At 50.9% G+C, this 57,671-nt stretch carries 48 protein-coding genes (1 of these 48 running past the window's edge); 20 read left to right on the forward strand and 28 right to left on the reverse strand.

Translation table 11 applies throughout. The features are described 5' to 3' along the window. Positions 1–80: 80 nt before the first annotated feature. Genes HJV72_RS15135 through HJV72_RS15150 form a run of 4 tightly spaced genes read right to left on the reverse strand, consistent with a single transcriptional unit; the run spans position 81 to position 4,422 of the window. On the reverse strand, positions 81–1,097 hold the full coding sequence (locus HJV72_RS15135; protein ID WP_208072164.1) for an NAD(P)H-dependent glycerol-3-phosphate dehydrogenase: 1,017 nt from the start codon (positions 1,095–1,097) through the stop codon (positions 81–83). Positions 1,098–1,109: 12 nt separating this feature from the next. Beyond that, positions 1,110–1,751, reverse strand: coding sequence for a glycerol-3-phosphate 1-O-acyltransferase PlsY (gene plsY / locus HJV72_RS15140; RefSeq protein ID WP_208072166.1), 642 nt, complete (start codon positions 1,749–1,751; stop codon positions 1,110–1,112). Between the two features lie 2 nt (positions 1,752–1,753). Continuing rightward, the gene (gene der / locus HJV72_RS15145) at positions 1,754–3,082 is read right to left on the reverse strand and encodes a ribosome biogenesis GTPase Der (protein ID WP_208072168.1); all 1,329 of its coding nucleotides are present in this window, start codon (positions 3,080–3,082) and stop codon (positions 1,754–1,756) included. Positions 3,083–3,114: 32 nt separating this feature from the next. Beyond that, entirely contained in the window at positions 3,115–4,422 is a 1,308-nt protein-coding gene (locus tag HJV72_RS15150; protein WP_208072170.1) for a DUF512 domain-containing protein, read from the reverse strand. A gap of 195 nt (positions 4,423–4,617) precedes the next feature. Here HJV72_RS15150 and HJV72_RS15155 point away from each other — a divergent pair, with 195 nt between their 5' ends. After that, positions 4,618–5,793, forward strand: coding sequence for a ribose-phosphate pyrophosphokinase (locus HJV72_RS15155; protein ID WP_208072172.1), 1,176 nt, complete (start codon positions 4,618–4,620; stop codon positions 5,791–5,793). Positions 5,794–6,092: 299 nt separating this feature from the next. On the opposite strand, the gene HJV72_RS15160 is transcribed toward HJV72_RS15155, so the two are convergent. From HJV72_RS15160 to udp, 10 genes are all read right to left on the reverse strand, one after another. Beyond that, positions 6,093–7,523 carry a polysaccharide deacetylase family protein gene (locus HJV72_RS15160; RefSeq protein ID WP_208072174.1) on the reverse strand — a complete coding sequence of 477 codons (1,431 nt, stop codon included), beginning with the start codon at positions 7,521–7,523 and terminating at the stop codon, positions 6,093–6,095. 68 nt (positions 7,524–7,591) lie between these two features. Further along, positions 7,592–8,755: a phosphoglycerate dehydrogenase gene (locus HJV72_RS15165; RefSeq protein ID WP_208072176.1), complete on the reverse strand. Its 1,164-nt coding sequence runs from the start codon at positions 8,753–8,755 to the stop codon at positions 7,592–7,594. A 2-nt stretch (positions 8,756–8,757) separates the two neighbouring features. Continuing rightward, positions 8,758–9,840 (reverse strand): 3-phosphoserine/phosphohydroxythreonine transaminase, encoded by a 1,083-nt coding sequence (gene serC / locus HJV72_RS15170; protein WP_208072178.1) that lies wholly within the window; start codon positions 9,838–9,840, stop codon positions 8,758–8,760. Positions 9,841–9,873: 33 nt separating this feature from the next. Then, positions 9,874–11,556 (reverse strand): biosynthetic-type acetolactate synthase large subunit, encoded by a 1,683-nt coding sequence (gene ilvB, locus HJV72_RS15175; RefSeq protein WP_208072180.1) that lies wholly within the window; start codon positions 11,554–11,556, stop codon positions 9,874–9,876. Between the two features lie 17 nt (positions 11,557–11,573). Beyond that, positions 11,574–13,247 carry a dihydroxy-acid dehydratase gene (gene ilvD, locus HJV72_RS15180; protein WP_208072182.1) on the reverse strand — a complete coding sequence of 558 codons (1,674 nt, stop codon included), beginning with the start codon at positions 13,245–13,247 and terminating at the stop codon, positions 11,574–11,576. Between the two features lie 79 nt (positions 13,248–13,326). After that, on the reverse strand, positions 13,327–14,409 hold the full coding sequence (gene leuB / locus HJV72_RS15185) for a 3-isopropylmalate dehydrogenase (protein ID WP_208072184.1): 1,083 nt from the start codon (positions 14,407–14,409) through the stop codon (positions 13,327–13,329). A 97-nt stretch (positions 14,410–14,506) separates the two neighbouring features. Beyond that, entirely contained in the window at positions 14,507–15,697 is a 1,191-nt protein-coding gene (locus HJV72_RS15190; RefSeq protein ID WP_208072186.1) for a phosphopentomutase, read from the reverse strand. 42 nt (positions 15,698–15,739) lie between these two features. After that, positions 15,740–16,138: a cytidine deaminase gene (cdd, locus tag HJV72_RS15195; protein ID WP_208072261.1), complete on the reverse strand. Its 399-nt coding sequence runs from the start codon at positions 16,136–16,138 to the stop codon at positions 15,740–15,742. Between the two features lie 59 nt (positions 16,139–16,197). Continuing rightward, positions 16,198–16,863: a deoxyribose-phosphate aldolase gene (deoC, locus tag HJV72_RS15200; protein WP_208072188.1), complete on the reverse strand. Its 666-nt coding sequence runs from the start codon at positions 16,861–16,863 to the stop codon at positions 16,198–16,200. A 2-nt stretch (positions 16,864–16,865) separates the two neighbouring features. Further along, positions 16,866–17,654, reverse strand: a complete 789-nt coding sequence (gene udp, locus HJV72_RS15205) for a uridine phosphorylase (RefSeq protein WP_208072190.1) — start codon at positions 17,652–17,654, stop codon at positions 16,866–16,868. A 133-nt stretch (positions 17,655–17,787) separates the two neighbouring features. Between udp and HJV72_RS15210 the strand changes: the two genes are divergently transcribed. After that, a complete protein-coding gene (locus HJV72_RS15210; protein ID WP_208072192.1) occupies positions 17,788–18,462 on the forward strand; it encodes an MgtC/SapB family protein in 675 nt (224 codons plus the stop codon). A 51-nt stretch (positions 18,463–18,513) separates the two neighbouring features. On the opposite strand, the gene HJV72_RS15215 is transcribed toward HJV72_RS15210, so the two are convergent. From HJV72_RS15215 to HJV72_RS15230, 4 genes are all read right to left on the reverse strand, one after another. Beyond that, on the reverse strand, positions 18,514–20,778 hold the full coding sequence (locus HJV72_RS15215; protein WP_208072194.1) for a glycogen/starch/alpha-glucan phosphorylase: 2,265 nt from the start codon (positions 20,776–20,778) through the stop codon (positions 18,514–18,516). A gap of 259 nt (positions 20,779–21,037) precedes the next feature. Next, positions 21,038–21,340, reverse strand: a complete 303-nt coding sequence (gene yajC / locus HJV72_RS15220) for a preprotein translocase subunit YajC (RefSeq protein WP_066575211.1) — start codon at positions 21,338–21,340, stop codon at positions 21,038–21,040. A gap of 91 nt (positions 21,341–21,431) precedes the next feature. Continuing rightward, on the reverse strand, positions 21,432–22,565 hold the full coding sequence (gene tgt / locus HJV72_RS15225) for a tRNA guanosine(34) transglycosylase Tgt (RefSeq protein WP_208072196.1): 1,134 nt from the start codon (positions 22,563–22,565) through the stop codon (positions 21,432–21,434). Between the two features lie 27 nt (positions 22,566–22,592). Further along, on the reverse strand, positions 22,593–24,461 hold the full coding sequence (locus HJV72_RS15230; protein ID WP_208072198.1) for a L,D-transpeptidase family protein: 1,869 nt from the start codon (positions 24,459–24,461) through the stop codon (positions 22,593–22,595). Positions 24,462–24,621: 160 nt separating this feature from the next. Here HJV72_RS15230 and aroC point away from each other — a divergent pair, with 160 nt between their 5' ends. The 6 genes from aroC to HJV72_RS15260 all read left to right on the forward strand — a co-directional run bounded on the left by aroC (position 24,622) and on the right by HJV72_RS15260 (position 31,283). Beyond that, entirely contained in the window at positions 24,622–25,731 is a 1,110-nt protein-coding gene (gene aroC / locus HJV72_RS15235; RefSeq protein WP_208072200.1) for a chorismate synthase, read from the forward strand. 327 nt (positions 25,732–26,058) lie between these two features. Next, the gene (locus tag HJV72_RS15240) at positions 26,059–26,598 is read left to right on the forward strand and encodes a helix-turn-helix domain-containing protein (RefSeq protein WP_208072202.1); all 540 of its coding nucleotides are present in this window, start codon (positions 26,059–26,061) and stop codon (positions 26,596–26,598) included. Between the two features lie 22 nt (positions 26,599–26,620). Then, complete coding sequence (locus HJV72_RS15245) at positions 26,621–27,694, forward strand: ABC transporter ATP-binding protein (protein ID WP_208072204.1); 1,074 nt, start codon at positions 26,621–26,623, stop codon at positions 27,692–27,694. Further along, the gene (locus tag HJV72_RS15250) at positions 27,666–28,514 is read left to right on the forward strand and encodes an ABC transporter permease (protein ID WP_208072206.1); all 849 of its coding nucleotides are present in this window, start codon (positions 27,666–27,668) and stop codon (positions 28,512–28,514) included. The genes HJV72_RS15245 and HJV72_RS15250 overlap by 29 nt, the downstream gene beginning before the upstream one ends. Next, entirely contained in the window at positions 28,514–30,394 is a 1,881-nt protein-coding gene (locus HJV72_RS15255; protein ID WP_330619008.1) for an extracellular solute-binding protein, read from the forward strand. The genes HJV72_RS15250 and HJV72_RS15255 overlap by 1 nt, the downstream gene beginning before the upstream one ends. A gap of 13 nt (positions 30,395–30,407) precedes the next feature. Continuing rightward, a complete protein-coding gene (locus HJV72_RS15260) occupies positions 30,408–31,283 on the forward strand; it encodes an RluA family pseudouridine synthase (protein WP_208072210.1) in 876 nt (291 codons plus the stop codon). Positions 31,284–31,313: 30 nt separating this feature from the next. Here HJV72_RS15260 and HJV72_RS15265 read toward each other — a convergent pair whose 3' ends face one another. From HJV72_RS15265 to HJV72_RS15310, 10 genes are all read right to left on the reverse strand, one after another. Further along, positions 31,314–32,981: a nucleoside kinase gene (locus HJV72_RS15265; RefSeq protein ID WP_208072212.1), complete on the reverse strand. Its 1,668-nt coding sequence runs from the start codon at positions 32,979–32,981 to the stop codon at positions 31,314–31,316. Between the two features lie 49 nt (positions 32,982–33,030). Then, complete coding sequence (locus HJV72_RS15270) at positions 33,031–33,810, reverse strand: Nif3-like dinuclear metal center hexameric protein (RefSeq protein ID WP_208072214.1); 780 nt, start codon at positions 33,808–33,810, stop codon at positions 33,031–33,033. A 19-nt stretch (positions 33,811–33,829) separates the two neighbouring features. Next, positions 33,830–34,522, reverse strand: a complete 693-nt coding sequence (locus HJV72_RS15275; protein ID WP_208072216.1) for a tRNA (adenine(22)-N(1))-methyltransferase — start codon at positions 34,520–34,522, stop codon at positions 33,830–33,832. A 13-nt stretch (positions 34,523–34,535) separates the two neighbouring features. Beyond that, complete coding sequence (rpoD, locus tag HJV72_RS15280; RefSeq protein WP_006443915.1) at positions 34,536–35,648, reverse strand: RNA polymerase sigma factor RpoD; 1,113 nt, start codon at positions 35,646–35,648, stop codon at positions 34,536–34,538. 39 nt (positions 35,649–35,687) lie between these two features. Next, complete coding sequence (dnaG, locus tag HJV72_RS15285; protein WP_208072218.1) at positions 35,688–37,457, reverse strand: DNA primase; 1,770 nt, start codon at positions 37,455–37,457, stop codon at positions 35,688–35,690. Between the two features lie 105 nt (positions 37,458–37,562). Continuing rightward, complete coding sequence (locus HJV72_RS15290; RefSeq protein ID WP_208072220.1) at positions 37,563–38,570, reverse strand: deoxyguanosinetriphosphate triphosphohydrolase; 1,008 nt, start codon at positions 38,568–38,570, stop codon at positions 37,563–37,565. Between the two features lie 18 nt (positions 38,571–38,588). Further along, positions 38,589–39,611 (reverse strand): DUF2804 domain-containing protein, encoded by a 1,023-nt coding sequence (locus tag HJV72_RS15295; protein ID WP_208072222.1) that lies wholly within the window; start codon positions 39,609–39,611, stop codon positions 38,589–38,591. After that, positions 39,608–41,152 (reverse strand): polyphosphate:AMP phosphotransferase, encoded by a 1,545-nt coding sequence (gene pap, locus HJV72_RS15300; RefSeq protein WP_208072224.1) that lies wholly within the window; start codon positions 41,150–41,152, stop codon positions 39,608–39,610. Before pap ends, HJV72_RS15295 begins: the two co-directional genes overlap by 4 nt. Positions 41,153–41,485: 333 nt before the next feature. Beyond that, positions 41,486–44,896 (reverse strand): diguanylate cyclase domain-containing protein, encoded by a 3,411-nt coding sequence (locus HJV72_RS15305; RefSeq protein WP_208072226.1) that lies wholly within the window; start codon positions 44,894–44,896, stop codon positions 41,486–41,488. Between the two features lie 166 nt (positions 44,897–45,062). Further along, the gene (locus HJV72_RS15310) at positions 45,063–45,662 is read right to left on the reverse strand and encodes a zinc ribbon domain-containing protein (protein ID WP_208072228.1); all 600 of its coding nucleotides are present in this window, start codon (positions 45,660–45,662) and stop codon (positions 45,063–45,065) included. Positions 45,663–46,408: 746 nt separating this feature from the next. Here HJV72_RS15310 and HJV72_RS15315 point away from each other — a divergent pair. The 12 genes from HJV72_RS15315 to HJV72_RS20525 all read left to right on the forward strand — a co-directional run. Beyond that, positions 46,409–46,702 (forward strand): hypothetical protein, encoded by a 294-nt coding sequence (locus HJV72_RS15315; protein WP_208072230.1) that lies wholly within the window; start codon positions 46,409–46,411, stop codon positions 46,700–46,702. Beyond that, the gene (locus HJV72_RS15320) at positions 46,695–47,963 is read left to right on the forward strand and encodes a helix-turn-helix domain-containing protein (RefSeq protein ID WP_208072232.1); all 1,269 of its coding nucleotides are present in this window, start codon (positions 46,695–46,697) and stop codon (positions 47,961–47,963) included. The genes HJV72_RS15315 and HJV72_RS15320 overlap by 8 nt, the downstream gene beginning before the upstream one ends. Before the next feature lie 68 nt (positions 47,964–48,031). Further along, a complete protein-coding gene (locus tag HJV72_RS15325; protein ID WP_208072234.1) occupies positions 48,032–48,631 on the forward strand; it encodes a hypothetical protein in 600 nt (199 codons plus the stop codon). A 34-nt stretch (positions 48,632–48,665) separates the two neighbouring features. Further along, entirely contained in the window at positions 48,666–48,926 is a 261-nt protein-coding gene (locus HJV72_RS15330; RefSeq protein WP_208072236.1) for a hypothetical protein, read from the forward strand. Between the two features lie 141 nt (positions 48,927–49,067). Continuing rightward, positions 49,068–49,283, forward strand: coding sequence for a type II toxin-antitoxin system RelB/DinJ family antitoxin (locus HJV72_RS15335; protein WP_243765664.1), 216 nt, complete (start codon positions 49,068–49,070; stop codon positions 49,281–49,283). Beyond that, entirely contained in the window at positions 49,276–50,346 is a 1,071-nt protein-coding gene (locus HJV72_RS15340; protein ID WP_208072240.1) for a hypothetical protein, read from the forward strand. Before HJV72_RS15335 ends, HJV72_RS15340 begins: the two co-directional genes overlap by 8 nt. A gap of 18 nt (positions 50,347–50,364) precedes the next feature. Next, positions 50,365–52,344 carry a VirD4-like conjugal transfer protein, CD1115 family gene (locus HJV72_RS15345; RefSeq protein ID WP_208072241.1) on the forward strand — a complete coding sequence of 660 codons (1,980 nt, stop codon included), beginning with the start codon at positions 50,365–50,367 and terminating at the stop codon, positions 52,342–52,344. A gap of 6 nt (positions 52,345–52,350) precedes the next feature. Next, entirely contained in the window at positions 52,351–52,548 is a 198-nt protein-coding gene (locus HJV72_RS15350) for a hypothetical protein (RefSeq protein ID WP_208072242.1), read from the forward strand. 55 nt (positions 52,549–52,603) lie between these two features. Then, positions 52,604–52,825, forward strand: a complete 222-nt coding sequence (locus HJV72_RS15355; protein WP_208072243.1) for a hypothetical protein — start codon at positions 52,604–52,606, stop codon at positions 52,823–52,825. Positions 52,826–52,915: 90 nt separating this feature from the next. Continuing rightward, positions 52,916–53,347, forward strand: coding sequence for a PrgI family protein (locus tag HJV72_RS15360; RefSeq protein ID WP_208072244.1), 432 nt, complete (start codon positions 52,916–52,918; stop codon positions 53,345–53,347). Continuing rightward, positions 53,271–56,132, forward strand: a complete 2,862-nt coding sequence (locus HJV72_RS15365; RefSeq protein ID WP_208072245.1) for a VirB4-like conjugal transfer ATPase, CD1110 family — start codon at positions 53,271–53,273, stop codon at positions 56,130–56,132. The genes HJV72_RS15360 and HJV72_RS15365 overlap by 77 nt, the downstream gene beginning before the upstream one ends. 37 nt (positions 56,133–56,169) lie before the next feature. Next, positions 56,170–57,671 carry the 5' portion of a phage tail tip lysozyme gene (locus HJV72_RS20525; RefSeq protein WP_330619009.1) on the forward strand. The gene runs 160 nt beyond the window's last position, so 1,502 of the gene's 1,662 nt are visible here — the first part of the coding sequence; its start codon is at positions 56,170–56,172; its stop codon lies beyond the right edge, outside the window.

Below are 57,671 nucleotides of genomic sequence, written 5' to 3' on the forward strand. Positions count from 1 at the left end.
ATCTGTGTGATAGTCGCAGTTCCCGGACGCATCGGAGCATCTGCCCCATACCTCCACAGCGGCGTCTTAGTTTACTAAACTCACATTTCCTTCCACGGCAGCGCACTGTGCTCTGCCTTGCTGTCTCTGAGCATGAGCTCGTTGACTGCCTCCCTCGGATTCTTGTCTTCAAACAGCACTTTGTTCACTTCCCCGATAATCGGCAGTGCCACATCATACTTCTCCCCGAGCTTCACAGCCGCTTTTGTGGAATACACTCCTTCCACGACCATCTTTACTTCGTCCATCGCCTCCTGCATGCTCATGCCCTGGCCGATAAGATAGCCTGCCTTCCGGTTACGGCTGTGCTGGCTGGCGCATGTGACGATCAGGTCTCCGATTCCTGTAAGCCCGGTAAAGCTTTCTACCGCACCGCCCATCTTCACGCCAAGCCTTGCTATCTCTGCGATGCCACGGGTGATGAGCGCCGCTTTCGTGTTGTCACCATAGCCGAGTCCGTCTGCGATGCCTGCCGCCAGAGCGATGACATTTTTAAGAGAACCACCGAGTTCCATGCCGAGCATATCCGGGCTCGTATATACGCGGAACACTTCATTCATGAACATCTTCTGGAGATATTCCGCCGTCTCTCTCGTCCTCGCCCCAATCACCACGCTCGTGGGCAGCCCCCTGCCTACTTCCTCCGCATGGCTCGGTCCGGACAGCACTGCCACGTCTGCCTGCGGAATCTCTTCTTCAATCTGCTGCGAGAGGGTCATAAGCGTCGTCTCTTCAATGCCTTTTGCCACATCCACGATAATCTGCCCACCCGCCACAAAAGGCTTCATGCTGCGCGCCGTGCTTCTCGTAAATGGAGACGGCACCGCCAGCACGAGAAAGTCTTTTCCTCTGATAGCTGCTTCCATATCCGTCGTAAATTCCATGTCTTCCGGAATCTTAACTCCCGGGAGCTTGCTCGCGTGCTCCCTCTTCGTGGAGAGCATCTCCACTTCTTCCTTGCTGATAGACCAGACGGCCACCTCGTGTCCGTTCTTGTGCAGCAGAAGCGCCAGTGCAGTTCCCCAGCTGCCTGCTCCCATAATACCTACGTTTGCCATAATATATCCTCCTTATTTCCTGCCGAGACTCAGTTTATTTTCCGTCCCGTTCATCAACCTCTTTATGTTCGCCCTGTGCTTAAAGAAGGCAGACAGCACGAGCAGCGCCGCTACGCCATACATTTCCCACAGATGGCTTCCCGACACGCCGAATCCCCCCATCTGCCCGTACACGACTACCTCTGCCAGATATATGATCACGACAGCCAGTGAGCCGAGAGAAACGTATCGGGTGCCTGCCACGATTCCGACGAACACGACAAGGCAGATAAGTACCATCGTTATGTTCACCGTACTGATAATCAGGCCGGCTGTGGCCGCAATCCCCTTTCCGCCTTTGAATCCGAGATAAAACGGATAATTATGGCCAAGCACGGCTCCCATGCCGGCATACATAGACAGTACCGGTATCATGTCCCCATGGGTCTTCCTATAAATAAGGTATACCACTACGACAGCGAACACACATTTAAAGCAGTCTCCCAGGAAGGTCACGGCACCGGCCTTAAAGCCGAGCGTGCGCAGGGCATTCGTCGTCCCCGCGTTGCCGCTCCCCTGCTTTCTGATGTCTATTTGGTGGAGTCTGCCATAGATATATCCTGTCTGCAGTAAGCCAAATGCGTATCCGATAATCACACATATCAAGCGTTCCATAACTACCGTTCCTTTTCCTTTCTCTCCCGCACAAAGAATTTCAGCGAAGTCCCCTTGAATCCGAAAGCCTCGCGTATTTTATTTTCCAGATACCTCGTATAAGAAAAGTGCATGAGCTCCTTGTCATTGACGAAGATGACAAAGGTCGGCGGCTTTACCGATACTTGCGTAATGTAATAAAGCTTCAGCCTCTTCCCTTTGTCTGAAGGCGGCTGCTGCATTGCAACCGCTTCCATCATAATCTCATTGAGCACCCCGGTCGCCACACGGAGCGTCTGGTTTTCGATGACCATGTCAATCTGATCGTATAACTTGTTCAGGCGCTGCCCCGTCTCTGCTGACACATACATGATTTCTGCATAAGGCATGAAAGAGAGCACCTGCCTCACACGGTGTTCATACTCACGCATGGTCTTGTCATTTTTCTCGATGGCATCCCATTTGTTCACGACGATAATGACGCCTTTGCCACGCTCATGGGCAATCCCTGCAATCTTGGCATCCTGCTCTGTCACGCCCTCTTCCGCGTCGATGACGACAAGCACGACATCCGCACGCTCCACGGCAGTGACGGTACGGATAATGCTGTACCGCTCCAGCTCTTCTTTGATCTTGCTCTTCCTGCGTAGCCCTGCCGTATCGATGAAAATGTATTCCCTGCCGTCATGTACGATCTTCGTGTCTATGGCATCGCGTGTCGTACCAGCCACTTCGGATACGATGACGCGCTGCTCTCCGAGCAGCTTGTTCACGATGGAAGACTTGCCCACGTTCGGCTTCCCCACGATGGCAATCCTGGGACGTTCGTCCTCTTCCTCTTCGGCGCTGTGCTCCGGAAAGAATTCCACCACACGCTCCAGCATATCCCCGATACCGAGACGGGACGCCGCCGATACCGGCACAGGATCCCCGATTCCAAGGTTGTAAAACTCATACACGTCCGGCATGAACTTGTCAAAGCTATCGACTTTATTGACGACGAGCACTACCGGCTTCCCGGACCTGCGGAGCATATCCGCCACTTTTGAATCGGAATCTACAAGCCCCTGCCTCACATCCGTAATGAAAACGATGACATCTGCCGTGTCAATCGCTATCTGCGCCTGCTCTCTCATCTGAGACAGGATAACATCCTTGCTCTCCGGCTCGATTCCTCCTGTATCGATGAGCGTAAACTCTTTGTCAAGCCAGCTGACCTCCGCATAGATCCGGTCTCTTGTCACTCCCGGAGTGTCTTTTACGATTGATATCATCTCGCCCGCCAGTACATTAAAAAGTGTGGACTTGCCTACATTGGGCCTCCCCACGATAGCTACAACTGGTTTACTCATATTTTTTCTCCTACTCTATATTCAGTCCATTCCTATCTTATGATTGCTTCTATAAAATCTCGTCCGCTTGATTTTACAATATCTGCCTGGACTTGTAAAGTCTCCTTCAGCTCGTCAAGCGTCACGTCGTCGAGAAACACTTCTTCTTCGCTCCGGAACATATTGCAAGGAAGCAGAAGGCGTCCGCCGAGCTCCTTCCCTTTTAGCTGGCTCATCAGATCCTGCCCGGTAATGAGGCCGGATACCGTGATGAGCTCCCCGAAGAAATCATTCCGTATCGGATATACACGTACCGTCGTGCCCGGATATTTCTCCTTAAGCCGCTCTGCCATCTTTCTGATGTACGGTTCTGCCAGATAGCCGGTCGCTATCGACACTTCCCGCTCTTGAGCATCCCCTTCTAGCTTTGCATAAGCCTCTTCAAACTCATTTTCAAGTAGACGCAGCATGCCGACGCCGTTCTCAAGCTGAAGATAGCCGTCATACCGTTCCTCTTCCGGCATGTCCTGCCCTGCAAGGACATACCACTCATCACCGGCATGTATGAAGTGCAGCCCGTATTCTTCGTACAGCCTGTCCTGCCAGCGATGTATGGTCTCAAGCACTTCCCGGGCATCCTCCTTTGTAAACGGTTCCAGAGGATAGAGGCCGTCCCTGTATCTCGTCAGCCCGACAGGCACTACCGACACGCTCTGCAGATGCGGCAGATAGCGGGACATGTCGCGGATGCTCCGCTCCAGCTCTTCTCCGTCGTTGATTCCCTTGCACAGCACGATTTGGCCATTCATCGTGATACCGCCCTCGTACAGCCTGTCCACCTTCCCAAGCGCATCTCCCGCGAACCGGTTGTGAAGCATCTTGCAGCGAAGTTCTGGGTTCGTCGTATGGAAGGATATATTGATCGGCTCCAGATGGTAGGTTATGATGCGCTCGATATCATGGTCGTTCATATTTGTGAGCGTGATATAATTGCCCTGCAGGAAGGACAGGCGGGAGTCGTCATCCTTAAAATACAGCGTCTCCCTCATTCCTCCCGGCATCTGGTCGATGAAGCAGAACATGCACCTATTGCGGCAGGAACGGTACTCATCCATCAGCCCCTGCTCGAATTCGATTCCGAGATCTTCTTCGTAATCTTTTTCAATCTCAAGCTCCCACTCCTCCCCGTCCGGCTTTTCAATCAATAAGACGAGTTCCTCTTCGTTTACACAGTAATGATAATCAAATACATCTTCTATTATGGTATCATTAATGGACAGCAACCTGTCTCCGGGCTCGATTCCCATCTCCTGCGCGATGCTTCCCGGGACGATTTCCTTAATGACATGTTCGTGGTTCATACGTAAGCTCCTCAGTTCTATTTTATCTTAGCCTTATTATTATACCCCACCTTCAGAAATTAGTCTACCCGAAGGCAAAAGGGTGTTGACCATCCGATGGAAAAGGTGATATAAATAAGTTGTACGAATGTGTATACATATTGGACTGCTGTCATTCAGCAAGTGCAAAATATTGTTAAGATACAGGAGAATATCATGCCGAATATTAAACTCATGGAAGAAGCCCTTCCGGTAGCACCACTTAAGATTGCGGCTCTGGAGAGCTGCAGGGAGCTTGGGCAGAAAGTAAATGATTACATCGTACGGTTCCGCCAGGATACCTTGAGAGAATCCCTCGATTCCCCCCTCTTTTCCAGCTACCAGCTTGAAAATTATCTGATTGAATGTAAATGTCCCCGTTTCGGCACAGGCGAAGCGAAAGGAATTATCGGAGAATCCATACGGGGCAAGGATCTGTTCCTTATGGTCGATGTCTGCAATTACAGCCTCACTTACACGGTGAACGGCCACCTGAACCATATGTCTCCGGATGACCACTACCAGGATCTGAAACGAATCATCTCCGCCGCCACCGGCAAAGCGCACCGCATCAATGTTATCATGCCATTCTTGTATGAGAGCAGGCAGCACAAAAAGACGAAGAGGGAATCTCTTGACTGCGCCCTTGCGCTGGAAGAGCTTATGGAGATGGGCGTAAGCGATATCATTACCTTTGATGCCCATGACCCGCGCGTCCAGAATGCGATCCCGCTCCAGGGCTTTGATAACTTCAACCCGCCCTATCAATTCATGAAAGCCCTGCTTCGGGCCGAACCGGACCTACCGGTAGACAAAGACCATCTGATGGTAGTAAGCCCCGACGAAGGTGCTATGCACCGGGCGGTATATTTCTCCAACGTACTCGGGGTAAACATGGGCATGTTCTATAAGCGCCGTGATTATTCCACCGTGGTAGGCGGCAAGAATCCTATCGTAGCCCACGAGTTCCTCGGTGATGACATCAAAGGGAAAAATGTAATCATCGTGGATGATATGATCTCTTCCGGGGAGAGTATGCTGGACGTGGCGAAGCAGCTGAAGGAACGAGGCGCGGGACGGGTATTCGTATGTACTACGTTCGGACTGTTCACGGAAGGTTTTGACAAGTTTGACGACTATTATGAAAATGGATATATCGACAGGGTCATCACGACGAACCTTACGTACCTTCCGCCGGCTGCCTATGAAAAGCCGTACTTTGTCGTCGCTGACTTAAGCAAGTTCATCGCCCTGATTATAGATTCTCTGAATCATGACATTACAATCGGGTCTGTTTTAAATCCGACAGACAAGATTCATGCGTTGCTCGAAAGACACAACGCTAAAAAGTAAGGGATACGGGAATCCCCTCAGCAAAAAAGAAGCCTGGCCCCTCTCGGGTCCGGCTTCTTTTTCCCTCTCAATACTTTATAATCAGTGCTTCTCCATGTATGTCGTAAGAGCAGTCTTCTCTGTAAAGTATTTCTTTAAAGCAGAAACTAAATTCTTCATCGAATCTCACTTCCTTTTATATCAATCTCTTATTTTTCTTTCCGTTAAAAGATTAACACTTGTGGGAAGCATTGTAAAGATATATTTTTAACAAACTTTGTATTTTTATGCAGGTTGTTTTTGTGCATTTTTTAACAATGTCAGAAATTCGTATACACTCCGCCATTGTTCAATATGTCCCCCTTCGCCGCTGCAAGTTCGGACACCGTCACAAGCTGGTATCCCTCGTCCAAAAGTATGGGAATCAGTTCCAGTGCCGCATCTACGCTCTCCGTATGTATATCATGCATAAGGATGACATCCCCGTCTTTGACGCTCCCCATGACTGCATCGATTGTCTTCTGTGCATCCCTTGTCTTCCAGTCCAGCGTATCGATGTTCCAGAGCATCATCGGCATGCCGGCCACTGTCTTCATCGTACTGCTTATGGCACCATAAGGAGGGCGCAGCAGGCTGGCTTCCTGCCCTGTGGCCTTCCGTATGTTCTCATTGGTCTTGCTTATCTCGCTCTGTACGCCCTCCTCGTCCATCTTGGACAGGTCGGCGTGGTCATAGGAGTGATTGCCAAGCTCGCAGCCGAGCTCCTTCATCCGCTTCACCTGATCTGCATAGGAAGGCACCTTCTGCCCAAGCATGAAGAACGTGGCATGGGCGTTATATTTCTGGAGCGCGTCCAGAAGCTCTTTCGTCCGGGGACCCGGACCGTCGTCAAAGGTGAGCGCGACCATCGGCTTGTCCGGGTCGATGCTGCTTTCTTTTTTAGACAGCAGCCTGCCGTCTTTATCAAACACGCATAGTGTCAGGCCTAGATATTTTTCCCCCGTTACCATCTTCGCTTCATTGTCAAAGTAATACGTCGCACCGTCTAGTTCCTGCCAGCCTGCGGCTGCGGCACCTTTCTCTGTAAAATAGTAACGGCTCTGTTCAATATCCTGCCAGCCTGTCTTCATGACACCTTCTGCATCAAAATAATATATTGCACCATCAATATGACTGAGTCCTGTCGCTTTATTGCCATCCTCGTCGAAATAATAGGTATTCCCTTTTGATACTACGAAGTCATCTATCACATAGCTTCCATCATAACGCCGGAATCTGGAGCCTTCCCATTCCCCTACCGGATTCTTTACACGGATAAGCCCGTCTTCCACTTTGATTGAGACAAGGCCGACCCATGCGTTCTCCAGCGCTTTTTTAATCTTCTCGTCCAGTATTACCTGCACCGGATAATCGCCCTCTGCCGAAGCGTCCGCCTCACATTTAAGCGTATAGCCTTTTTTGCCGTTCAAGTCATCCAGCAGGTCTCTGACCGTATAGCCGGATTCTCTGTCCAGCACCGCCCGGTCATTGCCCTCCCCATATATCCGCACTTTGACCTGTGGGAGCTCTTCTCCCTGCAGTATCTCGCCGGACGTGGCCATGATGACTATCTGTTCTTTCTGCTCCGCCGCTGCCGCTGTCTTAAACAGAAGGAACGGCATAAGGCAGATGACAAAAAGAGCAGGAATCCTGATATAGATTCCGGCTCTTCCTTTATTTCTTCTATGTCTTCTGTGTACCCTTCTTTTCATTCGTATTTCTCCCCTGTAATGACCAGCCTGCTCCCCCGTCTAGTCCCAATATACAACATTTTGGACTGTTATTCAATGATTCTTACTCTTCTCACCCCTTTTATTTTCATCAGTTCATCCGTCACGCCGGCCGGCACTTCTGAATCGATATCAATCATCGTATAAGCGAATTCGCCTTTGCTTTTATTGGCCAGATCTGCGATATTAAGATTTTCTTCCGCCAGCACTTTAGTGAACTGGCCAAGCATGTTCGGAATGTTGTGGTGAAGCAGCACGATTCTGGTATTTGCACCTTTGTATCCCATGTCGCAGTCCGGGAAATTGACGGCATTCGTTATGTTGCCGTGTTCGATATAATTCCGAATCTGCTTCACAGCCATCTTTGCACAGTTATCTTCCGATTCTTCCGTGGAGGCTCCGAGATGCGGTATGACGATTGCTCCCTTCACCCCTGCCATAGCAGGTGTCGGAAAGTCTGTCACATAGTGCTTCACATGGCCTGACAGCAGGGCATCGATCATAGCTTCTTCATCTACGAGCACATCCCTTGCAAAGTTCAGGACGACAATCCCTTTCTTCATGAGGTTGAGCGCGTCGGCATCGATCATCCCTTTGGTACTGTCGAGGGCAGGTACATGAATCGTGATATAGTCGCAGTCCTTGTATATCTCATCCACGGTCTTTGCATGACGGATGCTTCTGGAAAGCCTCCACGCCGAGTCCACGGACACGTATGGGTCATACCCGTATACTTCCATTCCGAGATGTGTGGCGACATTTGCCACGAGCACGCCGACGGCTCCAAGGCCGATGACACCAAGCTTCTTGCCGTCCAGTTCACAGCCGGCGAAGGCTTTCTTGGCCTTCTCGGCGTCTTTGGCTATATTGCCGTCCTCCTCATTTTCCTGCACCCAGTTGATTCCGCCGATGATATCCCTGGATGCAAGGAGCATGCCTGCAATCACAAGCTCTTTTACGCCGTTGGCATTAGCTCCTGGCGTGTTGAATACTACGACGCCGTTCTCAGAGCAGCGCTCAAGCGGTATATTGTTCACGCCGGCCCCGGCCCTTCCGATTGCCTTGAGGTCAGGGCCGAGCTCCATCTCATGCATGGATGTGCTTCTGACGAGTACCGCATCTGCAGCTTTTGCATCACTTACCGGGACGTAGTCTTCTGTAAATTGTTCCAACCCTACGCCGGAGATTGGATTTAAGCAATGATATTTATACATGATTACAAATTCTCCTCTTCAAACTTTTTCATAAACGCAACAAGAGCTTCCACGCCTTCTTCTGGCATGGCATTGTAGATGCTGGCCCGCATGCCGCCCACGCTCCGGTGTCCTTTCAGGTTCTCAAATCCGGCCTCCTTGGCCTCTTTCACGAATTTGGCGTCCAGTTCTGAGCTGCCTGTTATAAACGGGACATTCATCAGAGACCTGTCTTTTGCTTCTACCGTTCCGCTGAACATCCTGCTGGCATCCAGATAATCGTACAGTATCTTCGCCTTCTTCTCATTACGCTCCTTCATGGCGGCAAGTCCTCCCTGCCGCTTCAGCCAGCAAAACACCTTGCCGCATATGTATATGCCATAAGCCGGGGGCGTATTGTAGAGGGAACCTGCATCCGCATGCGTCTTATACCGGAGCATGGTCGGCGTTCCCGGAAGTACGTCGTCTGTTATGAGATCTTCTCTCATAATGACGATGACAACTCCGGCCGGTCCCACGTTCTTCTGTACGCCGCCATATATGACACCGTACTTCGCCACATCCACGGGTTCAGACAGAAAGCAGGATGACACGTCAGCCACGAGCGTCTTTCCCTTCGTATCCGGGAGCTGTTTGAATTTCGTTCCGTATATCGTATTGTTCTCACAGATATATACATAGTCTGCGTCATCTGACACAGGCAGGTCTGTACAGTCCGGAATATAAGAAAATGTCTTATCCTCGGAAGAAGCGATTTTATTGGCTTTTCCATATTTCACCGCTTCAGCATAAGCCTTTTTTGACCACTGTCCTGTGACGATATAGTCCGCGACCCGGTTCTTCATCAGGTTCATCGGAATCATCGCAAACTGCTGGGACGCTCCCCCTTGCAGGAACAATACTTTATAATTGTCAGGAATGTCCATCAGCTCTCTAAGATCTGCCTCTGCCGAGTCTATAATCTCCTGGAACGCTTTCGAACGGTGGCTCATTTCCATTACGGACATGCCGGTCCCGTTATAGTCAAGCATCTCTGCCGCTGCTTCCGTTAACACTTCCTCCGGCAATACTGCCGGGCCTGCTGAAAAATTATACACTCTGCTCACAATACATCCCTCCACTTTCTTATTCCGTAATAATTATCTGCTTCTTTCTTCCAGGTCTTTTTCATCAAAAGCTTCGCTGATTGCCGCGCCGGGCGCCACCATCGGCCACACCTTTTCATCAGAATCTATCTGGCAGTCGATGACGACCGGCCTTCCAAGCGTAAGTGCAGCTGCGAATGCCTCTTTGAACGCTTCCCTCGTCTCAGCGCGGACTCCGGCAGCGCCGAGCGCCTCCGCCAGCTTAACGAAATCCACATTGTCATTCAGCACCGTAGCCGAATAGCGTTCTCCGTAGAACAGGTTCTGCCATTGTCTCACCATGCCGAGCACATGGTTGTTGACTACGACCTGGATAATCGGGATATTATAACGCGCTGCGGTCGCAATCTCATTCATGTTCATGCGGAAGCAGCCATCCCCTGCTATATTGACGACGGTCTTATCTGGCATGCCGATCTTCGCGCCGAGAGACGCCCCGAGGCCGTAGCCCATCGTTCCGAGGCCGCCTGATGTGAGAAAGGTTCTTGGTTTCGTAAACTTGTAGAATTGGGCGGCCCACATCTGATGCTGCCCTACTTCCGTTACGATGACAGCATCTCCTTTCGTCTGGCGGTATATCTCTTCGACCACGAAGGGGCCGGTCAGCTTATCCTCATGGTAATTGAGCGGGTACTGTTCCTTATAGGCCATGATCTTCTCTATCCACTCCGTGTGGCTGTGATTCTCGAGCCTGTCGTTCATAATGCCGAGAGCTACTTTAATATCACCAACCACACCATCGGTAATGAGTACGTTTTTATTCATTTCAGCGGCATCCACATCAAACTGCAGGATTCTGGCATTTCTGGCAAATTTCTTTGCATTTCCTGTCACCCGGTCGCTGAACCTTGCGCCTATCACAATCAGAAGGTCACATTCGCTTACCCCGTAATTGGCGGTCTTCGTCCCATGCATGCCAAGCATCCCTGTGTACAGCGGGTCTGTCCCCGGGAAGGCGCCTTTTCCCATGAGGGAATCTGTGACAGGGGCATCCACCTTTTTCACAAATTCATAGAGCTCCTTGCTCGCGTCTGCAAGCACCGCTCCTCCGCCAACAAATATGTATGGTTTCTTAGATTTTGAGATAATCTTAAGTGCGCTCTCAATCTCTTCTTCACAGATGGCCTGCGAAGCTGTCACGGGAGCAATCTCCTGTTTCTTATATTCTGCCTTGTTGGCTGTCACATCCTTGGGGATGTCGACCAGTACCGGGCCGGGCCGGCCTTTTTGTGCTATCACAAATGCCTTCCTGATTGTGTCGGCCAGGTCTTTTACATCTTTGACGATATAATTATGCTTCGTTATCGGCATCGTGATGCCCGTGATGTCTATCTCCTGGAAGCTGTCTTTCCCAAGCAGAGAGACACCGACATTACACGTAATTGCCACCATCGGGATGGAATCCATGCAGGCCGTCGCAATCCCTGTCACCAGGTTTGTAGCACCCGGTCCGCTCGTCGCAAAGCACACGCCGACCTTACCGGTTGCCCTCGCATATCCGTCGGCCGCGTGCGCAGCCCCCTGTTCATGTGATGTCAGGATATGTGTTATCTCATCACTGTGCTTATATAATTCGTCGTATACATTCAGTATCGAGCCTCCGGGATAGCCGAATACGGTATCTACCCCCTGCTCCTTCAGACACTCTATGACGATTTCTGCTCCTGTCAATTGCATACCTTCGTATCTCCTATCTATTTATTCTTCGGCACTTCCAGGATGGCTCCCCTGTTGCCCGACGTAACCATAGACGCATATCTTGCCAGATATCCTGTCGTAATGCGTGGCTGTCTCGGCTCCCATGCCTTCTTTCTCTTCTCCATCTCTTCCTCCGTCACATCCAGTTCGAGTTTCAGCCCCGGTATATCAATCTTGATGATGTCTCCCTCTTCAATAAGAGCGACCGGTCCGCCTACAGCGGCTTCCGGAGACACGTGGCCGATGGATGCTCCCCTGGAAGCTCCGCTGAACCGTCCGTCCGTGATGAGGGCGACGGAGGAGCCGAGGCCCATGCCGGCTATCGCGGAGGTCGGGTTGAGCATCTCCGGCATACCCGGTCCGCCCTTTGGCCCTACATAACGGATAACAACCACATCTCCGGCTGCGATTCTGCCTCCTTTGATGGCGTCAATGGCGTCTTCCTCGCAGTCGAATACTCTGGCAGGTCCTTCGTGCACAAGCATCTCTTCTGCAACTGCGGAACGCTTCACGACGCTGCCGTCCGGTGCGAGATTTCCTTTCAGTACCGCGATTCCCCCTGTAGTACTATATGGATTGTCGATTGTTCTTATGACCTCAGGGTCTTTGTTGATTGCCCCTGCTATATTCTCGCCGACGGTCTTTCCAGTCACCGTCAGGCAGTCCGTGTGCAGAAGCCCTTTCTTGTTCAGCTCTGCCATGACGGCATACACGCCGCCCGCTTCATTTAGATCTTCCATATAGGTAGGTCCTGCCGGTGCCAGATGACACAGGTTCGGCGTCTTCTCGCTGATTCCGTTTGCAAAGTCTATCTCAAAGTCCATCCCGATCTCATGGGCAATCGCCGGGAGATGGAGCATGCTGTTGGTCGAGCAGCCGAGTGCCATGTCAACCGTCAATGCATTCAATATGGCATCTTCGGTCATGATGTCTCTTGGACGGATATCCTGTTTCCACAGTTCCATCACCTGCATGCCTGCATGCTTCGCCAGGCGGATCCGCTCTGAATACACCGCCGGAATCGTACCGTTGCCGGACAGTCCCATGCCGAGCACCTCCGTCAGGCAGTTCATGCTGTTGGCGGTATACATGCCGGAGCATGACCCGCACGTCGGACATACCTTTTTCTCGAACTCACATACATCTTCTTCCGTCATCGTTCCCGCCGTATAAGAGCCGACTGCCTCGAACATGCTGGAAAGGCTCCGCTTCTTACCCTTCACATGTCCTGCAAGCATGGGGCCTCCGCTGACGAATATGGTCGGCACGTTGATTCTTGCAGCCGCCATCAGAAGTCCGGGCACGTTCTTATCACAGTTTGGCACCATGACAAGCGCGTCAAACTGGTGCGCCAGTGCCATAGCTTCCGTAGAATCGGCTATCAAGTCTCTTGTCACAAGAGAATATTTCATTCCGATATGTCCCATGGCGATTCCGTCACATACCGCGATGGCCGGGAACACGATTGGTGTCCCTCCCGCCATGGCAACCCCCATCTTAACGGCTTCAACAATCTTATCCAGGTTCATATGACCCGGAACAATCTCATTATGTGAGCTCACGATACCGACAAGCGGCCGTTCCAGCTCCTCCTTCGTATATCCGAGCGCATTGAATAAAGACCTGTGGGGTGCCTGCTGCATCCCCTTCGTTACTGTATCACTTCTCATATTATCCCTCCTGGCTGACTAATTCAGGACGTAATCTTTTTGAAAAGGGTTACGTCCCAAATTTAACTTTATGGTGTACCTAAATGGATTCTGCTATCAGGTTTCCCATTTCTTCTGTTCCTATCTGTGTCTTTCCTTCTGACATGATGTCGATGGTGCGGAAGCCTTTTTCCAAGACTTTTGCAACTGCTGCCTCTACCGCGTCGGCTTCCTTGTCAAGATCGAAGCTATATCTGAGCATCATGGCCATGGATAGTATTGTCGCTATCGGATTGGCAATTCCTTTTCCTGCTATATCTGGCGCTGAGCCGCCGCTTGGCTCGTACAGTCCGAACTTTGTCTCGTTCAGGCTTGCGCTTGCAAGCATGCCGATAGAGCCGGTCACCATGCTTGCCTCGTCGGAGAGGATATCTCCGAACATATTTTCTGTCAGGATGACGTCAAACTGCTTCGGATCTTTTACAAGCTGCATGGCACAGTTATCTACCAGCATATGCTCCAGCGTCACTTCCGGATAGTCTTCCGCTACCTCTTCCACGACATTCCGCCACAACCTGGACGTATCGAGCACATTGGCCTTGTCTACGCTCGTCACTTTCTTCCTTCTCTTGGCGGCAATATCAAAACCGCGCTTTGCAATCCGTCTGATTTCATTCTCATTGTATGTAAGCGAGTCACGTGCCGTAAGAACGCCGTCTATCTCCCCGGTACTCCGTTCCCCGAAGTACAGCCCGCCGGTCAGCTCCCGCATGATGACCATGTCAAAGCCACCTTCCGTAATCTCTTTCTTCAGCGGACATGCTCCTTTCAATTCGTCATACAGCACCGCCGGCCTTAAGTTGGCAAACAGGTTCAGCTCCTTGCGTATCTTAAGCAGCCCGGCCTCCGGCCGTTTGGACGGCTCAAGCCGGTACCACGGAGATGTCCCGGCATCACCTCCGATGGATCCCATGAGCACGGCATCACATGCCTTTGCCGCCGCTACCGTCTCATCCGTAAGTGGAATGCCATGTACATCGATAGATGCGCCTCCCATTAGCAGCTGTGTATATTTACACGTATGTCCGTATACTTCCGCAACCTTATCCAGCACTTTCATGGCTTCGGCTACAATCTCCGGACCGATTCCGTCTCCTTTTATCACCCCGATGTTCAGGTTCATATGCTCTCATCCTTCCTGTATAAAAATTCAGTAAAAAAATCTATAGAATTAATCATATCCTATTTTAATGTTTGTTTCAAGACTTTAATTCGCTAAATTACTCAAAGTAGCTTAGCAGTGAATGTCCTATCGTACCTTCCGGCATCTCCACATGGAAATTCTCCGCTATCGTCGCTCCTATCACGGCAAATGTATCCTGTTCCCCAAGGCTGCCTGATCCGTCCAGAGATTGGGAGTACACGAGCAGTGGTACCTTTTCCCTCGTGTGGTCTGTCCCCTTGAAGGTTGGGTCATTTCCATGGTCTGCCGTTATCATCAGCAGGTCATCCTCCCGCAGCAGATCCAGCAGCTGTCCAAGCTTTTTGTCAAAATGTTCCAGCTCCGCCGCATAGCCTTCCGGGTTCCTCCTATGTCCCCACAGCGCGTCGAAGTCTACCAGATTCACAAAGCAGAGGCCGTGAAAGTCCCTTTCCGCTGTCTCTGCCGTCTGTTCCATGCCCTGGACAGAGCTTTTGGATTTGACAGCTTCCGTTATCCCTTCTCCGGCAAAGATATCTTTGATCTTCCCGATAGAAATCACGTCATATCCCGCCTGCTTAAGAGCATCAAGCACCGTGGGGCCGGAAGGTTTTACAGCGTAGTCATGCCGGTTGCTCGTACGGACGAACTCGCCTTTCTTCTTCCCTATATACGGCCTTGCGATTACCCGCCCGACTTTCCACTCATCTTTCATCGTCAGCTCCCGTGCAATCTCACAGCATCGGTACAGCTCCTCAAGGCCGAACGTCTCCTCGTTTCCGCAGATCTGGAGCACCGAATCCGCAGATGTGTAGACGATCATATGGCCGGTCGCCACCTCTTCCTCCCCGAGCTCTTCGAGAATCTCCGTGCCGCTTGCACTTTTATTGCCGATAACCTTATGTCCTGTCCTTTCTTCCAGCTCTTTTATCAGCTCATCCGGAAAGCCGGTCTCTGTGAACGTCTTAAAAGGCTTCGTCGTATAGATTCCCATCATCTCCCAATGACCGGTCATCGTATCCTTTCCATTGCTCCGCTCCTTAAGGACCCCGCAGTAACCTGCGAGCTTCTCCTGGGTAGCTTCATGCATGTATGGAAGTATATTCCATATGCCGAGCCTGGCAAGATTAGGCAGTGAAAGTCCGGGAACCGTTTCTACGATATGCCCGAGCGTATCAGCTCCCTCATCCCCGAACTGCGCCGCATCTTCCATCGCTCCGATACCGAGCGAATCCAGTACAATGACAAATATCCTGTGAAATCTCTCCATATGGCAGACCCCTTTCTGTTAACATGCTTTTATGATACCCGCCTAACCCTCCAGATTGCCCGGGCCGAATCCCAGAGGGAACAATTCTTCAAGCGTGTGTATCTCATAATGATCCTCATCAGCCGCAAGGATGATATAAAAATCATCCGGCCGGCAGAACTCCATCATGACCTGGCGGCACATGCCGCATGGAGGGCATATGCCGTGTCCGCCCTTCTGGTCCTCGTTTACGATGCAGATGGCTGCAAAATCCCGCTCTCCTTCGCTGACCGCTTTGAATATAGCCGTGCGCTCCGCACAGTTGCCCGGAGAATAAGCGGCGTTTTCAATATTACAGCCGGTATATACTGTACCTCCTGTTGTGAGAAGCGACGCTGCAACCTTAAAATCAGAATAAGGCGCATAGGAAAAGTCAAGCGCTTCCTTCGCCCGATGTATCATGAGCCGCACCGGTAATTTTTCTTTTTTCAACCCCAACACTCCCTCTTACTATATATCGTTTACTTTATATCGTTTCCTTTGCTCTTCGCTATCTTGACGATCCGGCTCGTTCCAAGCCTTCCTGCTCCAAGCTCCAGGAAATCTTCTGCGTCCTGAATGGAGCGGATACCTCCCGCTGCCTTAATCTTCACATCCGCACCCACATGCCTGGCAAAGAGCCTCACGTCGCCAAACGTCGCTCCTTCTGATGAAAATCCTGTCGATGTCTTGATATAATCGGCCCCTGCTGCCGTAACGATCTCGCACATCTTCACTTTCTCTTCTTCGCTGAGAAGGCACGTCTCGATTATCACCTTAAGCAGCTTTCCGTCCGCCGCCTCTTTTAATTGCCGTATCTCTGACTCTACGCAGTCATACTTTTTGTCCTTGACCCATCCGAGGTTGATGACCATGTCGAGCTCGTCGGCCCCGTTTGCCACCGCATCCTTTGTCTCCGCCACTTTAACCGCTGTCGTATTATACCCGTTCGGAAACCCGATAACCGTACACACGGCCAGCTTATCACCCACATATTCCTTTGCCTGCCTGACGTAGGAAGGCGGTATGCACACGGAAGCGGTATGGTAGGCCATGCCATCGTCACAGATGCCGCGTATTTCCTCCCATGTGGCAGTCTGAGCAAGTAAAGTGTGGTCTACGTGCTTTAGTATTTCCTCTATTTTCATAATTATTTCTCCTCCTTACGTCTGTCCTTTTTTATCAGTATACGGATTGCTTCAACTGCTGCCTGAATCGGCGCTTCCGTATCGTGTACGACCGGGTTCGGAAGCCCTTTTCTGGCCCGTTCCTGATTCGCCATGACGAGCATGACGGAGCCGACCCTGGCACGCAGGCAGCTGCCGACGATGTACAGCGCTGCCGACTCCATCTCAGAGGCAAGGCAGCCACATCTGACCCATGCGTTCCATTTCTCCATGAGCTCATATCCGACCGGCTTCGTATCCGGCGAATGCTGCCCGTAGAAGGAATCCTTGCACTGCACCACGCCGGTATGATAGGTGAGGTCCAGATTGGCGGCGGCCTCCATCAGGGCATTCACAACTGTGATATCCGCAACAGCCGGATACTCGATGGGTGCATACTCTTTGCTCGTCCCTTCCATACGTATTGCACCTGTCGCTATCACGATGTCCCCACTCTTTACTTCTTCTGCCATCCCTCCGCTCGTACCGACGCGGATGAATGTATCCGCACCTGTCCTGACGAGCTCTTCCATGGCAATCGCCGCGGACGGTCCTCCGATACCGGTGGACGTCACGCTTACTTTCTCACCGTCCAGAAAGCCTGTATATGTGACATATTCCCTGCTGTCGGCAATCAGCCTGGCATCTTCAAAATGTGCGGCAATCTTTTCACACCTCTTCGGGTCGCCCGGAAGGATTACATACCTGCCAACTTCCCCTTTGGCAACCTGTATATGATATTGTCTGTCTTTGTCCTCTGAATAGTTGATCATGTGCACATCCCCTTTCTTTTTCCTTCCTATATCATATCATTCTGTCCCTTGATAAACCAGTCTTTCCTGACAATTGTATGGTTTTTTACCTGTGCATCATATATACTTATATATAGAAAAAGGAGGTATGGATATGTCAACTGCCGTTCTTATGCAATTAGAATATTTTCTTCGTGTGCTTGGAGCTGCTGCCTGCGGCGCAGTTATCGGCTACGAACGCGAAAGCCACATGAAGTCCGCCGGCATCCGGACGCATGCCATCGTAGCCCTCGCCTCTTCGCTCATGATGGTCCTGTCAAAATATGGATTTTATGACATCCTGGCCAGAGAGCATATCGGCCTTGACCCGTCACGTATCGCCGCCGGTGTCGTCACCGCAGTAGGATTCCTCGGAGCAGGCGTCATATTCAACCGGAAGATGAATGTGATAGGTATAACGACCGCGGCAGGCATATGGGCAACTGTAGGCATCGGCATGGCATTCGGCGCAGGAATGTATGCATTAAGCGTCGCTTCCTCCCTGTTTATCGTATTCCTGCAGTTTCTGTTCCACACGAGGTTCCTGTACGGCAGAAATGCGATTATGGAACAGATAACGATACAGGTCGACTCCAAAGAGGAGATAAAAGAGCTGCTGGGCGGCATCTTCTCGTCCAGCAAGATAAAGATATCCAACATCAATGCCAGACGGATAGACGATACGACGCTGGAAATCAAGCTGTATGTAAAATTCCCCGAATCTTACGATATATATGAAATATTCACACTGTTAAAAAACAATCCACAAATCAAGTCAATAGATATATAATTCGAAAGGGGTCAGACCCCTGCAGCTGCAGGGGTCTGACCCCTTTCAAAATTATTGAAGATGCCAGATATCTTTATTATATTCTGCAATTGTTCTGTCTGTTGAAAAATAACCTGCTTTTGCAATATTTGTGAGCATTTTCCTGCTCCATGCCTTGCGGTCTGCATAGTCTTCATATGCCCGGTTTCTGGCTGCTATATATTCTTTCAGATCCAGCAGTGTCATGAACCAGTCTTTGTAGATCAGTTCTGCGTGTATCTGCAGCAGGTGATACGGGTCTCCTATCTTCATCATCTCAGGGCTGATGATGAAATTGATGAGGGAACGTATCTGTTCGTCATTGATATAGTAGTCCACGGCACGGTAGTCTCCTTTTGCATAATGCTCGATTACCTGGCTGCTGGTCTGCCCGAAGATATAGATGTTGTCGTCTCCCACCAGTTCGTGTATCTCTACATTTGCACCGTCTTCCGTACCGAGGGTGACTGCCCCGTTCAACATGAACTTCATATTTCCGGTGCCTGACGCCTCCTTGGACGCCAGCGATATCTGTTCTGATATGTCACAGGCCGGTATAAGGTGCTCTGCCATCGTAACGTTGTAATTCTCCACCATCACTACCTGGAGATACGGCGACACATCCGGGTCATTGTCAACCAGTTCCTGCAGGCAGAGGATAAGATGGATGATGTCTTTTGCTATCTTATAAGCCGGAGCCGCCTTGGCCCCGAAGATTACCGTTATCGGCGTAGACGGTACCTTTCCGGCCTTTATCTCCAGATACTTGTAGATGACAAACAGCGCGTTCATCTGCTGCCGCTTATACTCGTGAAGCCGTTTCACCTGAATGTCAAAGATAGATTCCGGATTCAGCTTGATTCCCTGCGTTTCTTCCAGATAACGGGCCAGCTGCACCTTCTTCTCATGCTTCACGTCAAGGAGCTTCTCCAGTGCGATGTCGCTCTCGATATGGCGCAGCAGCTTCTCCAGCTTGTTGGCATCTCTTCGGAAATCTTCTTCCACATAGCCGCTGATCCACCGGACAAGCTCTTTGTTGCAGTGGAGGAGCCAGCGGCGGAATGTAATCCCGTTCGTCTTATTGTTGAACCGCTCCGGATAGATGTCATAGAACGGCCTAAGCTCCGTATGCTTAAGTATATCGGTATGGAGTGCGGCGACACCGTTGACACTGTGCACGAAATGGATATCCATATGGGCCATATGCACCCGGTTCTGCCTGTCGATGATATGCACGCTCTCATCCGCATATTTCCCTTTTATCCGCAGATCCAGTTCTTGAATGACAGGTATGATCTGGGGCGCGACCTGCTCAAGATACTCAAGCGGCCACGTCTCCAGCGCCTCCGCCAGAATCGTGTGGTTCGTGTAAGCACATGTCTTCTGCACAATCTCAACCGCCTCGTTGAAATCGATATTCTTCTGTACGAGCAGACGAATCAGCTCTGGTATGACCATGGACGGATGGGTGTCGTTGATCTGTACTGCGACATGCTCATGCAGCCTGCGAAGTTCGTAACCATTATCTTCACACTCTTTTAAAATGAGCTGGGCACCGCTGGACACCATGAAATACTGCTGATAGATCCTGAGCAGATTTCCTGCTTTGTCGCTGTCGTCCGGATAGAGGAACAACGTAAGGCTGCGTCGGATATCATGTTTATCAAAAGAGATGCCATCTCCGACGATATCCTCATCCACACCGTCCACATCAAATAGATGCAGCTTGTTCTTACCGCTTTCATATCCCGTTACATCCAAGTCATACAGACGGGAAGTAAGCGTAAAATCCTTGAACGGCACCTGGAAGCTCAATCCGGTGTCCGTAAGCCAGCTCTCCTTTCCTATCCACGGGTTCGGAAATTCCTTCTGCTTATGGCCCTCGAATACCTGACGGAACAATCCAAGGTGGTAATTGAGGCCGATGCCGTCACCTTCAAATCCAAGCGTTGCCACTGAATCCAAAAAGCAGGATGCAAGCCTCCCAAGCCCCCCGTTGCCAAGGGAAGGTTCCGGCTCTACCTCTTCAATCTTGGCAATATCCTTTCCGTTTTTTGCAAGCAGCTCTGCCACATCGTCATAGATGCCCAGATTAATCAGATTGTTAGAAAGAAGCTTCCCTATGAGAAACTCTGCCGAAATATAATACAGCTTCTTGCAGCCTTTATTGTCCGGGGTATCTTTCAACAAATCTTTTGTAAATGCAAGTAGAGCATAATAGACTTCCGCATCGCTTAAATCCTTCATCTCTCTGCCATATTTTGTCTTAACTAATGTTTCCAGTCCGTTTAATTCCATAACTGTCTCCTTCATTTGATCAACTTACATCGTCAATATATAAGCATGGAACATCAATGTTCCACATAACCGCCTCATTCTCACATAGGCAGCAGTTCAATAACCATATATTACCATAATCTGTATTCTGGCATTTGTCAACGACACTTTCTATCCTTAAGTATTCCAGTTTTCCGGCAAAATATAACCTGCTTCGCATGTACAGCTTATCAAACATAAAAAGAAGAACCCCTTAAAGGATTCCTCTCATCTTTTGTCCTTATTCTGCGCTTGCTTTTTCAACCTGAGCGATTGCCGCCTTCTGCATAGGGATACGGCAGTTCTTGTTGCTGCCGAACTCTACGATTACGTCATCATCAGTAATATCAATGATTACGCCATAAAATCCGCTCGTTGTAAGTACAGTATCACCCACTGCCATATCTGCAATCATAGCCTGCAGTCTCTTCTGCTCCTTTTTCTGCGGTCTCATAAAGACAAACCAGAAGCCTCCGAATATCAATACATATACTAAGATGAGTAACATCCAATTACTCCCGGACTGTGCTGCTAATGCGTACATATCTTATTCCTCCTAATATCTTTAAACACTATTGCTATCATACACAAAAATACTTTTTTCATCAAGTGCTTTTCTATATTTCATGGAAATTTTATACTTCCCGGCCTGTCATATGTGCAAGCTTATCTGCCTTATACTCCCTGTAACAGCCCTTTTCCACCGCTTCCCTGATCTCTTCCATCATCGTATTGTAAAAATACAGATTGTGCAAGACGCAGAGTCTCATCCCAAGCATTTCTTTCGCTTTCAGCAGATGTCTGATATAAGCTCTTGAATAGGTCCTGCAGATAGGACAGCCACAGCCTTCTTCTATCGGCCTGCCATCCAGCTCGTATCTGGCATTGAACAGGTTAAGCTTGCCCTGGTTCGTATACACATGGCCGTGCCGGCCGTTTCTGCTCGGATACACACAGTCGAAGAAATCTACCCCTCTGTCAACCGCCTCTAATATATTAGCCGGTGTCCCGACTCCCATCAGGTAGGTCGGTTTGTCTTCAGGCAGATAAGGTACGACTGCATCCAGTATGCGGTACATGTCCTCATGAGACTCCCCTACCGCCAGGCCGCCTATGGCATAGCCGTCCAGGTCCATGGCTGCAATCTCTTTTGCATGCCGTATGCGGATATCCTCATAGATACCGCCCTGATTGATGCCAAAGAGCAGCTGCCGCGGATTGATGGTATCCGGCAGGCCGTTCAGACGCCGCATCTCCTCCTTACACCTTCCAAGCCACCTTGTCGTTCGTTCCACAGACTTCTCCATATATGGACGGTCTGCCACGCTGGACGGACATTCGTCAAATGCCATGGCGATGGTAGAAGCCAGATTGGACTGTATCTGCATGCTCTCCTCCGGTCCCATGAATATCTTCCTGCCGTCAATATGGGAATTAAAATATACCCCTTCCTCTTTGATTCTTCTAAGCCCTGCCAGAGAAAAGACCTGGAACCCGCCCGAATCGGTAAGAATCGGCTTGTCCCAGACCATAAATTTGTGGAGCCCGCCAAGCCTTTTCACCACATCGTCACCAGGACGCACATGCAGATGATACGTATTGGAAAGCTCCACCTGTGTCTTTATTCGCTGCAGATCCTCTGTAGAAACCGCGCCCTTTATCGCCGCAGCGGTTCCTACATTCATAAATACAGGGGTCTCGATGACCCCGTGTACTGTCTGTAGCCTTCCTCTTTTGGCAAGACCATCTCGTGCCAACACTTTATACATGATCTCTACCTCTTGTTTTTATAATCATCAGTAATGCAGAATAACCGGCGTTCCCGCTGATATCAGATCATACAGCTGAGACGCTTTGTCATAAGGCATGTTCACGCAGCCATGCGAGCCGTTCGTCTGGTATCTGCCTCCTCCGAATGTCGGCTGCCATGTTGCATCGTGGAATCCGATGCCCCCGTTGAACGGCATCCAGAACTTGACCGGGGACTCGTACTCATATGTCCCGTCCGGCAGCTTCTTGCCCCTGAGCACCTGATCAAGCGCCTTGTAGGCCAGCGAATACGTCCCCTGCGGAGTCGCGTGCCCTTTGTTCGGATTCCCGGTTACGATACCGCTCTGAAGCACGACCTGCCCGTTCTGGATAAAATACATCTGCTGGTTCGTAAGGTCTACTTCCGCATACGTGTTGCCGAAATCATTCGCGTCATGGCTTGCCGCGCGGCTCGAATATTCGGGCTCTCTCGTCACCGTCTCACCGTTCTTGATGTTCGCGGTCAGCGCGTTATATTCTGCCTCCTGGTCAATCCTCCAGCCATAGCTTCCGCCTTCCACGGTGACGCTGTTCCCGCTTGCCGTGGTAAATGTCCTCGTCTTGCCTTTGGTATTATACTTATCGGCCAGCGTCTGGATATAAGCTTTCACCGCCTCTTCGTCGAAGGTCACGTTCATGTCGCCGTCTACCTTCACCCACTGGGAGATTACCGAGGCGTCCACGACTTCCGTGCTTGGACTGAAATCATAAGTAACACTTGCGCCAAGGTAGCTGTTCATAGCATCCTTGGCCGCGATCACTTCTTTGGAATCAGAGACGAATCTGGGCTTGATATAGCATCCGGCATCCGTCAGGTTCACCGTTGATGCAAACCCATTGATTGCAGTGGCCACAGCCTCATTGAACTTTTCCGTGTCAATCTGCGTACCGATCACTTCCGGCACGACGACAAATTCCGTATCCTTGAACTCCGGATGCGCGTCCACAGACGCTGTCTGGTTCTCCGGCTTCAGGCAATTCAGATTCTCTATCATACTCTTCAGGGCATTCTCATCGTATTTGACGCCCACTTCCGCCGTAATCTCAGGGTGCTTCCACAGCGATTCTATCCAGAAGAAATTATTCTGCTTTTTGACAAGCTCTTTCAGTTCCTTGCCCTGGACATATTCCAGCGAAATGTCTGAGCCTCTGACCGTCTCCGAACCACCGTCCGATTCTTCCAGCGTAAGTACATAGTCAGCAACCTGCTTCTTCATATACTCTTCCACCTGGCCGACACTCTTCATCGAGAAGTCCTGCCCGTTAATCTCTGTAAAAAACATAAAATGACTGTTGAAAAACAAGGCGAACCCGAGATAGATAAGTATAAGGGCACCAAGAACGGAGGCAGCGATGATTCCTGCCTTTTTTCGCCTTCTGTGCCTCCTTAACTCCTTTTCAGCCTCAGTCTCCTCTTTCTCGCCGTCATCGTCCTCAGATTCGTAATCTTCTTCCTTTGTTTCAAAATCGTCGTCCCCGGATTCAAAATCATCTTCCTCTGAGTCAGAGTTCTCAGCGTCATCCTCATCCACGGCAAAGCCTGGAGCGTCCTCATCGGGAACATCGATACCGTCAGATTCTTCTCCATCGCCTATTCGTTCGGCTGCTTCAATATCACTGTCATCAGAAGATATGCCACCGGTGTCAGTATCTTCCATATCCGGCCTGTCATTTTCCTCTTCTGTTTTATCTTCCTGACCAGATTCTTCTGCCTCTTCGGATTCTTCATAACTATCATCCATTTCTTTAAATTCGTCCGAGTTGTTGATGTCGTCAAAGATTTCCTTCATAGTCTCTTCTATGATTTCTTCGGATTCCCTGTCGATATCTTCTGGTCTCTTCTGCATATCTGACATAGTCGTCTACTCCTCATTAAAATATTCACACGCATCTATTATAATATGATGCCTGTCAAAAGTACAGTGCAAATTCGTGAAAAATTGCTGAAGAATTCTTGAAGATTTAGTGATTACGGGTATAATAGGATTATGTATCACACAGCAAAGGAGACAAATCATGGCAGGATCAACATACGGAACCTTATTTAAAATCACAACCTGGGGAGAGTCCCACGGCCCGGCTGTCGGTGTCGTAATCGACGGCTGTCCGGCAGGGCTTCCTCTTACCGATACAGACATCCAGGATTACCTAGACCGCCGCAGGCCGGGCCAGAGCCGGTATACCACTGCACGGAAGGAAACCGATCAGGCAGAGATATTATCCGGCGTATTTGAGGGTAAGACGACCGGCACGCCCATCTCGCTCCTCATCAAGAACCAGGACCAGCGCTCCCGGGACTACGGTAAGATAAAGGACTGCTACCGTCCCGGACATGCGGATTATACGTTTGACTGCAAGTATGGTATCCGGGATTACCGGGGTGGCGGACGTTCTTCCGGACGGGAGACGATCGGCAGGGTGGCAGCCGGAGCTGTCGCATCCCGCCTGCTTGCCTCTGTCGGTATACGTATCACAGCCTATACGGCCGCAATCGGTGCTATTACTGTACCCCGTTCTGCATATAATTATGACTGCATCCATGAAAATGCCCTCTATATGCCTAATAACGACTATGCCGCCAAGGCCGCCGCTTACCTGGAACAATGCATCAAAGATCTGGATTCCTCCGGCGGCATCATTGAATGTACGGTAACAGGGATGCCGGCAGGCATAGGGGAAACCGTCTTTGACAAGCTGGACGCCAGCCTGGCCAAAGCTGTCATGTCAATCGGTGCCATAAAAGGTGTGGAAATAGGCGATGGGTTTCGAGCCGCCGCTGCTACGGGCAGTACGAACAATGACGCCTTCCATGCCGCGGACGGACAGGTGACGAAAAAGACCAACCACTCGGGAGGTATCCTGGGCGGCATGAGTGACGGAAGCACTATCCTGCTGCGGGCGGCTGTTAAGCCTACCCCGTCCATCGCCCGGCCGCAGGATACCGTCGACAAGTCAGGCAGCAATACTGAGATCACCATCACCGGTCGTCATGATCCCGTTATCGTCCCCCGGGCGGTGGTAGTCGTCGAATCTATGGTAGCGGTCACGCTGGCAGATCTGCTGATGGCCAACATGTCTGCACGTATGGAATGGCTGGAGCGCTTCTACTGCAATAAGGGTAAGTAAAGTGGATGCGCCAGCATGCTCGTAAAAGGTTCAGCAGATTTAAGACTTGCCGGAAAGAATGCAAGAAGAGCCGGAATCAGGCAAAGGATATCATATGATATGACATCCTTGACCTGATTCCGGCTCTTCTTGCAGCCAGCTGCTTTCCATCGACCGACAGCCTTACAAAGCCCTCTCCGCCGTCAGCCTGTTATTTCATCAAGAAATTTACCAAAAATTGTTGAACTTTCTGTCGGATATAGTATAATATACCTTGCATGCCAGTTAAGAAATACTAAACTTTATGTTTATTTTTACTTTTACAACCATCATTTACGGAGGACAGTCATGGATATCGGAAAAAAACTAAAGGAACTGCGTATCGCCAAAGACCTGACACAGGAAGAACTGGCGGACCGCGCCGAACTTTCCAAAGGGTTCATCTCGCAGCTCGAAAGAGACCTCACCTCTCCTTCCATCGCCACGCTCGTGGACCTGCTGCAGGTGCTGGGTACGACAATCAATGAATTTTTCAGCGAGGAAACGGAGGAACAGATTGTCTTCCACGATGAGGATTACTTTGAGAAGATAGATACCGAGCTTAAGAATAAAACGGAATGGATCATTCCGAACGCACAGAAGAATATGATGGAACCAATCCGTCTGACGCTTGAGCCTGGCGGCTCCACTTACCTGGACGTCCCCCATGAGGGGGAAGAGTTCGGTTACGTGCTCAAGGGAAGCATCAAGATTCATATCGGCAAGAAGATATATAGCGCAAGGAAGGGAGAAGCCTTTTACTTTACGCCCCACTCTGAACACTATATAGAAGGAAATAAAACGACAGGGGCATCTGTCATATGGGTGAGTACCCCGCCTAGTTTTTAAATATACGGATCAGGAGGAAGCTATGTCAAACAAATTAATCGATATTGTAAATGTATCTAAATCTTTCGGGGATAATCTAGTGCTCGATGACTTGAACCTTTATATCAGGGAAAATGAATTCTTAACGCTGCTCGGCCCGAGCGGCTGTGGTAAGACGACTCTTTTGAGGATTATCGGAGGGTTCGAGTCTCCTGATACAGGAAAGGTAATCTTTGACGGAAAGAATATTACCGACCTTGCGCCAAACAAGCGCCAGCTGAATACGGTCTTTCAGAAATACGCGCTCTTTACGAATATGACGATTGCAGAAAATATCGCTTTCGGGCTGAAAATCAAAGGTAAGACAAAATCTTATATCAATGATAAGATCCGCTATGCCCTGAAGCTTGTCAATCTGGAAGGCTTCGAGGATCGTACGCCCGATTCCTTAAGCGGCGGCCAGCAGCAGCGGATTGCCATCGCGCGGGCCATCGTCAATGAACCAAAAGTACTCCTTCTCGACGAGCCTCTTGGCGCCCTCGACTTGAAGCTGCGCCAGGATATGCAGTATGAGCTTATCCGGTTGAAGAATGAGCTTGGCATCACATTCGTCTATGTCACCCATGACCAGGAGGAAGCACTTACCATGTCCGATACCATCGTCGTCATGAACCAGGGTTACATCCAGCAGATTGGTACGCCGGAGGACATATATAATGAACCGAAGAATGCCTTCGTCGCTGACTTCATCGGAGAAAGCAATATACTTCCCGCGACGATGGTCCAGGATAAGCTTGTGAAAATACTTGGAGCCTGCTTTCCATGTGTCGACGTGGGCTTTGGCAGGAACAGGCCCGTGGATGCCGTCATCCGCCCTGAGGACATTGACCTTGTGAAGCCGGAAGACGGCATTATCGAAGGGGTAGTGACCCACCTGATCTTCAAGGGGGTACATTACGAGATGGAAGTGACGGCCAACAACTTCGAGTGGCTCGTGCACAGCACGGACATGGTTGAAGTAGGTACCGAAGTGGGGATACAGGTGGACCCTTTTGATATACAGATAATGAAAAAACCTGAATCTGAAGATGCGGAGGCGGTTACCATTGAAGAATAAACATAAGAAAATGAAGCAGCTGCTGGCAGGACCTTATATGTTCTGGTGTGCTGCCTTTATCATCATACCTCTGCTCATGATCTTGTACTATGGATTTACAGACAAAGACGGAGGGTTCACGTTTCTTAATATTGCCAGGATAACCACGCCGGAGAATCTGAAAGCGCTCGGGCTGGCGCTACTGCTCTCTTTCATCAGCACGGTATTCTGCCTTATCCTCGCCTATCCGCTCTCCATGATACTCACGAATCTGGGAGTGAACCAGCAGAGCTTCATCGTCCTGATCTTCATCCTTCCCATGTGGATGAATTTCCTTCTGCGCACGCTGGCATGGCAGAACCTGCTGGAAAAGAACGGCATCATCAACGTCGTTCTCGAGTTCCTGCACCTTCCGTCGCTGGATATTATCAATACACCCTATGCCATCGTACTGGGCATGGTATATAATTTCCTGCCGTTCATGGTGCTGCCGATATATAACGTACTGTCCAAGATAGACAAAGATATCATCGCCGCTGCCAGAGACCTTGGCGCCAACAGCGTCCAGACGTTCCTGCGTATCATCCTTCCCTTAAGCGTACCCGGCATCATAAGCGGGGTTACGATGGTATTCGTACCGGCCCTTACTACATTTGTCATCTCTGACCTGCTCGGAGGAAGCAAGATACTGCTCATTGGTAATGTCATCGAACAGGAGTTCAAGCAAGGAAGCAACTGGCATGTCGGTTCCGGGCTTTCGCTTGTACTTATGGTATTCATTATCATAAGCATGGCGCTTATCGCCAAATATGACAAAGACGGGGAGGGGACAGCATTTTGATGAAGAGTATATTACAGAGGGTCTATCTCACCCTGATTCTGATTCTTCTATACGCGCCGATCGTAACCTTGATGATACTGTCGTTCAACAAGTCCAAGTCGCGCTCCAAATGGGGAGGATTTACAACGAGATGGTATGTGGAGCTGTTCCACAACGACCAGATTATGAATGCCTTATATACGACGCTTATCATCGCGCTGCTCTCCGCTCTCATAGCGACGGTCATCGGAACTGCCGCAGCAATCGGCATACAGGCGCTTAAGAACAGGTTCCGCACATTTATGATGGGGGTCACCAACATACCGATGCTGAACGCGGATATCGTGACAGGTATCTCGCTGATGCTTCTGTTCATCGCGTTCCGCTTCTCCCTCGGTTTTTCTACGATTCTGCTGGCGCATATAACGTTTAATATCCCTTATGTCATATTAAGCGTCACGCCGAAGCTCAAGCAGACGAACAAGAGCACCTATGAAGCGGCGCTGGACCTCGGGGCCTCCCCTGTCCACGCATTTTTCAAGGTCGTATTTCCGGATATCCTTCCAGGGGTGTCCTCCGGCTTTCTACTTGCCTTCACGATGTCGCTGGATGATTTCATCATCACGCATTTTACAAAAGGTCCGGGGGTAGACACCCTGTCCACGAAGATATACAGCGAAGTACGAAAAGGGATCAAGCCGGAGATGTACGCCTTGTCTACAATCATGTTTGTCACCGTGCTTCTTCTGCTCATCCTTGTAAACATATCACCTGAGGAGAAGCAGGGACGCAGACGAGGGCCGGTAAAGCTGCGGCGCAGACATAAGTTAAGCCGTCTCCTCTTCCGCAAAGTCGTACCGGTCATGATGGCCGTGGTGGTCATCGTCGGAGGCGTCTTCTACGGATCCAGGGCCGACAACGGCGGAGGTAACCAGGTCATCGTGTATAATTGGGGAGAATACCTTGATCCGGACGCGATTGCCATGTTTGAGGAAGAGACCGGCATCGATGTCGTGTATGAGGAATTTGAGACAAATGAAATCATGTATCCGAAGATACAGTCCGGTGCGATTGCCTACGACGTAGTCTGTCCTTCGGATTATATGATCCAGCGGATGATTGAAAACGATCTGCTGGCTGAGATTGATTTCACCAATATACCAAATATAAAAGAGATTGGTGACACCTATATGGAGATGTCCCGCCAGTTCGACCCCGATAACAAGTATTCCGTCCCTTACACATGGGGAACCGTTGGTATACTGTACAATAAGACGATGGTAGATGAACCTATCGACAGCTGGAGCGTGCTCTGGGATGAAAGATACAGGGACAACATATTGATGCAGGACAGCGTCCGCGATGCCTTCGGAATCACGTTGAAATACCTCGGCTACTCGTTGAACTCCACGGACCTGGATGAGCTGGAGGCAGCCAAGAAGCTTCTGATTGAACAAAAGCCGCTCGTGCAGGCTTACGTCATAGACCAGGTACGTGATAAGATGATCGGCAATGAGGCCGCCATCGGCGTAATCTATTCCGGGGAGGCCATATACACCCAGTGGGAGAACCCGGACCTTCAATACGTCATACCGAAGGAAGGTTCCAATGTGTGGGTTGATTCCTGGGTTATCCCTAAGAATGCCAAGCACAAGGAAAATGCGGAAACGTTCATCAATTTCCTGTGCCGTCCGGATATCGCCAAGATGAACTTCGACTATATCACCTACTCCACCCCGAATGTGGGAGGACGCGCGCTGATTGAGGACGAATCGCTCCGGAACAATCCGATAGCCTTCCCCCCTGCCAAGGATCTGGACAGATGTGAGACATTCCGGTTCCTCGGAGATGAGAACGACGCCATATATAATGAACTGTGGCGGGAAGTAAAATCCAAGTAGCTGGAGGTGCAGCATGGAACGGGTACTTGACTACAGCATTTCAAAAGAATATGAAGGAACGGATATCCTCGGCTTTCTAAAAAGCCGGGGATATTCTCGTACCATAATCACCCATCTGAAACGGACACCGGACGGCATCTGCCGCAATGGAGCATGGGCCAGGACCGGGGATACGCTTACGGAAGGGGACAGGCTTACGGTGACCATACAGGAAAAGGAAGGTTCCTCCGGCATACTGCCGGTTCCCCTTCCCTTGCATATTATGTATGAAGACGAAGATATCCTCGTCATTGACAAGCCGGCAGGAATGCCCATCCACCCGTCCCATGGCAATCACGACAACACGCTGGCTAATGCCCTCGTCTGCTATTACCGCTTGCAGGGTATCTCCTTTACCTACCGCTGTATCAACCGTCTGGATAAGAATACGAGCGGGCTTCTCATCGTTGCGAAACATATGCTGAGCGCCTCTCTGCTGTCAGCCATGATTAGAGAAAAGCACATCGTTCGTGAATACCTGGCTCTGGCCAAAGGTCTGACCCCGGCATTGGGAACCATCACCGCCCCTATCGCCCGCCTTACCGGATCTACCATCGAACGCTGCGTGGATGTATCCGGCGGCGAATACGCCTGTACACATTACAGACGGCTCGACTACAGAAGCGGATATTCTCTCCTGTCTGTCACGCTCGATACCGGGCGCACACATCAGATCCGCGTGCACCTTAAGCATATCGGCCATCCCCTGCCGGGTGATTTCCTGTATCACCCTGACTATACGGTAATAAGCCGGCAGGCGCTCCACTCCCACCGGCTCACATTTTCACATCCCATCACGGGGAAAAAGATGGAATTCATCTCTCCCCTGCCGGACGACATGAAGCTGTAGTTCTCCCTCCGCCGTCCTGCCCCCATTTCCTTACACGTTGAAGCAGCCTCCGCCGATGAATTCTCTGAGCAGGGAATTTGTCGGCACATATTCACTTCCGATCCCCACAAAATAATCGAGGAACTTCAGCAGCCTTTTTGCCTCTATATATTCCACGCAGTCTTTCTCGATGCCGAACAGAAGGGCTTCCACATAGGGCTTCAGGACTGCAAGCTCATAGATGAGGGCAGAATTGAACATCACGTCCGCTTCCTCCTGGAACGGGAATATGTTCCGCTCCTCTCCCCTTCTCACGGACGGCCACATGCTGATGGTCCTTCTGGCGGATGAGCCGCGGGTCCTCGCATCCCGGACGATCCTCCGGATCAGCCTTCCGTCAGTGGTCGGTATCCGGTTGTGTTCATCGATATTCAGCTGGGTCAGCCCGCTGATATATATCTTATATTTGTTTTCATCTGCAAGCTGTTCTGTCAGCTTCGGATTCAGGCAGTGGATCCCTTCGATTACAAGCACGTCGTTCTCTCCGAGCTTCTTCGGCTTGTTCGTATACTCCTTGTGCCCCGTTACGAAGTTGAAGTTCGGTATGATGACTTCTTTTCCTTCCGTCAGTTCACGGAGCTGTCTGTTAAACAAGTCTACGTCCACAGCCTCAAGGCACTCGAAATCATAATTCCCGGCCGCATCCTTCGGATTGTCTTCCCGCTCCACAAAATAATTGTCCACGGCTATCGGATGTGGAACGAGCCCGTTAGCCCGAAGCTGGATGGAAAGCCTGTGTGAGAATGTCGTTTTTCCGGAAGAGGACGGGCCAGCGATCAGGACAAATTTAATCTCCGGACGCCCGGCTATCTCTGAGGCGATCTCTGCAATCTTCTTCTCCTGCATGGCTTCCTGCACGAGCACGACTTCCCGCACATCGCTCTTCGTTATCTTGTCATTCAGCGCCCCGACCGTCTCGATGCCCTGCATATCGCCCCACTTTGTGGACTCCTTGAGCACCTGGAACAATTTATTCTGCGGCTCGAACGGGGGCACGATATCCGGCGCCTCTTCCACCGGCATCTGGATTACGAATCCTTCATCAAACAGGTACAGCTTAAAATACTTCAGATAGCCGGCGCTTGGCACCATGTATCCGTAGTAATAGTCCTCAAATTCATTCATGCTGTATATGTTGACCTTCGACACTCTGCGGTATTCAAACAGACGCTCCTTGTCCCGCATTCCGTGCTGGCGGAACAGCGCCACGGCATCGTCCGTATGGATGCTTCTCTTCTGAATCGGCATATCCATCTCTACCATCTCGTACATCCGCGCTTCTACTTTACCCAGAAATTCCTCGTTCAGTTCTATGTTTCCTTCTATCGTACAGTAATACCCCTTGCTCACCGCATAATGGATTCTTACCTTGTCGATGGCTTCATGGTTGGCCACGTCATAAACAGCCTTGACAAGCATGAGGCTCATGCTTCTCTTATACGTCTTGTGACCGATATTATCCGCCGTCGTCACAAAGCTGACGACACAGTCGGACTTCAACGGCTTGTAAAGCTCCTGAAGCCGTCCGTTCACAAATATAAGCACTATGTCATAAGGATAGTCCTTCTGGTATTCACGGGCTATCTGCTCATATGTAGTCCCATCCTCGTAGCGCCTGATCTCATCCCCTATCTGTACGCTGTACAATTCTTTATCCATATCTTCCTCCTTCTCCTGGCATCCGGCCTGCGGCATCGGTGCACTAAGGTCAAATGATTACGAACGGATGCCGGATGGGCGCGGCAGTTACTTCTATGCCCGGGGCATTCTCTTCCAGATATCTCTTCATATCCTCGACAAAGATATGTTCCACTCCGTAATGTCCGGCATCTATAATGCAGAGCCCGTCCGCCACCGCGTCAATGCCCGTATGATGGTCGATATCTCCCGTGACAAGTACGTCCGCTTTCTTTTCGAGCGCCGCCTTAATCATGCTCTTTCCCGCTCCCGGCGATATGGCGATGCGCTTTACCTTGCAGGCAAGGTCTCCAAATACCTTGACCGGTCCCGGATTGAAGCTGTCTTTAACTGCCGCGGCACATTCTGCCAGCGTTATGGCTTCTTCTAAATCTGCCACTCTGCCGATTCCTTCCTGGCATCCGTCATCCCAGGTCACTTCCAGCACTTTGGCGTCAGAAAGATGGAGCAACTTCCCGGACAGGTCCGCCATGCCGAGCACATCATAATTCGTATGCATCGCATAATAAGATATGTCGTTCTGCAGCATTTTGATAATGCGGCGTCCGATAAAATTACGGTTCGTCACCTGCTTTAGCGCACCGAATATGAGCGGATGATGGGTGATAAGCATATCCGCCCCCCGCTCCACCGCAGCTTCAACGACCTCATCCGTCGCATCCAGAGCTATATAGACGCGCTCTACTTCCTTGTCATCCCTGCCCGCAAGCAGCCCTACATTATCCCAGTCAAGGGCATACTTTTCGGGATAGCTCTTCTCTATGATACTAATAATTTCCTGACAAAGCATATCATATCCTTCCTCTCTGCTATCGGTAGCGGCCAAGCGCCTCTTCTATAAGGCGAAGCTCCTTTTCAATCTCGCTTTCGCGCTCTCTGGAGCGCACGCTCTTGCCGTCATCCAGACGGGCAGCTATATCCTTCTTTATACGCTTCTCTCTTAGCAGATATTCCTTTAATACGGGATGCCGCTGTCGTAGCAGCCGCTTCCCATAGAGCAGCTCAACCTCCGTATATGCACCTGCGGTACCGTGTACGGCCCTCATCATAGGATAGAACTTTCCTTCTTCCTCCACCATATCTTCTTCCTCTATGGAAAAGCCATGGTCAATCAGATAGCTCCGCACCCTCTTAATCTCAGATTGTGGCTGAAGAATCAGCTCTTTCATCTGCCCGGTCACGTCTTTTCCTTCGTCCAGAATCTTGATGATTAGCCCCCCGCCCATTCCGGCTGCTATCATCGTATCTGCCTCGCCGGGCCTGATAGCCTTCAGCCCGTCCGAACGCCTCGTCTCAATCTGGCCGGTCATGCCGTTCTCCTGAATATGTATCCTGGCTCTCTCAAGGGGTCCTGCATTGATATCCGAAGCGATTGCCTTCCTGGCGGTACCGGTCATGATAAGATAGATCGGAATATACCCGTGGTCGGTTCCGATGTCTGCGACAGAGGCGCCCTCTGTCACAAGACCGGCTACTGCACGCAGTCTTTTTGATAGTTCCATAGGCGCCTCTTCCTTAATCCAGATAATCTCTAAGTTTTCTGCTGCGGCTCGGATGACGCAGCTTTCTGAGCGCTTTCGCCTCAATCTGGCGGATCCGTTCCCTCGTGACGTCAAATTCCTTGCCGACTTCCTCCAGCGTGCGGGCCCGTCCATCATTCATGCCGAATCTCAGGCGGAGCACCTTCTGTTCCCTCTCCGTCAATGTATCCAGCACCTCATCAAGCTGCTCTTTCAAAAGTGTCTGAGCTGCCGCCTCTGCTGGTACAGGTACGTTGTCATCCTGTATAAAGTCGCCGAGATGGCTGTCTTCTTCCTCACCAATCGGCGTCTCAAGCGATACCGGCTCCTGAGAGATCTTAAGAATCTCCCTCACTCTCTCTACCGGCATGTCCAGTTCAGCCGCAATCTCTTCCGGCGTAGGTTCCCTTCCCAGTTCCTGCAGCAATTGTCTGGACACACGAATCAGCTTGTTGATCGTCTCTACCATATGGACCGGAATCCGGATTGTCCTTGCCTGGTCGGCAATGGCTCTTGTTATCGCCTGTCGGATCCACCATGTGGCATACGTACTGAACTTAAACCCTTTATGATAGTCAAACTTTTCTACCGCTTTGATCAGTCCAAGGTTCCCTTCCTGAATCAGGTCAAGAAACAGCATCCCGCGCCCTACATAACGTTTGGCGATACTGACTACAAGGCGAAGGTTGGCCTCTGCCAGCCTCTTTTTGGCCTCCTCGTCCCCGTCTGCCATCCGTTTTGCAAGGTCGACTTCCTCATCCGCCGTAAGAAGCGGAACTTTGCCGATTTCTTTCAGGTACATGCGGACTGGATCTTCTATGCTGATACCGTCCGGAACAGAGAGATCTATTTTCTCGACATCAACCTCATCTTCTTCGGAGATGATGATATCCGCATCGTCGATATCATCATCATCTCCGCTGATACGCAGCACGTCGATATTGTTTGCTTCCAGGTGCTCAAACACTCGTTCCATCTGTTCAGATTCAAGTTCCATGTCAGAGAAGAAATCGTTGATCTCCTGAAGTTCCAGAATACTTTTCTTCTTTTTTCCAAGAGATACCAGCTCTTTTAATTTCTCCTCAAATTTCACTGTGTTTTCTTCCATGTAGTGTCCATCCTCTCATTGCTTGTTTATATTTTATCCTTAATTGATAGAAATATGCAGTTTTTCAAGGTCCTGCAGGGCTCTTTTGTCTTCCATCAACCGTTGTAGTCCCTGGATATCCGTAGGTTCCAGGTTCCGTGTAGCTTCCTCGATGCTGTGGCTCTTGACCCGTATTACCGTTTCCTTCAGTGCTTTCTCCTGCTCAGCAGCCGTTGAAAGCTCTTTGATCTTCGTGTGGAACAGTCCTGCAACCTCCCGGTGCTCTTCCTCATCCGTAAAATGATTCATAAGCTTTGCAGGATTCACTTCCCCTGCATCATACTGGTCATACAGAAGGTGTGCCACCTCCCGGTACAGCTCTCCTGAGAAATCCGTAGGCTTGATATACTTTTCAATCTGCCGGAAGATGCTCTCTTCCTCAATCAGCCATGTAAGCAGTATCTTCTGGGATTTGACAATCCCGTTCTCCTTCTCACGACCGGACGCTGTCTTGGCCCTGACGACAGGCTTTGCCAGCCCTTTTTGGACTGCCATCTTCCCGACCAGCTTTCTCAAATCTTCATAGCCGACGTGATATACGCCCGCTACTGCTTCTATGTAATTATTCCTTTCAATCTCCTCGTCAAACTCTGTAAGCCTTGTGGCTGCCGCCCGCATGAATTCTGTCTTGCCTTCCGGCGACTTCATGTCATACTGCTTCTCCAGAACTTCCAGGCCGAACATGAATCCATTCCGTGCCTTGCCGATCCGCTCTTCGAAAGCCTCCGCTCCCAGGTTCTTGATGAACTCGTCCGGATCTTTGTACGGTTCCATACGGATGACCCTCGCAGTGATTCCGGCCTCTTTTAGAATCGGCGCAGCTCTGAGTGCCGCTTTCGTGCCCGCCTCATCACTGTCATAGGTCAGATAGACTTCTTCCACATACCTTCGTATCAGCGAGGCATGTCCTGAAGTAAGCGCTGTTCCGAGCGAGGCTACCGCATTGCCGAATCCGGCCTGGTGCAGCGATATCACATCCATATATCCCTCGCAGAGCAGGAAGTACGGTTTCCGGAAGGTCCTTGCCCGATTGAGGCCATACAGGTTTCTGCTCTTGTCAAATATCATTGTCTCCGGAGAGTTGAGATACTTAGGCTGTCCGTCACCCATCACACGGCCGCCGAATCCGATGACCTTGCTGTTGGCGTCCATAATCGGAAACATGACACGGTTCCAGAACTTGTCATATGGACCGCTTCTTTCATTAAACGCAATCAGTCCCGCCTTAAACAATATGTCGTCCGAGTAGCCTTTAGACTTCAAGTACCTGTACAGTTCCTTCCCGGACTTGCCGGAATACCCGAGCCCGAAAGCGCGTATCGTGTCGTCGCTCAGCTCCCGGCGTTTCAGATAGTCTAACGCGTGCTCCCCTCTTGCGTCCTTCAGCTGCGCGTAATAGAACTGGGCCGCCAGCTTATTGATTTCCAGCAGAGTCGCCCTCACCCCCGCCTTCTTCTTCGCCTCCTCGGAATCGTCCTGCTCCGGCAGTTCGACGCCCGCGCGTTCCGCCAGATAACGAAGCGCTTCCACGAAGGTATAATTTTCATATTCCATTATGAACGTAAAGACGTTACCTCCGGCCCCGCATCCGAAGCAGTAATACATCTGCTTCTGCCTGCTGACCGAGAATGACGGCGACTTTTCATTATGAAACGGACATAATCCAAAATAGGAACTTCCTTTTTTCTGCAGTTTCACATAACCTGAAATCACATCTACTATGTCATTTTTTGCTCTCACTTCTTCAATCAGATCATCTGAATAATACATCGTCCCTCCTATATCTACGCTGAGATACCCGGAGCAGATACATTTATACTGCTCCGGGTAAAAATGTCCTCATATATAGTATTCGACAAAACTATTTGATTTCCTTTAAATTTTCCAAGATTCCGGTACAAAAAATTCTTCAAACTTCTTAACTGCGTATGTATCCGTCATTCCTGCAATGTAATCACACACGATCTGTTCTTTGCCAGCCCCGTTTACATCCATCATGGACAGATACTGCCCGGGCAGAAGTTCCACATGCCTTATATAATACTCATACAAGTTGGTAATCATATTAATCGCCTTGACCTCTTCTCCCTTGGCAGCAGGATTCTGATATACGTTCTCAAACATAAACCTTCGGAGTCCGAGCGTAGCTTCCCGCACCTCCTGCGACATGCTGATCTTGGGCTGGTCCATGCTGTTGGTGATGACATTGTGAATCATCGTATCGAGCCTTACTTTGGTCGTATTGCCCAGTATATCCGTGTATCTGGCAGGAATATCTTCCTCCTTCAGGATGCCTCCGCGTACGGCATCGTCTATGTCATGGTTGATATAGGCAATCTTATCCGACAGCTGTACGATCTGCCCCTCCAACGTGTGGGGGCTGCCACTGGACTTATGGTTCCGTATTCCGTCTAGGACCTCCCACGTAAGGTTCAGGCCTTCCCCCTGCTTTTCCAGGCATTCTACTACTCTGACACTCTGTTCGTTGTGGCGGAACCCGTCTGGGTTCACATCATTAAGCGCCCGCTCTCCCGCATGGCCGAACGGCGTATGCCCAAGATCATGGCCCAATGCGATGGCCTCCACCAGATCTTCGTTCAGACGCAGCGCTTTGGCCACTGTCCTGGCATTCTGCGAGACTTCCAGCGTATGGGTAAGCCGCGTACGGTAGTGGTCCCCTTTCGGAAGCAGGAACACCTGCGTCTTCTGTTTCAGCCTCCGGAACGCCTTGCAGTGCAGTATCCTGTCTCTGTCCCGCTGGAATACAGGCCGGATGTCACATTCTTCCTCTTCTTTCTTCCTCCCCTGGGAATCCTTGCTCAGTGTGGCATATGGACTCAAGTATTCGATTTCCCTTCGTTCCAGCTGTTCCCTGATTGTCATCCTCAATCCTCCGCCCTTCTAATACCTGTTATGTACATCTTCTGCAAAACACATCATATCTTTTACTTCTATCACTTTTCCGTCGTCCAGTACCGCACGTCCGCTCATTTTACCGAACACCTGATGCTGATCTGTCACGATGACGAGGGCTGATGTCCTGGCCGCCCTGTCAAGAACCGGTTCAAAGTCCATCTCGAACCGTCCGTCGCTCGACGTGAATGTCCACGGCTTCATATAGCTGTCCTCCGGAATATGGAAGGTCACATCATCTAATTTATGACACCTGCCGCCGTAAAATAACATATTTTCGGAAGCTGCCGAAGTATCTCCAAACCCGTATCCGATATTGAACCCAAAGGGCGCCCCGTCAACCGTGGCATTGCCGGATCCCCAGTACCACCGGTTGTCATATGTCCACACGCCCCGGCCCCAGTCGAGCGTTCCGTAGTCGGACTTTGGACGGAACGTATAAGTTTTCCCATCATAATGCATGGTTCCTTCTGCTTTCATGCAGTTGATCTTCTGGTTATAGTAGAATGCCGTCTTCTTATGTTTCCACGGTGTCGCAATCACCATCGTGTCCATGTCGGGCTGATGGAGCAGGATATCGCATGAGAAGGGCTTTCCATTATAAAAGTTCTCAAAGCGGCACGTGATGCGGCGCTGCCCTTCACTGACCGTAAATCTCATCTGCAGGCGCCGGTCCCTGTATACGGTATCGCCTGACTCTGAAGTGGCAGGCAGGGCTAATCTTCCCATCGGAAATGCATTCAGTATCGTCTCTGTATGTTCCCACCCTTCCTTAAAATTCAGCAGCGAGACGGACTGCAGTCCGATATAGCCGTCATCTGATATGGTAAACGCCCCTGCGAAATCTTCGTTCAGCACAAGATAGTAGTCCCATTCCTTAATCCTGAACCTGGGCGCCTTTATCTGGCGCCTGTCATACTGCTGTACGAGACTCTTCGACCACCCGGGCTCTCTCAGAGAGCCGTCTTCTGTCAGCAAGGGCTGTATTTCCGTCACCTCATGGTTTCTCATCTATCATCCCTCTTTTCCGCTTCCAGACGCTTTTCTATCGCGTCCACCACCGTCTCTATAACTTTGATTCTTGCATAATACTTGCAGTTTCCTTCCACGACTATCCATGGGGCCTTAGCCGTGGATGTACGTATGAGCATCTCATTGACCGCCTCTTCATACTGGTCCCACTTCTCCCGGTTCCTCCAGTCTTCATCCGTGATCTTCCACTGTTTTTCCGGATTCTCCTGGCGGGCTTTGAATCTGCGCTCCTGTTCCTCTTTATCGATCTGCATCCAGAATTTCATTACGATGGCTCCTGCATCTGTCAGGTCCTTTTCCATATCATTGATTTCTTTATAGGCTCTCTGCCACTCTCCTCTTGTACAGAAGCCTTCGATACGTTCTACCATCACCCTTCCGTACCAGGTACGGTCGAATATGGCTACGTGCCCCGCTTTCGGCATAGCGGTCCAGAACCGCCACAGATAATGGTGGGCCTTTTCGATATCATTAGGCGATGCCGTCGGACGGACAACATATCCTCTCGGATCCATCTTGGCTGTCAGCCGTTTGATTGCGCCGCCTTTCCCTCCTGCGTCCCATCCTTCAAATCCAAGTACGACCGGTATCCTCCTCCGGTACAGTTCTCCGTGCAGCTTCGACATCTTATCCTGCAGCTTATCCAGTCTCTTCTTATACTCTTCTTTACTATATGAGAGACTTAAGTCTGCCTTTGCCAGTATGGATTCGCCGAGCTTCTTATCCTTTTCCGCCTCTTCCCCCGACAGCTCCTGGAGGTCTTCTGCCGTGTATACCTTGACATTTTCTCTTTCTTCTCTCTCTTTTTTCACACAGTCGATACGCTCTGACAACGCCTGGATTACAATCGAATATATTTTTGCCGCGGCAAACCGGCGGTCTGTCGCCTCCACGATATTCCATGGCGCGTAGTCCGTGTCGGTCCGGGCAAGCATATCTTCGTTCATCTTTTCATACCGCGCAAAATCCTTGTTGCGCCTTCTGTCTCCCTGGCTGACTCTCCACGCCGTCTCTTTAGACTCCAGCAGCTTTTTGAATCGCTTCTTCTGTTCCTTCTTATCTATAGCCAGGAATATTTTGATCAGAACCATGCCGTCGTCCGTCAGCTGCTGCTCAAAAGAACAGATCGAATCATAGGCTGCGGACAGGTCCTTCTTCTTCGTCTTCTTGTCGAACCGGTCGATAAGCACCTTTCGGTACCATGTGCTGTCATAGATTGCAATCCGCCCTCTCGATGGCATCTTTGTCCAGAATCTCCACATGAACGGGTGCATCCGCTCTTCCTCCGTCTCATTCTTCACCGCATGCACTTCAAAGCCCCTCGGATCCAAAGCCTGAATGAGCTCGCCAATCTGAACCCCCTTGCCGGCCGCACCGTAACCTTCAAAAGCAATCATGACAGGAATGCCAAGCTCCCGGCACTCCCGCTGTAGCTTTCCAAGTTTTGGCTCTAATTCCAACATCTTGTCCCTATATTCAGACTTGCTCAATGATTTTGATAAATCCAACTTCTCCAGCATACAAATCCCTCCATTTTCATAGGGGTCAGACCCCCAGCGCAGCAGGGGTCTGACCCCTATCGCAATTTCCATTATTTAACTTCATTATACACCATGCGATACATAATGTTAGACTTTTTATTACATTTTTTTAATTCATCAGAATTATTAGTCTTTTACTTTTTTCCGCATTTTTATTACTAACATGCCCTCAAGATCAGCGTATTATTCTATGCCTAATGGAACATTGGCAGTTCATTAAGTTAATGATAATTCATGCAAGCAAAAAGCGGGGGATATATTATATACTATATCCTCCGCCGTCTATTCGCTGGATTTATTATTTTTTGCCTGTCACTCCGCCGGTGGTTCAAACCGGGCCGCGAGGCAGAAACCGTCGCGGTTCATTGACTTTCTTCGGTAAAGGGCGCTGTCGGCCCTTCGGTACAAGTCGTAGAAATCTCTGCCGTCTTCGGGGTAGCAGGAAGCCCCGATGCTGACCGTAGCCGTTACGGTCTCTTCATCGATGCCCATCGGCTGATGGAGCTTTTCTACCAGGGCTTCTGCCTTGGATACCACTTCCCGGACCTCTCCGCTGTAAGACATGAAGGCCAGAAATTCATCGCCGCCTACCCTCCCGATGATATCCTCTTTTCGGAAACATGTTTGAATTCGCTGCGCCAGGCTGTGCAGGACTGCATCTCCGGTGAAATGTCCATACGTATCATTCACCTTTTTAAAATGGTCTACATCAATCATGAAGAACACATAGCATTCCCCGTCACATGCATTGTCGAGGACTGCCCGTATCCGCTCTTCCGTAGCGGCTTTATTGAGCAGGTTCGTCGTGGAGTCTCTCTGTGACTTGATGCGCAGCTGCTCCAGTTCTCTTTTTTCTTCATCTATATCCGTAATCTTTGCCAGTACCGTCATCGGCTTGTCGCCAAACTTTTCCGGTACTGTCATCGTGACTGACAGCCAGCGGTATGTCTTGCCCGGATTGAGCAGTCGCAGCTCTACAGGGTCAGGACGTATCCCGTTCTTTGCCTCCGCTATCCCTTCCATCAGCCCGGCGATATCTTCCTCATGTACTCTGGCCATCACTTCCGGTAACGATATCTTTCCCTCGAACCCGAAGATACGGTTAAAATTATCAGAGAAGGCCAGCTTGTCACTGGCAAAATCATATTCCATATAATATTCCCCGAGCTGCTCGGCAACCATTTCATATCGGTTTGATATATTCAGGCCCTGTTCGGTATCTGCCTTCTTTTCCCCGTTATCTGTGATATCCATCACCATAGAGTAAGCCCGCTGTATTCCATCTTCATCTGCTTCACAGAGCCTTGATATCGTTTCAAGCCAGATGAGCCGGCCATCCTTGCATGGAGAACGATATTTCATCGTGACGATGTTGCTGACTTTCAGCTGTTCAAGAATATCATTTGTTACCAGTGCCCTGTCTTCCTCATAAATCAAGTTGATATATTTGTTGTCAAATAACTGGACGATATCGTCCCTTGAATATCCCGTAAGGTTCAACATGCTCTTTGAGATATAGTCTATCGTGAAATCCGCATCGAACCTGACACATTTGACTCCCGTAGGAAGATTGGCCAGTATCTTTTCCGCTGCCGTGTATTCGTTTTCCCTGGTAATCTGCCTGCGCTTGTTCGCGTCATTATTGATGATGACTACCACAAGGCTTGACGTACCGTCGGCTCCGCGGTATACGTTGCCCGTCCCGACTATCCAGATGGACCTGCCGTCTTTGCGGACGACCCGGAATTCTATCGTAACGGTATCGCTCTCCCCAAGCTGCCTGCGGATCTCTTCATTCACATATTCGATATCGTCTGGGTGTACGAGCCCAAGGGCATGGTTTTTAAATCTCTTCTCCATCTCCTGGGCCGTATAGCCGAGCATGCGCCTGTATCCCTCGTTACATGTGAGCAGAGAGAATTCTTCATCTATGCCGACCTGGAAGATTCCTGCATAGGCGCTGTCAATCATCTCCTGGGCCTTCATCGGCTGAGCCGGCCGGAAAGATGCATAGACAAGACTCTGGCTGTGTTCCGGTCTGGAACGTTCCGCTATCGTATATGTGTAAGCTTCAAGGCCTGTAAAATACTTTGCTTCAAAGTCTTTCGCCCTCAGAGGAAGGCTGTAGAAATATCCCTGGAGAAGATCCGGGTTCAGACGGCAGACGTGTTCCTCCATCTTGCTGTTCTCGATTCCTTCCACACATACTTCCATGTTCATGTTCCGGCTCAGATTGACGAGCGTGGAGAGAAGTGCCTGGTCCGTTACATTGTAGGATATGCGCTCTAAAAATGACCGGTCTATTTTCAGTTCATCTGCGCTCAAAAGCCGCAGGACTTCCAGTGAAGAGTATCCCGTCCCAAAATCATCCAAAGCTATATGTACACCCTGAGCCCTGATAAAGTCAAACTGTTTGCTAAGAACAACCGGATCTTTCACTTTTCCACTCTCAGTCAGCTCCAGCGTTATGTTTGCAGGATTTACCCGGTAGTCGGTGAGCATATCCATCAGAAGGAATTTGAAAGACGGCACTTCAAACTGAAGGCTCGATACGTTGATGTTCATCTGAAAATCCGCTTTGTATCTGCACCACTCGGCGCACTGGCGGATGGCTGTTTCCAGCACCCACCTGCCCATCTCCAGCATCAGTCCGTTCTCCTCCAAAATGGGAATAAATTCTACCGGAGATATCTCTTCCTCCTGTGGAAAATCAGGATTGTCCCACCTCAGCAGTGCTTCACAGCCTACCAGCTGCTGATCCTGTGCCGTCACAATCGGCTGGTATACCATATAGAACCCTTTGAACCCCAACACGACGGACTCCCTCAGCGCTGTCAGAAGCGACGCATGCCTCTTGTCCTTTTCTGCCAGGTCTTCACTGTATACTACCAGACAGTTTTTTCCGCTCTTCTTGGAAGTCTGAAGCGCTTTGCCCGCATTGCGGTAGAGCGTTTCAAAATCTTTCCCGTCCTTTGGAAAGCAGCAGGCGCCCCCTGATATGGTCAGGAGAAACTTATACTCTGCAGCGCTGAATTTTTCTGCGATACAGCTCTTCTTCAATCTCATGTACCACTCTTTTACGTCATCCTCGTCACAGTCCGGCATTACGATGCCAAAGCCATCCCCGTCCAGCCGGAACAGGTTGGCTTTTTCCGGAAGAAGCTTCTGTATCCGGCGGGCGCAGTCTTGTAGAAGCAGATCTCCAGTAGAGTAGGAAAAAAGTTCATTTATATTTGAAAAATCATCGATTCCTAGCATAATGACAGCCCAGCAGCCATCTTCTTTCACTTTATCATATAAAAATTTCCTGAAACTATAATTATTAGGGAGCGCAGTGACAGGGTCAATTATATTGTAGTAATCCGCTTCGCTTATCATACCCGCCAGATATATAACGTCCGACGAAGCATCTGCTACGGGCCACAGCCTGACCCCCATATACTGATAATAGCCGTACTGATTTCTCATACGATACAGATTCGCACTGCTGCAAAATGTACCGTCCGCAATCTTGTCATAGTCACCTTTGAAGCGGGCAGCATCATCTTCATGCAACGTACAGGCAAAATAGTCTTCGATGCTATCACCATACCCCGGCCCCTTCACCGTCTTAAGAGTTCCCTGTGACCAGAAAACTTTCTGACTCCCGAGTTCGACAATGAACATCCCGGACTCTACGTCAGGCCGTAAATCTTCTCCTGATAATGCTTCCATATATGCCATACGCTTACCCCCTTCTGCCTAAGTGGTCCGACCCTTTACTGAAAAGTAACACTCTTAATATTTATCGACCCATATGGCACCAAATTAAGCACAAGTAAAAAGAACACTGATTTTTATAAATCAGTGTTCCTCATAATTAATCTGCAGCATATGCCGATTGCATTATTTACTTAGCGTCTTCATATGTAATTACCAGCAAGGCATCTGTGGCAGTCATGGAAATATTAGTCTTATCCCCATACCACCTGTACCTCGTGTTGTAGGTCGCTTCATAATCTTCAGCATAGATTTTGTTAAAGTAGCCAACATAATATAATATGGCATCTCCAATATCTTCACTGACAATGCTGGCTTCTATCTTCTCCAGCTTATCATTCTCATCGAACCAGAAATTCATATCTATCATATCGCCTTCTGAATGATATCCGTCCAATGAATCTACCAGGTCAAAATAACTGCCGTCCTCATCGTAAGTCCAATCCGGATACTTCTTTTCTACTGTTTTGACGGATGATCCCCATCTCAGCCCTTCGCAGTATTCCTTGCTGCCGGTGGGCTTAAGAACGGCAAAAATCACGATTCCCAGCACAACGGCTGCAATTATCCCTATCATCAATATCATATTGTTCCGTTTTATGCGGTGCGTGACAGGCCTCTGCTCTTGTCCAGATTCGGCCTCTCTGATTATCGGACAGCCGCAATACGAGCAGTATATCGAATTGCCGCTCACTTCTTTTCCACATTTTGAGCATATAATCGTTTGCATATGTATTATCCTCCCTCCTGTCATCCTGTCTTCTGACATCATCTTCCGACAGCTTCTTATAAGGCTATTCTACCATCATATTCCCCGGATTTCGACAATTAATGTTTTATATTTTCAAAAGCCCCATCTATGCCCCATCTTCCGTATAAGCAGGCAAAAAAAATACTGAGAAGCTTTTATTCTAAAGCTTCTCAGCATTCCGGTTAACTGCGGAAGATGGGACTTGAACCATCTACGACTTCGAAAATCATTGATAAATGGAGGCGTTCTGCACTCACGAATCGAAGGGTAACCGTTCAGGTAACCAAATCTCGCATCATCTCGACCTATTTTTAAGGTAAAAGCTTTCGTTCGAAATCTCTGTTTATCTTACCATAACTATTCAAAAAAATCAAACGTTATTTGAAAAATCAGGGCAACTCAGCCCGCTATGTTCCCAAAAAGGTAACCGCAAACCGGTAACCAAAAGCCCAACTCAGCCCGCAATTCAAGGGTTGTCGGGGTTTGCCAGTTGCCATAGAATGCAAATCATTGAAAACAAAAAGAGCCCCTGGCGTCTTGAAAACCTGGGGCTCTAAGGACGGTGGCGTAAAAGCCACACAGGACAGTGACGCTTAACGATTGGAAGCCGTGAACGTCACCGATAACACGATTGGAATATTATCCGAAAAGCCATGCGATGGCAAACGGATTTACCGATTCGCCACTGTCCTGACAACAACAAGAGAAAGGATGGTGGCTTTTTTATGCCAACTGTTAACGCACAGAACCGCAAGCACCCCCTTGTCGTGCCGTTCGATTTCGACGGCGAGGGGCAGCTTGCCATACATAGGGATTTCTGGCACCTGCCAATCAGCATCAGCGCCAAGAGCTTCTACCTTGTTATGCTCAGCCAGGAAGATAAGAGCAAAACGTATTCCGTTGAGGAAACCTGCAAGCTGAGCCGCGACCTCACTCCGCAGACCGTTCACGACTGCATGGCGGAGCTTCGTTCGGTCGGCCTCGATCCCCATAACGTCAGGGGGTGGGAGCATGTCTAACCAGCAAGTAAATCAAAGCGTGCCGAAGCACAATGATGGGCTGCAAGCTGATCAGTTCGATGAGAACATCCTGGTGTTCGACAACATCTTCTCACGTGGATACGGGTTCTCACCGCAGGTGCTCACGCGCTTGCCGCAGCTGTCCATCGAGGCAAAGGGGCTCTACTCGTACTTCTCCTCGTTCGCCGGCCAGGGCGGCGTTGCCTTCCCATCGACCCAGACGATCCTGAAGGAAACGAACATCAGCAAGAACCGCTTCTACAAGTACCGTGACGAGCTTGAGGCATGGGGGTTCATCACCGTTGAGGTGAGAAACACACGGCATGGCAGGCAGACGGTCTACCATCTGCCTGTTGAGCCGAAGCCAAGCGACAAGGTGCATAAGCTGATCGATGCCGCTACGCAAGCGCGCATGCACAAGGTCAACAACCTGCCGAACGCTGCTGTGGATAACTCTCCTGCCCTTGATTCTTGTGGAAAACCGGTGCTTGACGGTTATCCACAAACCCCAGGTCAGGAGCCACGTCCTCAAAATGAGGATTTGGCTTACCCATGTCCTCAAAATCAAGACGACCCTCGTCCTCAAAATGAGGACATGCTTAATATTGTTAAAAGTAACAAGGGAAAAGTATCAATAGATCTATCCGAGACCGCTCATGCCACCGTTGTGGATAACTCGGGTTGCGATACCCATGAGGACGCTCGCTTGCGCTCACTGAGCGGTGCCGAGGCACCGATTGATACGCTCGCAAGCTCGCTGAGGAACTTTTCATTGAGCTTAAAAGAATCTAAGGCTTTCGATGAGCTCTGCCGTAGGTCCATCAAGGAGCCCAACCCGAAAAGGGAGGCACAGGCACAGCAACTCTTCGCGAAAAGGCTGCGCGAGGGCTACCTGCCGGCGCAGGTGCTCGCCGCGTACGACTGCTACTCGAAAGAGTACAAGGAAACAAACAGCACCCCTCGCTTTGCCATGCAGCTCGACGATTGGCTGCGCAAGGAATCGGGATTCAAGTTCTATGCGGGCAGGCCACGCGCAAAGGCATCCAGCGGCGATGCTGCCGAGCGCGACAAACAGGCAAAGAGGCAACGGCTCTTGGAAAGCGATCCGGAGTTCAAGGCCCTTTGCAACCGCACAACGTCCCTCTTCTCCGATTGGCAGGTAGCGCAAGTCGGGGGACTGTCCACTGCCGAGGGCTACCACGAGCGCTGGGAAGCAGCGAAAAAGGCTGAGGAGGACTATCTTGCCGCAAACGGTGAATAACTGAAAAAGTGGAAAGGTTTACCAGAGTTGCTGGTAGAATCTAGGAAACGTGAAAGGAGTGATTCTCTATGGTTGATGATGATAGGCAAGCAGCTTTAAACGCAATCGACCTAAAGGGCAACATCGTGCTGAAAGAGTTCGGGGACACAGCGCTTCTCTTCCGCCCTCAGAACAACTACGAGCCATTCGTTGTGGCTTACGGCTACGACAAGGCTGCTGGCGAGTGGTCGCACGGGTCGTATCACACCGACCTTGGGCATGCGTTCGAGGAAGCCAACCCCGAGATCATCGAGGATGCCTGCGTGCGGTGGCAGCGCGGCGACATCGCCACAGCCTTGGGCAACAAGGAGTACCCGGCAACCGATGCCAACGTCTCCTGGATACTGAACCGCAGCACAATGGGTGATTTCCATGAGGAGATGACCGCCAAAGGCAACGAACGCCTTGGCGAAATCGTGCACGAGCAGGAGCGCTATCTCGACAAGGCAAGCGGCAAGAACCTGGCTGCATCCGAGGGGCGCGATGCGTACCTGCGGCCTGGCGTGCTTGAGGCCGACAACGGGCAGATCGGGCTGTCGGATATGGTCGATGAGCTTCGCGAAAGCGCCCGAGGCTCATCGCGCGATGCGGTTTCGAGGGACATCTCGCATGGCGGGGAAGCTATCTAACCGGACACACATTTAATAGGAAGGGAGGCATGCCATGTCAAGGGAAAACGATCGGGTGGCAGTCTGGGCAAAGGAGCTGCGCGATGCAGCCCGTGCCCAGGAAGCATCCCGCGATCCGTTCGGATCGCATGATGGAATGGATGTCGATCCTCATACGGCTGTTGTGGAGACATGTGGCTACGGGTTCCGCAACGAAGTGGCTGAAAACGTCCGCGAGGCGTTCTTGGAGGATCTTGAGGATGATCGCCAGATCAACCAGATCAGGCAGGATGAAAGCCAAGGAATCGCACGTTAAGTGTGCGTTTCCTTGCAAATTCCCCGTTCTGAGCGTAGTTGTTGGGGAACAGGTGCTAGCATGCCTTGATGTGCGTCATCATGCGCAAGAGTTATGCATGTTACACAAACACGTTCAGCATTATTGAAAGGCGGCCTTGAGTTGGCAGAGATAGCTCGGATAAGCATCAGCTGCGACAAAGAGCTCAAGGAAAGCGCTGAGGAGATATTCAAGATCCTCGGGCTTTCCACCAACGCCGCCGTGAAGCTCTTCCTGCAAGCGGTCGTACGCGAGCAGGGGATACCGTTCAGGATGGACGTGCGCGATATGCGCGGCACTTCGCCTGAACCTAACGAAAGGATGATGCAACATGGCTGATTTCGGCGATGAGGCTGGCAAAGACGTTCTCGACAACATCACTCGAATGGCAAGGATGCCGTTCGATGAAATGGTGCGCATCATGCTTCGCAAGATGCTCAACGGCTCGAAGAACTTCGAGCCTCAGTACAACAAGGAAGGCAAAGTAGAGTCTATCGACCTTCCGTTCGACTCCCTTAGGGAACGTGCCCTTGCCATGGACGTCATGAAGCAAGAGGGCATCGAGTTCGAGAAAAGCGGGTCTAAGGTAAACGTTCAGCATTACCTGAAAATCAAGCCTGAAGACCACGAGCGGTTCCAGCAAGCAATGCAGGATCGCTTGGCCGAGATTGAGCGGGCAAAGTACTCTCCTTCCCATGACCAGACCCTTGAGAACATCCGCAAGGAGCCTGCCGACAAGGATTATGTTGACTTTGCCAAAGACATGGGAAAGGAAGGCGCCATCCCATCGACTGAGCTTGTAAAGCTCGGGGATGAGCCGACCTTCGGAGAAGTTAACGATGTGGTAACCCCCAACCAGCGCAAGATCGAGAAGATCCTGAACATGCGCGAGCATGGCGCAACTGCCGTTGAGCGTGAGGCTGCCGACAGGGCGCTTGACCGTGTTCTCAGCAAGGAAGGCCTTACCCGCCAGCAGGTCGGCTTGGAAGAGCCGTTCAACCCGCAGGCTTACAAGTCTTGGGACGGGATGGATCCTGATGGGCGCACCCGACAGGTAGAGGGGCTTTGGAAGGATTGGATGAAGGACGAGGTGAACAACCTGCCCGACAACCTCAACATCGGACAGTTCTGCGACCAGATCGCAGAGCGCGGCATCGGCGTCGATGTTGCCAAGGGCGGCGGCTACCAGCTCTACGATCCGCTCAACCCACACCATAGGATCAACCTCAAGAACCTCGATGCGAAGTACTCTGATGAGAAGCTTGGGCTCCGTTCCAAAGAAACAGCCTATGAAGAAAAATCGCGTGAATCTCGTGATCGATCCGATCGCCTGTCACGCGAGCGCGATCTTGGAGAAATCGGGGACAAGGAAATCCCCAGCCAGCAGCTCATCACACGGTAAAAGCAAGGAGGTTCCCCATTGGCACAGAACAGAATGCAGGAGCGCATACGCTCCTCAGCCCTTGGAACGGCGATCTTGTCCGTTGTCGCCTTCTATCTCGGTGACCGAATCGGCGCATATATCGTCTTCGGGCTCGACATGCAGCTGGGGAACCAGGTAATGCGCGGCCTTCAGGCTCTCATCGCAAAACCGCTTTATCTCGATCTCAATATGATGCCGTTGCTTTACGGTTTCATACTGTGCGCCATCGTTTGGCTTGTCTGGCTGCGCTACGTTGTGTTCGTTGGCAACTACCGTACCGGTGAGGAATCCGGATCCGCCCAATGGGGAAGCGAGAAGCAGGGCTTGGCATTCAAGGATCAGACCAACTCATCGAACAACCTCATCTTCACCAAGAAGTACGGTCTGGCAATCAAGAGGAAAAAATTCGATCTTGAGACAGACCGCAACTTTAACGTGATGGTTGTCGGCGGTTCCGGCTCCGGCAAAACGCGCAACTACGTGAAGCCGAACCTTATGCAGCTCAACGCCAACTACTTCGTGACGGACCCGAAGGGAACCTTGATCGGCGAGTCCGGCTATCTGTTCACGGACAACGGCTACAAGGTGAAATCCTTCAACACCATCGACTTCACCAAATCACAACATTACAACCCGCTTGCCTATGTGAAGACCGATGCCGACATCCTCTCGTTCGTGAACTGCTTCATCATGAATACCACAGATCCGAAGAAATCCGGTGGCGACGCATTCTGGGAGAACTCGGAACGTCTTCTCTACACAGCGCTCATCGCGCTTTTGAGGGATTGGTTCCCGAAGAAGGACTACTCCATCGATGGTTTACTCACGTTGCTGTCGCTTGCAGAGGCAAGCGAGAACGATGAGAAGTTCGAATCACCACTTGACATGCTGTTCAAGGAAATTGAAACGGGCAAAGCATATCGCAAGAATCCTGCCTACTATGCCAAGAAACGCCAAAAGCAACAGCAAGCTGCAAGGAACGCCGTTCTGCAGCGCGATGTCATCGGCTTGCAGAATGAGGCCGATGTCGATGAGCCAGAGTACACCTATCAGTCCTCAATGATGAAGAGGGTCGATGGTGTGCGCCCATCTGAACGCGGCGGGCTCTCCGCGAACGAGGATTTTGCCCTTGCAAACTACAAGAAATTCAAGACTGCTGCTGGCAAGACGTTGAAATCAATCCTCATCTCCTGCAACGTGCGCTTGGAAAGCTGTGAGATCAGCGAAGTGCGCGAGCTTCTGAGATACGATGAGATGGAGCTGGACAAGCTTGGCGATGAAGATTCGAAGATGGTTATCTTCGCTATCTTATCGGATACGGACAAGACCTTCTCCTTCTTGCATGCAATCATGATGTGGCAGGCGATCGACATCCTTTGCCGCCGCGCGAACATCAAGTACAACGGCAAGTTGCCACGAATGGTGAACTTCATCTTCGATGAGTTCGCCAATATCGGCAAACTGCCCGATATTGAGCAGACGATTGCCGTAACCCGTTCGCGCAACATCGCCATCTCCATCATCTTGCAATCCATGGCACAGCTCGATGCTCGATACGACAAGGATGCCAAAACGATCATCGACTGTTGCGACACAACGCTATTCCTGGGCGGAAAATCAAACTCAACGAACAAGGAAATTGCCGAGATGATTGGCGACGAGACCATCCATCAGACCACGTTCGGCGAGTCACACGGGCAGTCTCCTTCCGGTTCGAAGAACATGCAGATCCAAGGCCGCAAGCTCATCGATCCCGCTGAGATCGGCAAGATGAGCCGCAAAGATGCGATCCTCCTGATCGCCGGCACCAATCCGCTCAAGGACGAGAAATATCCTGTTGAGTCTCATCAGAACTACATTTACCTCGATCCTGGTAGCAACAAGAAATGCTTGCATGACAAACCGTTCGATTTCAAGAAATACCTTGAGAATCAGAAGAACGGCTCCTCTCCCACTGCTTTGCGAAAGGAGGCTTAACCGACATTGACTGGACTTCTCAACCTGCTGTCGAGCGCTGTCCAGTTCATCGGCCAGGCACTTATGGTGCTCGGCCTCGTGAACGTTGGACTCACCCTCAAAGACGGCACAACCGGTGGCGGCGGCCAATTGTCTGGCGCCGTCGCAATGATAGTTGCAGGCGGTTGCATCTTCGCTGTTGCGAGGATGGTTCATGCAACCTAACAAGACATTTCCAACGTTATGACGTTGTTTCTCATCAGAAAGGAGAATTGAGCATATGAATCTCGGCAACGTAACTTCCCTGCTGTCATCTGGTGTGCAGTTCCTTGGCGCTGTCCTTCTGGTCATGGGCCTTGTGAACTTGGGACTCACCATCAAGGATGGCATGCAAGGAGGCGGTGGACAGCTCGCCGGCGCAATCGCAATGATCGTTGGCGGCGGCATCGTCATCGCTGCAGGCACTTACTTCGGCTCCATCGATACTTCCTGGGCTGGCTAGAAGCGCTGTTGCAGTCCCCTCATGCCGCCAAGGGCCGCATGAGGGGACTGTGCTTTTTCCCATAATCAACACGAAAGGAGCTGAGCAACCTTGCTATCCGTTGCCATACACAAGGATGTTGGCGAATACCAACCGAAGATCATCGGCAAGCTACCCATCCGCACCCTAGTATGCATCGTCGGTGCAGTGGGCATATCCCTGCTCACTGCTGCCTACATAACCTTTGTCCTCGGCCTTCAAACCTCCGACTTCATGGTATTGATCTATGCGATCTCCATTCCTTTCTGGCTATGCGGATTCATGCGTCCGCAGGGCTTGAAGTTCGAGGTATTCGCAAAGTACTGGCTTGAGTACAACTTCACCACCAAGCACATCCTCTACAGTCCATCCTTCAAGCTTGCAGGCTTCGATGAGCGATGCGACCAAAGAAAAGAAGGGAAAATCTATGACAAAGAACTACGAAAGCTCGCAAACCTACCGGGAATCGAAGCCTACAGCCCAAAGGCAGGACGGGTCCTATAGCTCGTTTTCACCTGACGACGAGTACTGGGATCCGACCGCCCCACGAAAAGAGCAGCGCTACGCTTCCCCCAACTTTGCCGAAGCCGAGAACTACGATGTCGACTACGGCTCAAGCGCATTTTCCACAGGGCACAACCCTCATCCTGTCGAGCACCCGGACATGCCTAATCAGCAGTTCGGGGCTCTCGATGCGCAAGCTTTGAGCGACATCGCCGGCACGGCAACGAAATCCTTCAAGGGGAAGGCCCCGAAATCAACGCGCTTGAGCCGCAGCGAGAAGAAGGCCGCCCAACGCGAGCTGCAGCGCAAGAGGCGCGAGGCGCAGCAACGCGACAAGGCAATCAAAAAGAAGCGCAGCTCGATCAAGGCTCAGCTGAAGAACCGAGACAAAGAGCTCTCTTCCATAACCAAGGCTGCACGCAAGAAAAGGTCAAGCGCAAAAGACGTTCTCCACTACATAGGCTACAACTCAATGTACGTCGACGGCGTTTGCGAGGTTGAGGAGGGGCTGTTCTCGGAAACTATCGCATTCGAGGATACTTCCTACCAGAGCACACGCGATGACATCCAGAAGGGCATCTTCTCATCCATGTGCCGTCTTTACGACCAGTTCGGTGCCGATACCTTGGTTCAGATGAGCGTCATCAACACGCCGATCCCCTCTTCTGAGATCGGCAGCCGTCAGTTCTTCGATCCTATGAAGCAGGACTCTGCAAACGCATCTGAAGATGCAGCGCTGTTCAACGAGATCTTGAACCAGAAGCTTCGCCAAGGCGTATCCAACATCAGGCGCGACCGCTACATAACGTTTTCGGTCCTTGCCGACAATGTGGAGGAAGCGATGCCGAAGCTTGCCCGCATCGAAACCGAGACCCAGCGAATCTTGTCTACAGTCAACTCCTCTTCGAGGGTACTCAACGGAACGGAACGCTTGAAGGTCATCAGCTCGCAGCTGAACCCCATGAAGCCCTTCCTTTTCGATTACCAAAAGGACGTCGGCATCCATTCAGGGATGACCACCAAAGATGCCATCGCCCCCGGCTGCCTTGACTTCAAGCCGGAAGGCTACACCGATTGCTTCAAATCAGACGGCATGTGGTGCCAGGTTCTCTCGATGAAGCACTTCGGCTCTGAGCTGTCAGACCGTGCGCTTTCCGACATCGTTTCGCTCCCGATTCCGCTTAACGCGACCTGGTTTGCGCAGCCTATCGACAAGGCTAAGGCCATCGCCTACGTTCGCCAGCGCTCTGCCTGGATCGACAAGGAGATCATCGATGAGCAACGTTCTGCCGTGAACAAGGGATACGATTACTCGATCCTGCCCTACGAGCTGAAGTACTCCAAGGAAGAGACCGAGGACATGCTCGACCATCTGCAGAACAAGAACCAGCGCATGTACATCTTCACGGGGCTCTTCTACACCTATGCCTCCACAAAGGAGGAACTGGACAACCAAGCCCTGAAGATCATCTCGACCGCTCGCCAGCATTCCATGGAGGTCGATCTGCTCGACTTCCGCCAACCGGAGGGACTTAACTCGATCTTGCCGCTCGGCCACAACCACATCAACCAGTCGCGCAGGTTTACGACCGCGCAAACCGCGATTCTCATGCCCTTCGCAACGCAGGAATTGAACGATGAGGGCGGCACGTACTACGGGCAGAACCAGCAGTCCTCGAACCTCGTGCTATGCGACCGCAAGAAGCTCACCAGCCCTGTTGCTTTTGTCTGCGGTAAGACGGGTTCGGGGAAGGGAATGTTTGTAAAACAGGAGATGACGGGCACAATTCTGAAGAACCCGACCGACGAGATCTTCGTTATCGACCGTGCCGGCGAGTACACCGAGATCGTGCGCCGCTACGGCGGGAACGTGTTCGATTTCGCCGTGAACTCCGGCACGTACCTGAACCCGTTGGACACCACCACGAACGACCATATGTCGAAGATCGAGCAGGTTGCCTTCAAGGTCGATGCTGTTCTGGCGCAGGCAGGCGCCTCTGCAGCCGAAGCTGGCAACAACCTCTCCGAGGCTGAGCAGTCCATCATCCAGCGCTGCGTTGAGGAAGCCTTCAGGCAGGCAGAGCTGCGCGGCGACGGGCAGCCTCCGCTTCTGCAGGATTTCTACGACATCTTGAAGAAGCAGCCGGAACCTGATGCGCAGATCATCGCGCTTCGTTACGAGCGCTTCGTCAAGGGCTCCATGTCGTTCTTCAACCATCACTCCAATGTGGACTTCGACAACAGGATCATCGACTTCAACCTGAAGGAGCTGCCGGACAACATGCTGGTGTTCGCGCTCATCAACGTGTGCGAGGCCGTTCGCAACCGCATGTACCAGAATGCAGACCGCAACGTGCGCACCTGGCTCTACGTTGAGGAGATGCAGTCGATGTTCGCCTACCCGACGGTGCTTCGCTACTTCTCGCGCTTCGCCAACGAGGGCCGCAAGTTCGGCATGCTGCTCACGGGCATCACTCAGAACGCAAGCGCCATGCTCGCGAACGAGGCAGCACGGAACATCGTGACGAACGCCGACTTCCTGATGCTGCTGAAGCAGTCGGCGCTCGACCGCAAGGAATGGATCCGCCTCTTGAACCTCTCCGATCAAGAGGAGGAGTTCATCGACGAGTCCTGCGAGCCAGGCAACGGCCTTTTGATCGCAGGCCCCGCACGTGTGCCGATTAGGGGCAAGTTCCCCAAGGGGAATAAGCTCTACGACCTGTTCAGCACCAACCCGAACGACATCGCAGAGCGCAAGGCCCGCGAGAAGATGTTCGGCGAGTAGACGCAGCCACCAGCTTTCTTGAAAGGGGGATAAGCTCTTGAAGGTAGACGATTTCGTAACATCCGCCACGGATGCCACGCAGACAGTGCAGGCTCTCACCAGCACACAGGCGACCGATGCCGTGAACTCGCACATCGTCGGCTCGGCTGACAAGTCGGGCATGACCCTGAAGGGCAGCCCCCTTCAGGAGGAAATGAAGAACGGCACCATCGCTTCTGTTGAGCATAAGACGGTCAACGGGAAGGTGGTGGATACTAAATACCACTCCACCAGCGGCGTCATTTACGACAAGGACGGTAACACCGTCGGCAACACCAAAGTTGCATTGAAGCAATCCCGTATGAAGAAGATTGCCAAAGACGCAGCACAGGCAGGCTACGAAATGGACGGCGACGTTGACGAGACTGCTGGAAAGAAGATCACCGACGAGGCAACCAAGTTCGCCAAGAAAAGCCTTAACAAGGGCAAAAAAGTCGTCAAGAATGGTGGAAAAGCCGGTGCCGAAATCGGTAAACAAGCCGGAAAAGAGGTTGTCAGGAAGGCCTCCGACAAAATTGGAGGCTTAGCGGAGAAGCGCTATCAGAAAAAAAAACCTGCCGATGCTATGCGCCAGATGCAGTCCTCTCTCAACCAGCACAGAGCGCAGGCAGCGCACAAAGCCGCACAGAAAATCGGCAAGAAGGCGACTGCCGCAATTGGCAACCTTGTCGGCGCCATTGGCGGCATGATCGGCGGCATTCTCGGTATCTTGGGCACAATACTCGCGATCATCGCCCCTATCGTAATCGTGATCGCGGTTCTTGCCGCCATCATCGGCGGCGGTCAGGAGCAAAACCTTACCCTTAACGAAGTTGAGAACCAAGTCGTGAGCTTCTTCAGGGAAAAGGGGGTGGACGATGTCCATATCGCCGCGATCATGGGCAACATGTATGCGGAAAGCGAGATGGACCCGAAGAAGATCGAATCTAACGGCAAGGGCCATGGCATCTGCCAGTGGACAGGTGACCGTTGGGACAAGCTCTATGCCTACTGTGTCCGAATGGGCGGGGCAAGCGGTGTAGCCGATTGGACGATCCTCAACACGCAGCTTGATTTCTTCTGGAACGAGGATATCTACAACAAAGAGAACTGGAGCGGTTCCTATGAGGTTTCTGGCGGATACGAGAATCCGTCTCCTGCGCCAGGAACCTATGTGAGCGGATCAAAATCAGGCTTTGAATCTGCAACAACCGTCGAGGAAGCAACCAAGCAGTTCTGTTATGGCTGGGAACGTGCTGGATTCCCGCGAATAAACAACAGAATATCCAAGGCGAAAGAATACTACGAGGCCATCACTTCCGGTGAGATCGGTGGAAACGGAGCTGTTTGTCCTGTCGATGCCAATGACATCGTGAAAAGGGCGTACTCACAGCTTGGCAAGCCTTATGGATGGGGTGCTGCCGGACCGAACGCCTTCGACTGCTCGGGACTTGTCGGCTACTGCATCACCGGGCAGATGGGCAACCACTGGTGCACTACCTATACGATGGCAGACTGGAC

Origin of the sequence: Extibacter sp. GGCC_0201 (assembly GCF_017566055.1) — a bacterium.
GTDB lineage: Bacteria > Bacillota > Clostridia > Lachnospirales > Lachnospiraceae > Extibacter.

Excerpts from the sequence above, each read along its gene's own strand:
- HJV72_RS15135 (WP_208072164.1), bottom strand. The coding sequence starts at position 1,097 with ATGGCAAACGTAGGTATTATGGGAGCAGGCAGCTGGGGAACTGCACTG.
- plsY (WP_208072166.1), bottom strand. The coding sequence starts at position 1,751 with ATGGAACGCTTGATATGTGTGATTATCGGATACGCATTTGGCTTACTG.
- der (WP_208072168.1), bottom strand. The coding sequence starts at position 3,082 with ATGAGTAAACCAGTTGTAGCTATCGTGGGGAGGCCCAATGTAGGCAAG.
- HJV72_RS15150 (WP_208072170.1), bottom strand. The coding sequence starts at position 4,422 with ATGAACCACGAACATGTCATTAAGGAAATCGTCCCGGGAAGCATCGCG.
- HJV72_RS15155 (WP_208072172.1), top strand. The coding sequence starts at position 4,618 with ATGCCGAATATTAAACTCATGGAAGAAGCCCTTCCGGTAGCACCACTT.
- HJV72_RS15160 (WP_208072174.1), bottom strand. The coding sequence starts at position 7,523 with ATGAAAAGAAGGGTACACAGAAGACATAGAAGAAATAAAGGAAGAGCC.
- HJV72_RS15165 (WP_208072176.1), bottom strand. The coding sequence starts at position 8,755 with ATGTATAAATATCATTGCTTAAATCCAATCTCCGGCGTAGGGTTGGAA.
- ilvB (WP_208072180.1), bottom strand. The coding sequence starts at position 11,556 with ATGCAATTGACAGGAGCAGAAATCGTCATAGAGTGTCTGAAGGAGCAG.
- ilvD (WP_208072182.1), bottom strand. The coding sequence starts at position 13,247 with ATGAGAAGTGATACAGTAACGAAGGGGATGCAGCAGGCACCCCACAGG.
- leuB (WP_208072184.1), bottom strand. The coding sequence starts at position 14,409 with ATGAACCTGAACATCGGGGTGATAAAAGGAGACGGAATCGGTCCGGAG.
- HJV72_RS15190 (WP_208072186.1), bottom strand. The coding sequence starts at position 15,697 with ATGGAGAGATTTCACAGGATATTTGTCATTGTACTGGATTCGCTCGGT.
- cdd (WP_208072261.1), bottom strand. The coding sequence starts at position 16,138 with ATGATACATCGGGCGAAGGAAGCGCTTGACTTTTCCTATGCGCCTTAT.
- deoC (WP_208072188.1), bottom strand. The coding sequence starts at position 16,863 with ATGAAAATAGAGGAAATACTAAAGCACGTAGACCACACTTTACTTGCT.
- udp (WP_208072190.1), bottom strand. The coding sequence starts at position 17,654 with ATGATCAACTATTCAGAGGACAAAGACAGACAATATCATATACAGGTT.
- HJV72_RS15210 (WP_208072192.1), top strand. The coding sequence starts at position 17,788 with ATGTCAACTGCCGTTCTTATGCAATTAGAATATTTTCTTCGTGTGCTT.
- HJV72_RS15215 (WP_208072194.1), bottom strand. The coding sequence starts at position 20,778 with ATGGAATTAAACGGACTGGAAACATTAGTTAAGACAAAATATGGCAGA.
- yajC (WP_066575211.1), bottom strand. The coding sequence starts at position 21,340 with ATGTACGCATTAGCAGCACAGTCCGGGAGTAATTGGATGTTACTCATC.
- tgt (WP_208072196.1), bottom strand. The coding sequence starts at position 22,565 with ATGTATAAAGTGTTGGCACGAGATGGTCTTGCCAAAAGAGGAAGGCTA.
- HJV72_RS15230 (WP_208072198.1), bottom strand. The coding sequence starts at position 24,461 with ATGTCAGATATGCAGAAGAGACCAGAAGATATCGACAGGGAATCCGAA.
- aroC (WP_208072200.1), top strand. The coding sequence starts at position 24,622 with ATGGCAGGATCAACATACGGAACCTTATTTAAAATCACAACCTGGGGA.
- HJV72_RS15240 (WP_208072202.1), top strand. The coding sequence starts at position 26,059 with ATGGATATCGGAAAAAAACTAAAGGAACTGCGTATCGCCAAAGACCTG.
- HJV72_RS15245 (WP_208072204.1), top strand. The coding sequence starts at position 26,621 with ATGTCAAACAAATTAATCGATATTGTAAATGTATCTAAATCTTTCGGG.
- HJV72_RS15250 (WP_208072206.1), top strand. The coding sequence starts at position 27,666 with ATGCGGAGGCGGTTACCATTGAAGAATAAACATAAGAAAATGAAGCAG.
- HJV72_RS15255 (WP_330619008.1), top strand. The coding sequence starts at position 28,514 with ATGAAGAGTATATTACAGAGGGTCTATCTCACCCTGATTCTGATTCTT.
- HJV72_RS15260 (WP_208072210.1), top strand. The coding sequence starts at position 30,408 with ATGGAACGGGTACTTGACTACAGCATTTCAAAAGAATATGAAGGAACG.
- HJV72_RS15265 (WP_208072212.1), bottom strand. The coding sequence starts at position 32,981 with ATGGATAAAGAATTGTACAGCGTACAGATAGGGGATGAGATCAGGCGC.
- HJV72_RS15270 (WP_208072214.1), bottom strand. The coding sequence starts at position 33,810 with ATGCTTTGTCAGGAAATTATTAGTATCATAGAGAAGAGCTATCCCGAA.
- HJV72_RS15275 (WP_208072216.1), bottom strand. The coding sequence starts at position 34,522 with ATGGAACTATCAAAAAGACTGCGTGCAGTAGCCGGTCTTGTGACAGAG.
- rpoD (WP_006443915.1), bottom strand. The coding sequence starts at position 35,648 with ATGGAAGAAAACACAGTGAAATTTGAGGAGAAATTAAAAGAGCTGGTA.
- dnaG (WP_208072218.1), bottom strand. The coding sequence starts at position 37,457 with ATGTATTATTCAGATGATCTGATTGAAGAAGTGAGAGCAAAAAATGAC.
- HJV72_RS15290 (WP_208072220.1), bottom strand. The coding sequence starts at position 38,570 with ATGACAATCAGGGAACAGCTGGAACGAAGGGAAATCGAATACTTGAGT.
- HJV72_RS15295 (WP_208072222.1), bottom strand. The coding sequence starts at position 39,611 with ATGAGAAACCATGAGGTGACGGAAATACAGCCCTTGCTGACAGAAGAC.
- pap (WP_208072224.1), bottom strand. The coding sequence starts at position 41,152 with ATGCTGGAGAAGTTGGATTTATCAAAATCATTGAGCAAGTCTGAATAT.
- HJV72_RS15305 (WP_208072226.1), bottom strand. The coding sequence starts at position 44,896 with ATGGCATATATGGAAGCATTATCAGGAGAAGATTTACGGCCTGACGTA.
- HJV72_RS15310 (WP_208072228.1), bottom strand. The coding sequence starts at position 45,662 with ATGCAAACGATTATATGCTCAAAATGTGGAAAAGAAGTGAGCGGCAAT.
- HJV72_RS15315 (WP_208072230.1), top strand. The coding sequence starts at position 46,409 with ATGCCAACTGTTAACGCACAGAACCGCAAGCACCCCCTTGTCGTGCCG.
- HJV72_RS15320 (WP_208072232.1), top strand. The coding sequence starts at position 46,695 with ATGTCTAACCAGCAAGTAAATCAAAGCGTGCCGAAGCACAATGATGGG.
- HJV72_RS15325 (WP_208072234.1), top strand. The coding sequence starts at position 48,032 with ATGGTTGATGATGATAGGCAAGCAGCTTTAAACGCAATCGACCTAAAG.
- HJV72_RS15330 (WP_208072236.1), top strand. The coding sequence starts at position 48,666 with ATGTCAAGGGAAAACGATCGGGTGGCAGTCTGGGCAAAGGAGCTGCGC.
- HJV72_RS15340 (WP_208072240.1), top strand. The coding sequence starts at position 49,276 with ATGGCTGATTTCGGCGATGAGGCTGGCAAAGACGTTCTCGACAACATC.
- HJV72_RS15355 (WP_208072243.1), top strand. The coding sequence starts at position 52,604 with ATGAATCTCGGCAACGTAACTTCCCTGCTGTCATCTGGTGTGCAGTTC.
- HJV72_RS15365 (WP_208072245.1), top strand. The coding sequence starts at position 53,271 with ATGACAAAGAACTACGAAAGCTCGCAAACCTACCGGGAATCGAAGCCT.